Source organism: Thauera chlorobenzoica (assembly GCF_001922305.1).
Taxonomy (GTDB): domain Bacteria; phylum Pseudomonadota; class Gammaproteobacteria; order Burkholderiales; family Rhodocyclaceae; genus Thauera; species Thauera chlorobenzoica.
In genome coordinates, this window is record NZ_CP018839.1 from 3,378,884 (window position 1) to 3,435,417 (window position 56,534).

Below are 56,534 nucleotides of genomic sequence, written 5' to 3' on the forward strand. Positions count from 1 at the left end.
CGAACTCCTCCGCGCCGGCCTCGGCGATGCGCTCGGCATCGATGTAGCCATCGACGTAGGTGAAGTGCGGCGCCAGCCTGATGCTCCAGCCCTTGCCTGCCGCATCGTGCCAGTCGAAGCTGGCACTCAGCGTGTGCGCGGTCTCGGGCTCGAGTTCGAGACTGCCGACATAGCCGTTGCCGTCCCCCGCCATGTTCACCATGCGCATCGCCATGCCGTTCGTGGACCACGCATAACGCTCGTACAGATTGGGCGAACGCGTCTTCTGCGCGTAGCCGAACTCGATGCTGCGGCTCGCGTCCGGGGTGAAGCACGCCAGCGCGACGATGTCGACGTTGTGGTCGGTCCGGCTGCGCTCGGCGGCGTTGAACGCCTCGGCATCCGCCTGAAAGGCCGCGGCCGCCGGGTTGTACCATTGCACCCGGCCGGCGTTCATCTTCACCGTCTCGTGGCGCAGGCCGAACAGCGTCGTCCAGTGCGGATTCCAGGCCGCCTCCCACTCGCCGAACACGGCATAGCGGTCGCGCTCGCCGTTGTTGATGTTGCGGAAAGTCTCGGGCCACATCCCCTTGCCGGACGGATCCCACCAGTCGTCGAGGCGGTAGTTCTGGAACTCGCTGCCAATCCGCAGCAGGTCGTGCGCGGAGAGGGCGAGATCGGCCTTCAGGCTCAGGCCCTCGTTTTCCCCGCGGGTGTCCATCGGCATGCCGGCCGCGCAGCCGCTCATGCCACCGGCAGGCGCGCAGGGCACGCCGTCGGCGGCGGGCGTCGGGCCGTACCAGTACAGCTTGTCTTCGCCGAACTGCATCTTGTGGCGCGTCCGCTCCTGGTAGGCGCGCGCGTCCAGCGCGCCCCAGTCGAAGGCGCCCTTGTAGCGCAGGTTAAGCTGCTCGCTGTCGTTGCCGGTCATGTCCATGCGCTGATTGGGCCAGCCCTGGTAGGGAATGTCCTGGACGCCGGCTTTGAGCTCGAGAAGGTGGTTTGCGTGGCGCAGGGCGACGGCCAGCGACTGGTTGGTCGACTCGTAGCCGCTGCCGCCGACCTCGTCGCCAGCGAGCCAGCCGCGCCCGGCAGCGGCCGCTCCGGCGGGCTTGAAATCGTCGCCGGCGCGGTAGTTGTTGGCCTCGGTCACCGAGCCGCGGTAGCGCACGCTCAGGTTTTCGCCGGCCACGGTGGCGGCGGCGTTGACGCCACGCGCATCGCCGTTGCTGCGGTAGAAGGCACCGAGTTCGCCCTTGCGCAGTGGAGCCTCCCCGGCAGCAGCGAACCCGGGGTCGGGCGAATCGACCACGACCGCGCCACCGAGGCTGTCGCCGCCAAGGCTGACCGGGGAAATCCCCGCGAATACCTGGACATCGGCGACATTGCTCGGGTCAATGTAGGACAGCGGCGGGTTCATGTGATTGCCACAGGCGGAGATCAGGTCCATGCCGTCGACCTTGACCCGCAGGCGGTCGTCGCCGAGGCCGCGGACGACGGGTTGGCTGGAGACGCCGCCGGCACCGTAGACGCTGACGCCGGGAATGGCGCGAAGCAGGCTGGCCGTATCGCTGGTGGCCGCACGCAGCGCGGGCAGGGCTTCACCGTCCACCGTGGCGGCACTCGCGAACCCGGGCGCGGTAGGGGCGGTCACGATGACACGGTCGAGGATGGCATCCTGCGCATGGGCCAGCGCCGGCAGGAGCAGCGAAACGGCAAGGGAGAGTGGGAGACGCGCAAAGTTCTCTTTCATGACTTGCGATCCTTCTTTCGATTCGATGGGAGAACAGCCTTGTGCCAACGGAGCCCGGACGCAGGCGCGAGCGGGTCCGCCCGGCCGCGTTTCCGCGCCAGGAGCAAGGCAATCCAAGGGATGAGATGAGAGAGGGGCGAAGGCAGGCGCGGCGTTCAGCCGGCGCTGTCCCCAGCCCTCAGGCGCAGGCTCAGTGCTGGCTGTGCGGCATCCTCAGCGGCGCATTGAGCGGGCGCACCGGTACGCTGAGCTCGACGGAATGGCGGCTGCCATCGCGGTTCTCGATCATCAGGGTCAGCGGTACCTGCTGGCCTTCCTTCACCTGTTTTTGCAGACCCATCAGCATGATGTGATAGCCGCCGGGCTCGAGTTTGACCGCGTCACCGGCAGGCAGCTCCAGCGCCGGGATCGGGCTCATCTTCATGACGTCCTTTTCCATTCGCATTTCATGAATCTCGACCGCCTCCGCAAGCGGCGAACTGGCGCCGACGAGACGGGCGGGAACATCGGACTTCAGCTGCATGAAGGCACCGGTCGCCTTTTGCTGCGGAACGGTGGCACGCACCCAGGAGTCGGCCACGGAAACATCGGCGAGGGCCGGCACGGCGCCAAGGGCGAACAGGGCGGCAAGAACGAGCTTCTTCATTTTGAGAACCATCCAGAACAGTCGAACACGTTGAATTTCCGTCCGTGCAAGGCAAGCGCGCCGGCGCCGGATCGGAATGGACAAGAACGCCAGCGCACGCCGCCCGAACGGCGGCAGAGAAGCTGGTTTCAGTCGAAATGCAGGGAAAGGCAGGAATCGAGCCCGGATCGCCGCTCGCGATCAGGCTGCAGAGAATTCACCCGCGGACAGGAGGCGCGCGGGGATGGGAAGGCGCCCATACGGACAGCGGGCGTGGAGAAACGAGGAACAGCCGAGGCAGCAGGGCACTGCCTTCGGGGATGCGCAAGGCGGGCGGGGCGGCCGGAGGCAGGGCCGCCCCGCCCGCGTGCGCGCAGCAATACGGGCACTGTTCGAACGAAGCATCCTGCGGCCCGCCGTCGCTGTCGGCAATGACACCGTGGTCGCGGTAGAACGCGGCTTCGATCGCCGAGAGCTCGATGACGCGCGAACCGGTCGCCGAACAGACTTCGATCAGGTAGCGGCCGCCCTCGTCCGGCCCCATTGCCCGACTGAGCGCCGGCGCCAGGGCACTGGTCATCATCGCGAAGATCGCGAACCAGGCATAGAGGCGTCGGCGAAAGCGCAGCATCGGAAAGCGATGGACCCGGAAGAACTGGACGACGACCCGGATTGTACCCGAGCGCCATCGTCCGTCATTGATCCTGGTCAGCTCGCGGGGGCCGCAGGCCGCCGCTCACGGACCGTTCACGGCTTCAGCCCAGCCACGCCCTGGCGTTACGGAACATGCGCAGCCACGGCGAGGCATCGGGGCTGTCCTTCACCAGCCACTGCGGCGCCCACGACATCTGCAGGGTGCGCGCGGTGCGCTCGGGATGCGGCATCATGATGGTGAAGCGGCCATCGGCGGTGGTGAAGCCGGTGACGCCGTCGGCGGAGCCGTTCGGGTTGGCGGGATAGCGCTGCGCCGGATGGCCATGGTTGTCGACGTAGCGCAGCGCGAGCAGCGCCTTGTCCCGGTCCGCTTCGTGGCGGAATACCGCCCTGCCTTCACCGTGGCTGACCACGATCGGCATCCTGCTGCCGGCCATGCCGGCGAGCAGGATGGAAGGGCTGTCGGTGACTTCGACCATCACGAAGCGGGCCTCGAACTGCTCGCTGCGGTTGCGCTGGAAGGTGGGCCAGGCTTCGGCACCGGGAATGATCGGGGCGAGGTGGGCCATCATCTGGCAGCCGTTGCACACGCCCAGAGCGAAAGTGTCGCCGCGACCGAAGAAGGCCTCGAATTCGGCGCGCAGCCTGGGGTTGAACAGGATCGACTTCGCCCAGCCCTGGCCGGCACCGAGCACATCACCGTAGGAGAAGCCACCGCAGGCGGCCAGCCCGTGGAAGGCAGCGAGGTCGACGCGGCCGGCCTGGAGGTCGGACATGTGCACATCGACCGGGGTGAAGCCGGCGCGCTCGAAGGCGGCCGCCATCTCGAACTGGGAGTTGACCCCCTGTTCGCGCAGCACCACCACCTTGGGGCGGACGCCGCTGACGATGAAGGGCGCCGCCAGATCCTCACGCACGTCGAAGGACAGGGACACCGACAGGCCCGGATCGGCAGCATCGGCGAGGGCGTCGAACTCTTCCTGGACGGATGCGGGATCGTCACGCAGGCGGGCGATGCGGTTGCCGGTTTCGGACCAGGCCTGCAGGAGTTCGACGCGGCTGGCGCCGAACACCAGCTTGGCGCTGCGCCGAATGCGGATCTCGTCCTTGTCGTTGGGCTCGCCGATGAAGTGGTAGGTGAGTTTGGCTGCGCGCAGCGCCTCGGTAACGCGCGAGCGCTCCTCGCGGCGGATCTGGATCACCGCGCCGAGCTCCTCGGCGAACAGGCCGGCAAAGAGCTTGTCGTCAAAGCGCCCCTTGAGCGTGTCGGGCTTCTTCTCGAGGCCATCGACATCGTTCATGTAAGGGTCGTAGCAGACGGTGTCGAGCACCAGAGACAGGCCGCACTTCGCGGCAAAGGCCATCTCGCACACGGTGGCGAACAGGCCGCCGTCAGAACGGTCGTGGTAGGCCAGCAGCAGACCCTCGCGGCGCAGTTGCTGGATGGTCTGGAAGAAGGCCTTGAGCTGATCCGGATCGACATCGGGCGCGTGCTCGCCGACCGAGTCGTAAGCCTGGGCAAAGGCCGAGCCGCCAAGGCGGTTCTTGCCGTTGCCGAGGTCGACCAGCAGCAGTTCGGTCTCCACCCCTTCGGGCAACTGCAGCTGCGGGGTGAGTGTGTTGCGGATGTCCGGTACCGGGGCGAAGGCAGTAGCGATCAGCGACAGCGGGGCGACGACCTGCTTGTCCTCACCACCATCCTGCCATGCTGTGCGCATCGACAGCGAATCCTTGCCGACCGGGATCGACAGACCCGCGCTGACGCAGAAGTCGGAGACCGCCTTGACCGTGTCGTAGAGCCGGGCGTCCTCGCCACGATGACCGGCGGCGGCCATCCAGTTGGCTGACAGCTTCACGTCGCCGAGTTTTTCGATGTCGGCCGCGGCGATGTTGGTCACGGCTTCGCCGATTGCCATGCGCCCCGAGGCCGGCGCATCAACGCAGGCCAGCGGCGTGCGCTCGCCCATCGCGAAGGCCTCGCCGCGCCAGCCCTGGAAGCTCATCGCGGTCACCGCCACGTCGGCCACCGGCACCTGCCATGGCCCGACCATCTGGTCGCGTGCGGTGAGCCCGCCGACCGAGCGGTCGCCGATCGTGATCAGGAAGCTCTTGCTCGCCACCGCCGGCACGCGCAGCACGCGCATCCCGGCCTCCTGCAGATCGAGGCCGGTGGTGTCGAAGGGCGGCAGATGCACCGCGCGCCGCGACACGTCGCGCGTCATCTTCGGCGGCTTGCCGAGCAGCACCTGCATCTCCATGTCCACCGGCTTGTTGCCGAAGTGGCGATCGGACACGGTGAGGTGGCCGTCGGCGGTGGCGCTGCCGAGCACCGCGAACGGACAGCGCTCGCGCTCGCAGAAGGCCTGGAACAGCGGCAGGCTCTCGGGCGCGATCGCAAGCACGTAGCGTTCCTGCGACTCGTTCGACCAGATCTCACGCGGGCTCATGCCCGGCTCCTCGATATGCACCTCGCGCAACTCGAAGTGCGCGCCCAGGCCGGCGTGGTCGGCGAGTTCGGGCATCGCATTCGACAGGCCGCCAGCACCGACGTCGTGGATGGCGATGATCGGGTTCCTGTCGCCCTGCTGCCAGCAGGCGTCGATGACTTCCTGGCAGCGGCGCTGGATCTCGGGGTTGCCGCGCTGCACCGAGGCGAAGTCGAGGTCGGCGGCGTTGGTGCCGGTCGCCATCGACGAGGCCGCACCACCGCCGAGGCCGATCAGCATGCCCGGGCCGCCGAGTTGGATCAGCAGCGTGCCCGGCGGGAAGATCGGCTTCTTGGACTGCTGCGCCTGAATGCTGCCGAGGCCGCCGGCGATCATGATCGGCTTGTGGTAGCCGCGCACCTCGCCCTGGACTTCCTGCTCGAAGGTGCGGAAATAGCCGGCGAGATTTGGGCGGCCGAACTCGTTGTTGAACGCGGCGGCACCGATCGGGCCTTCGATCATGATGTCGAGCGCGGAGGCGATGCGCTCGGGTTTGCCATAGGGCTTTTCCCAGGGCTGGACGAAATCGGGAATATTGAGGTTCGAGACCGTGAACCCGGCAAGGCCGGCCTTTGGCCGCGAGCCACGCCCGGTCGCGCCCTCGTCGCGGATCTCACCACCGGCGCCGGTGGCCGCACCAGGGAAGGGCGAGATCGCGGTCGGGTGGTTATGGGTTTCGACCTTGGCGAGAATGTGGGTTTCCTCGTCGTGGTAGCGGAAGACGCCATCGGCATCCGGGTACAGGCGGGCGATGCGCGCGCCCTCGATGATCGAGGCGTTATCCGAGTACGCCACCACCGTGCCTTCCGGATGGGCCTTGTGGGTGTCCTTGATCATGCCGAACAGCGACTTCTCCATCGGCCGCGCATCGATCACCCAGTCGGCATTGAAGATCTTGTGCCGGCAGTGCTCGGAATTGGCCTGAGCGAACATCATCAGCTCGACGTCGGTCGGGTTGCGCCCGACGCGGCCGAAGTTATCTACGAGATAGTCGATCTCGTCCTCGGACAGCGCCAGGCCGAGTTCGGCGTTGGCCGCCTCCAGCGCGGCGCGGCCGCCGGCGAGGATGTCGACGACGGTCAGCGGCTGCGGCTCGTAATGGTGGAACAGGGCTTCGGCCTCTTCCACCGTACTGAGCACGGACTCGGTCATGCGATCGTGCAGCAACGCCGTCAGCGCTGTGTTGCCGTCGACTCCGCGTGCATCCAGCGTGTAGGCAATTCCGCGCTCGATCCGGACAATCTTGTCGAATCCGCACTGATGGGTGATGTCGGTGGCTTTGGATGACCACGGCGAAATCGTCCCCAGGCGCGGCACCACCAGGCGCAGACTACCTGCAGGCGGGCGTTCGGTCCGCGGGTGGGCATCGAGCAGGTCAACCAACCGTGCCTGTTCCTCTACCGTCAAGGCAGCCGACACCTCGACGAAATACCAGTATTCGGCAACGATCCCATTGAGCCTGGGCAGGACCTCACTGGCAACGCGGGAAAGGCGCTCCAGACGGGAGGAAGACAGCGCCGCAGCGCCACGCAGCTTGAGGATCGAAGTCATGGTGTCGGGGGATAGAGTCGGTAGACTGGCGGCCACAAAAGCATGCCGTTGAAAGTCTTTTCATTATAACCGAGCCGCTCTGCCCCTCGCGGACAGTCCGTAAGCGGTAACTGCCCGGCGTCCTTGCCTACTTCGAGATTTCGAAGAGATCGGATCGCAGCGGATTGGCCGCGAAGTGTTGCTTCCACAGCCTTGGGGTGAGCTGCGCCACGTTGGCGGCCGGATGCTGGCCGATGCGCTGGAGCACATCGACCAGGTACGTATAGGGGTCGATGTCGTGCAGGCGGCAGGTGGCGATCAGACTCTGCGCGATGCCCACGTACTTTGCCCCGACCTCGGTCCAGCAGAAGAGCCAGTTGCGACGGCCCATCGGCACCACGCGTAGCGCCCGCTCCAGATGGTTGGTGTCGATCGGCACCTCGGGATCGGAGAGGTACACCTCGAGGGCGGCCCGGCGCTCGCGCACGTACGCCATGGCGGTGGTGAGCGGTGAGCTGGGCAACAGGCCCTGGGATTCGAACTGGGCGTCGACCCAGGCGAAGAACTGCTGGAGCACGGGCTTGGCCTGCGCGAGCCGATGCGCGCGGCGTGCCTCACCGACGAGCCTGGCCTCGCGGATGTGCTTCTCCACCGCGTACAGTTTTCCGATCATCTCCAGCGCCTGGCCCGCACGCTCGGGCTCGAGCGCCTGCGCATCGAAGAACTTCCTCCTCGAGTGCGCCCAGCATTGCGCGTGCGTGAGCCCGCATTTTTCCGCGTAGCGTTCGTAGGCCGCATAGCCATCGGTAAGCAGCACCGCCCCCTCGGGCGGCGGGTCGGTGCCCAGGGTCTGCGCAATGTGCTTGCCACTGCGCCCCTCGTGATAGGCGAAGCAGATTTCGTCACGCTCGCCATAGACCGGCCAGAAGTAGCCGCCCTTCATCTTGCCCGGGCCGGCCCGGCCGGCCTTGATCGGGGTCTCGTCCATCGCCTTGATGCGGCTCGCGCGGATCGAGTCGAGTTGGGCCGTAAAGATGGGTTCGAGCAGCGACAGCGCCCCGTGAGTGAGCTGCGTGAGCCACGGGCGCGAAACCTTGATGCCGTTGTCCCCGAGCCGCTGGTGCTGGCGGTACAGCGGCTGGTGGTAGCAGAACTTGTCGGTGATGAGCCCGGCGACGAAGCTCACATCGGCGCGGCTGCCGCGAATCACCCCCTCGGGTGCCGCCGGGCAGGAAATCGCCTGGGTGTCGAGGCGCTTGATCACCGGACGCACATACTTGAGGATCACGTAGCTGCCCGGGCGCTGTGCCAGGCGGTGACTGACCTTCTCGCCGATCACCTCGAACTGGTCGGCGGTGAGCCCGTCGATTTCCGGGTTCGCCACGGCGATGGTCTCGACCGGCACGCGGGCTTCGTCGAAGAACAGCGCCGATGCGTCGCCCGCCGCGTAATCGGTGGTGCGGGCCCGGCGGGTGTGGGCGGCGATGTCCTTGGCAGGGGGCGGCGGCGAGGATTCGGGCACCGGCAACTCGCCCAGGTTCATCTGATGCGGGCTCGCATCGACGATGCGCTTCTCGCTCTTCGCCCCGAAGAGCTGGCGCCGGAACCACTCGATCTGATGCTTCATCGCCTGGAACTCGAGCTGCAGGGCATCGAGTTGGCGGGCGGCGGCCGCGTTCGCCTGGGCCAGTGCGACGATTTGCTCGGGCGCCCAGCGGGCGGCCTCGGCGGGCGTCGGAACGGTCAGCGAAACGGGCGTCGTCATGGCCGGAATTTTACCGTAAAACCCAGCATTCATGCGGGCTTGGCGGCCACTTCCGGGAGCTTGAAACGGCGCTTGAAGCGCGCCGGCTCGATGCCTTCGAGCAACAGCTTCAGCCCGGTCCAGTCCATCTGGCGAGTGAGCACCCGCGACCAGTCGGACACGAACCGTCCCTGCTCGAGGCGCTTGGCCCACACGCAAAAGCCGCTGCGATCCCAGTACAGCACCTTCATCTGCGTGCCGCGCCGGTTGATGAACACGAACAGCTCGCCCGACAGCGGATCGCACCCAAGTGCGTGGCGGGTGAGCGCGTACAGCCCATCGAAGGACTTGCGCATGTCAACCGGGCGGCCATAGACATGCACCCGCACCGCCCCTTCGGGGAAGAACATCAGCCGCGCACCAGATGCAGCACGACACCGCCACCCAGATCGAGCTTGAGCTCGAGCCGGCCTGCACCGCCGCCAACGTCGACCAGGCCCGCATCGACAAAGCCCGCACGAGCGCACGCATCGCCGCGATCGGCGACGCTCGACGCCTCACCGGCCAGCAGGCCGCGCCAGCGCTCGAAACTCGACTTGCTCAAGCCCTCGCTGTCGCAGAACTGCCGGATGCTCAGACCGCTTGCCGCAAAGCGATCGAACACCGCCCGCCATTCCTCGTGGCCGCGTCGCCGCCATTTGCTCCTCACCGTCGATGCCATCACTGCCAATCCCGTCGTCGTTGAACATGGCGAGAATTATTCAACGATCGCTACGCCGCGAGAAGGACGCCGCTCAGTTACCGGTTACGACAGTCCAGCAAGCTTGCGCGGCAAGCATGCACAGGGATCGCCTTCGGATATTTGATCGAATCGGTGTTGGGCTGTGGATTCGTTGAGGGTTCGGCGAAGGCGTGAGTTTTGAATTGTTTGGGCGGTGCCGTGTTGTATTGAATAGTTGTTGGCACAAGAGTTGCGAGAGTTGTTGACGCAAAAACGCCCAGACAGGGTATCTGGGCGTTTTTTTATGGGTTAGTCTGACGATGACCTACTTTCACGAGGGCGGGCCTCACTATCATCGGCGCACATGCGTTTCACGGTCCTGTTCGGGAAGGGAAGGGGTGGTACCGCACGGCTATGGTCGTCAGACTTTGACTTGTCACCTGCAGCGGAGCAGGCCAAAGGAGGAAGAAGTGTTGTGTGATTGTCGGGTTTGTTACCCGATGAAACGAGTTCGTATTGTTTTGAAGGTTATAGGATCAAGCCGCACGGGCAATTAGTACCGGTTAGCTGAACGTGTTGCCACGCTTGCACACCCGGCCTATCAACGTTGTGGTCTTCAACGACCCTTCAGGGGGCTCGAGGCCCCGGGGAAGTCTCATCTTGAGGCGAGTTTCCCGCTTAGATGCTTTCAGCGGTTATCTCTTCCGCACATAGCTACCCGGCGATGCGACTGGCGTCACAACCGGTACACCAGGGGTGCGTCCACTCCGGTCCTCTCGTACTAGGAGCAGGCCCTCTCAAACTTCCAGCGCCCACGGCAGATAGGGACCAAACTGTCTCACGACGTTTTAAACCCAGCTCACGTACCACTTTAAATGGCGAACAGCCATACCCTTGGGACCGGCTACAGCCCCAGGATGTGATGAGCCGACATCGAGGTGCCAAACTCCGCCGTCGATGTGAACTCTTGGGCGGAATCAGCCTGTTATCCCCAGAGTACCTTTTATCCGTTGAGCGATGGCCCTTCCATACAGAACCACCGGATCACTATGACCTGCTTTCGCACCTGCTCGACGTGTGGGTCTCGCAGTCAAGCCACCTTTTGCCATTGCACTATCAGTACGATGTCCGACCGTACCTAGGTGACCTTCGTACTCCTCCGTTACCTTTTGGGAGGAGACCGCCCCAGTCAAACTGCCCACCATGCACGGTCCCCGACCTGGATTCACAGGCCTGGGTTAGAACCTCGACGACACCAGGGTGGTATTTCAAGGTTGGCTCCACCGGAACTAGCGTCCCGGCTTCAAAGCCTCCCACCTATCCTACACAAGTCCCGTCAAAGTCCAATGCAAAGCTACAGTAAAGGTTCATGGGGTCTTTCCGTCTAGCCGCGGGGAGATTGCATCTTCACAAACATTTCAACTTCGCTGAGTCTCAGGAGGAGACAGTGTGGCCATCGTTACGCCATTCGTGCAGGTCGGAACTTACCCGACAAGGAATTTCGCTACCTTAGGACCGTTATAGTTACGGCCGCCGTTTACCGGGGCTTCGATCAAGAGCTTGCACCCCATCACTTAACCTTCCGGCACCGGGCAGGCGTCACACCGTATACGTCCACTTTCGTGTTTGCACAGTGCTGTGTTTTTAATAAACAGTCGCAGCCACCGATTCTCTGCGGCCCCTTCGCCCTTCGGATGTTCTCCTACAAGCTAACGGGGCATACCTTCTCCCGAAGTTACGGTATCAATTTGCCGAGTTCCTTCTCCTGAGTTCTCTCAAGCGCCTTGGTATTCTCTACCAGCCCACCTGTGTCGGTTTGCGGTACGGTCACTCTATGACTGAAGCTTAGAGGCTTTTCCTGGAAGCTGGGTATCACTCGCTTCGGACCGCAAGGGTCCTCGTTATCATGCCTCAGCTTAGCCGCGCGGATTTGCCTACGCAGCACGCCTACACACTTGAACCACCTATTCCAACAGATGGCCGAGCTAACCTTCTCCGTCCCCCCATCGCATCATAGAGCGGTACAGGAATATTGACCTGTTTCCCATCGACTACGCATTTCTGCCTCGCCTTAGGGGCCGACTCACCCTGCGCCGATGAACGTTGCGCAGGAAACCTTGGGCTTACGGCGAGGGTGCTTTTCACACCCTTTATCGCTACTCATGTCAGCATTCGCACTTCCGATACCTCCAGCATCCCTTACGAGACACCTTCGCAGGCTTACGGAACGCTCCCCTACCACGTGTCAAAGACACATCCGCAGCTTCGGTTCATGGCTTGAGCCCCGTTACATCTTCCGCGCAGGACGACTCGACTAGTGAGCTATTACGCTTTCTTTAAAGGGTGGCTGCTTCTAAGCCAACCTCCTAGCTGTCTGGGCCTTCCCACCTCGTTTGCCACTTAGCCATGCATTTGGGACCTTAGCTGGCGGTCTGGGTTGTTTCCCTCTTGACACCGGACGTTAGCACCCGATGTCTGTCTGCCGTATATCACTTTGCGGTATTCGGAGTTTGCTATCGCGGGGTAGATCGCAATGACCCCCCCAACGATTACAGTGCTCTACCCCCGCAAGTGTCCGTACGACGCACTACCTAAATAGTTTTCGGGGAGAACCAGCTATTTCCGGATTTGTTTAGCCTTTCACCCCTATCCACAGCTCATCCCCTAACTTTTCAACGTTAGTGGGTTCGGACCTCCAGTACCTGTTACGGCACCTTCATCCTGGCCATGGATAGATCATCCGGTTTCGGGTCTACGCCCAGCAACTCTGACGCCCTTATCAGACTCGCTTTCGCTACGCCTCCCCTATTCGGTTAAGCTCGCTACTGAACGTAAGTCGCTGACCCATTATACAAAAGGTACGCAGTCACCCCACAAGGAGGCTCCCACTGTTTGTATGCATGCGGTTTCAGGATCTATTTCACTCCCCTCCCGGGGTTCTTTTCGCCTTTCCCTCACGGTACTGGTTCACTATCGGTCGATCACGAGTATTTAGCCTTGGAGGATGGTCCCCCCATCTTCAGACAGGATTTCTCGTGTCCCGCCCTACTTGTCGCACGCTCAGACCCGCCACCGGCTTTTCGCATACGGGACTATCACCCTGTATCGTCGGACTTTCCAGACCGTTTTGCTAAGCTGATGGTTTAGTCGTGCAGGCTACTCCGCGTTCGCTCGCCACTACTTGCGGAATCTCGGTTGATTTCTGTTCCTCGAGCTACTTAGATGTTTCAGTTCGCTCGGTTCGCCTCCTCAGACCTATGTATTCAGTCTGGGATACCCCTTGCGGGGTGGGTTTCCCCATTCGGACATCGTGGGATCAAAGCTCTATTGCCAGCTCCCCCACGCTTTTCGCAGGCTTACACGTCCTTCATCGCCTGTGATCGCCAAGGCATCCACCACATGCACTTAGTCGCTTGATCCTATAACCTTGGACCCTCCATTGAAGGCCCACTGTACAAGGACGAACTCGTTTGTGCGATCCAGCGCTGCGCTGACAAGCTCAGCACTGGATCAATGCAATCACACAACTTGCAGTGCGCACCGGCTCGATGCACACTGCACTTCTTCCACTTTGTTAAAGAGCACGACTCGTAAAGAGTCAGGACTGAACTACCTTCCGGCACCTCACGCCTGACGCCTCACGCACCTCGAAGAGCACCGGCTCGAAACCTGGTGGAGCTGGTCGGGATCGAACCGACGACCTACGGCTTGCAAAGCCGCCGCTCTCCCAGCTGAGCTACAGCCCCATACTGTCTCGAACAACCAAAAATTCCTGGTGGGTCTGGTTGGGTTCGAACCAACGACCCCCGCCTTATCAAGACGGTGCTCTAACCAGCTGAGCTACAGACCCTCTTATCTACTTCGAGGCTCTTCGCTTGAACAACCGATAAGTTGTGGATACTTGGCCGCCGTGACCTGTTCTCTTGAAAGGAGGTGATCCAGCCGCACCTTCCGATACGGCTACCTTGTTACGACTTCACCCCAGTCATGAATCTCACCGTGGTAAGCGCCCTCCCGAAGGTTAAGCTACCTACTTCTGGTGAAACCCACTCCCATGGTGTGACGGGCGGTGTGTACAAGACCCGGGAACGTATTCACCGCAGCATGCTGATCTGCGATTACTAGCGATTCCGACTTCACGTAGTCGAGTTGCAGACTACGATCCGGACTACGATCGGCTTTTTGGGATTGGCTCCACCTCGCGGCTTGGCAACCCTCTGTACCGACCATTGTATGACGTGTGAAGCCCTACCCATAAGGGCCATGAGGACTTGACGTCATCCCCACCTTCCTCCGGTTTGTCACCGGCAGTCTCACTAGAGTGCCCAACCAAATGATGGCAACTAGTGACAAGGGTTGCGCTCGTTGCGGGACTTAACCCAACATCTCACGACACGAGCTGACGACAGCCATGCAGCACCTGTGTTCTGGCTCCCGAAGGCACCCTCGCCTCTCAGCAAGGTTCCAGACATGTCAAGGGTAGGTAAGGTTTTTCGCGTTGCATCGAATTAATCCACATCATCCACCGCTTGTGCGGGTCCCCGTCAATTCCTTTGAGTTTTAACCTTGCGGCCGTACTCCCCAGGCGGTCGACTTCACGCGTTAGCTGCGTCACTCAGTGCATTGCTGCTCCGAACGACTAGTCGACATCGTTTAGGGCGTGGACTACCAGGGTATCTAATCCTGTTTGCTCCCCACGCTTTCGTGCATGAGCGTCAGTACAGGCCCAGGGGGCTGCCTTCGCCATCGGTGTTCCTCCTGATATCTACGCATTTCACTGCTACACCAGGAATTCCACCCCCCTCTGCCGTACTCTAGCCTTGCAGTCACAAACGCAGTTCCCAGGTTGAGCCCGGGGATTTCACATCTGTCTTACAAAACCGCCTGCGCACGCTTTACGCCCAGTAATTCCGATTAACGCTCGCACCCTACGTATTACCGCGGCTGCTGGCACGTAGTTAGCCGGTGCTTCTTAGTCCGGTACCGTCATCCACACACTATGTTAGAGTGCGCGATTTCTTCCCGGCCGAAAGAGCTTTACAACCCGAAGGCCTTCTTCACTCACGCGGCATGGCTGGATCAGGGTTGCCCCCATTGTCCAAAATTCCCCACTGCTGCCTCCCGTAGGAGTCTGGGCCGTGTCTCAGTCCCAGTGTGGCGGATCATCCTCTCAGACCCGCTACGGATCGTCGCCTAGGTGAGCCTTTACCTCACCTACTAGCTAATCCGACATCGGCCGCTCCAATCGCGCGAGGTTCCGAAGAATCCCCCGCTTTCTCCCTCAGGACGTATGCGGTATTAGCGTACCTTTCGATACGTTATCCCCCACGACATGGGCACGTTCCGATGCATTACTCACCCGTTCGCCACTCGCCGGCAGGCCGAAGCCCCCGCTGCCGTTCGACTTGCATGTGTAAAGCATGCCGCCAGCGTTCAATCTGAGCCAGGATCAAACTCTTAAGTTCAATCCTACAAAGTACTCAAAATACTGACTTAATCAGCATGAGCACCCAATCATTGTGAAACCAAAGCAACTCGCGTCGCTTCCGGCCACAACCACCAAGCACCCACACTTATCGGTTGTCCAACTTTTTAAAGAACCGCTGCAATTCGCTGCAGCAGAGAAGCGAAATTATGACCCGCTAAACACACACTGTCAAGCATCTGCAGAACTTTTTTCGGGCCGCAGCCGGAAAACACCCCCGCCACACCCCTCGCCCCGCAAGACTTCCGCCTCCCACCCCCCAGCGCCGACGCCGCATCAAAAACCGCTGCAGCGCTGAAAGAGGTGCGCATTATAGACAATGAAACAACCGCGTCAATTAGTAATTCAAACTCCCGAACCAGCTCCCGGCCTGCACACTCCATCGACAACTCTTTTGCGAGTCTCCAGGATTGCCATCACCGGTTGCGGCCGCTCGCTTTAAGGTGGTATCGTCCGCGCGTCACGCGGGAGAGAACTCCCGATCTGGAGTCGCCGAAGGCGCAACCCCCGGAACCGCTCAGGCAAAAGGACCGCGTGCAAAGTACAAGTCTGGAGAGTGGTACGAACGCCAAGGCGTCATGCGTACCCACCGAAGGGGCACCCGCCCGCTGCATGCTTCTTTCTACATAATATATAGATAGGGGCGCACGGCGCGAAATCTCTCAGGTACAAGGGACAGATGGGGCGAAGCCGGCGAACAGCCGGGGCGCGCTTTCTGTTTACTTACCGGAGTCCCTCAGCGATGAGCGCCCCTGCACAGCACCCCCCCTTTCACGCAGCACATCTTGCTGCCGGCGCGCGCATAGTCGATTTTGCCGGCCGGGACATGCCGGTCAATTGCGACTCGCAAATCGATGAGCATCATGCCGTACTCCCTGATGCCGCCATATTCGACGTCTCGCGCATGAACGTGTTCACTACCGCCGGTGAAGGCGGGACCACCAGCAGCAGCTTCTCGCCAATGCCTGAAAAGTCCATCGCTTCCACCCGATTGCCGCTCTCGGCCCAGACCGGCGAAGAGGCCGAAGTCGAAGCCCGGGGCAAGCGCCAGAAAGCCCGCACCACGAGGCTTCCCTTCGTCCGTAACGGGAAGCCCCTGATCTGACCTCCCGCCCGCTCCCCGATTCAGGAGCAGGCCAGCCGTAAAACCACCAACTCACCCTGTCTGGAGAACGAACATGAGCAAGATTCCGGCCGATCTGAAATATACGAAATCCCACGAATGGGTTCGCGTCGAAGCTGACGGGACGCTGACTATCGGCGTCACCGACCACGCCCAGGAAGCCCTCGGCGATGTCGTCTTTCTCGAACTGCCCGAAGCGGGCCGCACGCTCGCGGCAGGCGAGGCCTGCGCCGTGATCGAATCGGTCAAGGCCGCTTCAGACATCTACGCGCCGGTTGCCGGCGAAGTCGTCGCCAACAACCAGGACGCGGCCGATGCGCCCGAGAGCGTGAATGCCGACGCTTATGCAGCCTGGCTGTTCAAGATCAAACCGAGCGACCTCCAAGGGCTCGCCACCCTGATGGATGCCGCGGGCTACCAGGCCGAAGTCGCCCAGGCCTGAGAACGCCAGGCGACAGGGCGAACAGGCCTGTCGCCCCCCGGACAGCGCCCGCCCCCCAGCGCCTCCTGCATGAAGACCCTCCTTTGCAGCGGCCTTCCCTCTCTCCAGCCCAAGCCAGTCCTTCGGCGCGCATTGATTCCTCGCCTCGACCATGACCGACACCCTGCTCTCTGCCCCGCTCGCCTGCCTCGAGCAGCGCAACGCCTTCATCCACCGCCACCTCGGCCCCAATGCCGACGAGATCGCCCACATGTGCGCAGCGATCGGCGTCGCCGACATCGATGCACTGATCGATCAGACCGTCCCGGCCGGGATCCGCCTCGAATCCCCTGTGCCGCTCGCCGCACCGGTGCCGGAACACGAAGCGCTCGGGGCCCTGAAAGCAATCGCCACACGCAACGTGCTGAAGAAGTCCCTGATCGGCCTCGGCTACTACGGCACCCACACCCCCGCCGTGATCCTGCGCAACGTCATGGAGAACCCGGGCTGGTACACCGCCTACACACCCTACCAAGCGGAAATTTCGCAAGGCCGGCTGGAGGCTTTGCTGAACTACCAGCAGACAGTGATCGATCTAACCGGTCTCGAACTGGCCAACGCCTCACTGCTCGACGAGGCGACCGCCGCCGCCGAGGCCATGACCATGGCGCGCCGCGTGTCGAAGTCGAAGTCGAACATCTTTTTCGTCGATGAGGCCTGCTTCCCGCAGACGATAGACGTGGTGCGCACCCGGGCCCATTACTTCGGCTATGAACTGATCTACGGCAACGCCGAGGAAGCTGCCGCGCACGATGTCTTCGGCGCACTGCTGCAGTATCCGAATGCCCGCGGCGAAATCGTCGACCTTTCTTCCACCATCGCAGACCTGAAGCAGCGCGGCGCGACCGTCGCCATCGCCAGCGACCTGATGGCGCTCGTCCTGCTGAAGAGCCCGGGCGCGATGGGCGCCGACATCGCCCTCGGCTCGGCCCAGCGCTTCGGCGTGCCGATGGGCTTCGGCGGCCCGCACGCGGCCTTCTTCGCCACCCGCGAAGCCTATGTACGCTCGATGCCCGGTCGCATAATCGGTGTCTCCAAAGACGCCCGCGGCAACACCGCCCTGCGCATGACCCTGCAGACCCGCGAACAGCATATCCGCCGCGAAAAGGCAAACTCCAACATCTGCACCTCGCAGGTGCTGCTCGCCAACATGGCCGGCTTCTACGCCGTCTATCACGGCCCGCAGGGCCTGCGCACGATCGCCGCGCGTATTCACCGCCTCACTGCCCTGCTTGCCCAAGGTCTGCGCGATGCGGGGTTCGAACCCGGCCAGCACGCCTTCTTCGACACCATTGAAATCGATGCCGGCGCGCGCGCACCCGCGATCCTGGCCGCGGCACGAGAAGCCGGCTACAACCTGCGCAGCGCATCGGGCACTCGCCTGGGCCTGTCGGTGGATGAAACCACCACCCGCGGCGACATCGCCGCCGTGCTCGGCTGTTTCGGCGCCACCGCCGACCTCGACGCGCTCGATCGCGCGGTCGCCGCCGCCGGCGGTGCCCTGCCCGCCGGACTGCTGCGCCGCGACGCGATCCTCACCCACCCCGTGTTCAACAGCCACCACACCGAGCACGAGATACTGCGCTATCTGAAGAAGCTGCAGAACCGCGACCTCGCGCTCGACCACTCGATGATCTCGCTCGGCTCGTGCACGATGAAACTCAATGCCACCAGCGAGATGATTCCGGTCACCTGGCCCGAGTTCGCCAACGTGCACCCATTCGCTCCGCGCGAGCAGGCCAGCGGCTACCTCGAGATGATCGAAGGCCTGGCCGACTACCTGCGCGCGGTCACCGGCTTCCCGGCGATCAGCATGCAGCCCAACTCCGGCGCCCAGGGCGAATACGCCGGCCTGGTCGCGATCGCGCGCTACCACGCCAGCCGCGGCGAAGCGCAGCGCAACGTATGCCTGATCCCGAGATCGGCTCACGGCACCAATCCGGCGACCGCGCAGATGTGCGGCATGCAGGTGGTGGTGGTGGACTGCGACGACAGCGGCAACGTCGACGTCGCCGACCTGCGCACCAAAGCCGAGAAGCACGCCACCGAACTCGCCGCGCTGATGATCACCTATCCGTCCACCCACGGCGTGTTCGAAGAGTCGATCCGCGAGATCTGCGCCATCGTGCACCAGCACGGCGGGCAAGTGTACATGGACGGCGCCAACCTCAATGCCCAGGTCGGCCTGACCTCGCCGGCAACGATCGGCGCCGACGTCTCGCACATGAACCTGCACAAGACCTTCTGCATCCCGCACGGCGGCGGCGGCCCGGGCATGGGGCCGATCGGCCTTGCCGCACACCTGGCACCCTTCATGGCCGACCATGTGCTGCAGCCCACCGGCGCCGCAGAGCGGGCCAACCTCGGCCAGGGCGCGGTATCGGCCGCCGCCTTCGGCTCAGCGAGCATCCTGCCGATCTCGTGGATGTACATCACGATGATGGGGGGCGAGGGCCTCAAGCGCGCCACCGAAGTCGCAATCCTCAATGCCAACTACCTCGCCGGGCGCCTGAAAGCACACTACCCGGTGCTGTACACCGGCAGCCGGGGGAGGGTTGCCCACGAGTGCATCATCGATATCCGCCCGATCAAGGCAGCGACCGGGATCTCCGAGGTCGACATCGCCAAGCGCCTGATGGACTATGGCTTCCATGCCCCGACGATGTCCTTCCCGGTCGCGGGGACGATCATGATCGAGCCGACCGAGTCCGAGGACCTTGCCGAACTGGACCGCTTCGTCGCCGCGATGATCGCGATCCGCGACGAGATCCGCCAGATCGAGGCTGGCACCTGGCCCGCCAACGACAATCCGCTGAAGAACGCCCCCCATACGCAGGCCGACTTCATTGGCGACTGGACCCGCCCCTACTCGCGCCAGCAGGCGGTGTTCCCGCTGCCCTGGGTGGCGGCGAACAAGTTCTGGCCCAGCGTCAACCGGATCGACGACGTCCATGGCGACCGCAACCTGTTCTGCGCTTGCGTGCCGGTTGACGAATATCGCGACTGAACGGCAACAAGCGCTGCCGGGCTGCTAGAATCCTCGCGCCTCGACCAGAAAGCCACGCTCTCGAGCGTGGCTTTTTCAATGCTGCGGCCCGGCCTGTGCCCCGCTTCCGCCCGCCCGGCTCACCGACCAACCTCACCCGACACGCTCACCGACGGCAATGCCTGCCCCACGCTCCGATCGCAAAGCGCTCTGGCTCGGCCTGCTGATCGCCAGCCTCGTCCTGCTCGCGGCCGTTTTCACGATGCTCGCAGCACAGATGCGGCCGGTGCCGATGCACGACCTGAACCTGGCCGAAGGCGAAAAGCTCAAATGCGTCTCCTACGCCCCCTACCACCGGCCGGGGCAGACGCCGCTCGATCCCGCCAGCCGCATTCCCCGCGAGCAGATCGCCGCCGACCTCGAAGCCCTGGCGAAAATCACCGCCTGCATACGCCTCTACTCGGTCAGCCAAGGACTCGGCGAGGTCCCCGAGCTGGCCCGGCCGCTCGGGCTCAAGGTGCTCCTCGGGGCCTGGATCGGTTACGACAAGGCGCTGAACGCGGCCGAACTCGCGCATGCGCTGGAACTCGCCAATGCCCACACCGATGTCGTGCGCGCCCTGATCGTCGGCAACGAAGTCCTGCTGCGGCGCGAACGCAGCGAGGATGAAATGCGCGCCCTGCTCCGCCACGCCCGGGCCCGTGCCGAAGTCCCCGTCACCTATGCCGACGTATGGGAGTTCTGGACCCGGCACGACAGCCTCGCCGCCGAGGTCGATTTCGTCACCGTGCACATCCTGCCGTTCTGGGAGGATGAGCCGGTTGACATCGTCGATGCGCTCGAGCACGTTGCCGACATCCGCCAGCACGTTGGCACGCACTTCGCCGGCAAGCCGATCCTGATCGGCGAAACGGGCTGGCCGAGCGCCGGCCGGCAGCGCGAGGAATCCCGCCCGTCGCGGGTCAACCAGGCACGCTACATCCGCGAGTTCGTCCACCAGGCCCACACCCGGGACTGGGACTACAACCTCATCGAAGCCATCGACCAGCCCTGGAAGCGGCGCCTCGAAGGCACGGTCGGCGGCCACTGGGGGCTGCTCGAGGCGAGCAGCTTGGCACCGAAATTCCCCCTTGCCGGCACCGTCGCCGAACGCGAAAGCGCATTCGGTCCGGTCGGCGGCGCCCTCCTCGGCGGATTGCTCGCCTTCCTCCTCGCCACCACCGGACGGCGCACCCGCTGCCTGCGCGTCAGCGCCCTGAGCGCGACCGGAGCGCTCGGCGGGGTGGTCGCGGTGCTGCACTGGGAACACGCCCACCTCGCTTACCGCGACGCACTCGAATGGTCCGTGCTCGGCACGGTCGCCGCCCTCTGCGCCGCGCTGCCGCTGGTCCTCGCGCGCTGGCATGGAGAACCGCTCCCGGACGCGGCGCGCGCCGCCCGACTCCTGTGCCGGCCGCAGGGCTGGCGCTCGAAGGCCACGCTCCTCGGCCTGCTGCGCGCCCTGTTGCTGTTCGCCGCGGCAATCGCTGCGCTGCTGTTGTGGGTCGATCCGCGCTACCGCGACTTTCCAACCCTGCTGTACCTGATCCCGGCCGTGGTCTTCGGCGTCATCAGCTGGTGGAACCCGCCACCTGGCCGCGGCGAGCGGGTCTGCGCGATCCTCATTGCTTTCGCGGTAAGCGCCCGCTGGCTGAGCGAACCCGCCAACCCGCAGGCGATCGGCTGGCTACTGTGCGGCCTCGCGTTCGCCCTCCCGCCGCTCCTGCTCCGCCCGCAGCAACACCAGCAGCGATAGCAGGGCGCCCACCGCAGCGGGGTCGTAACTGTACAGCACCAGCCCGGCGACCCCGCTCAGCCAGCCCACCCAGGCCAGGCTGCACGCGCCCAGCACGAAGCCGAGCAAACCACACCCCAGGCTCAGCCAGCCCACGCGTTGATGCAAGAAGCTTTCCACCAGCACGGTCTTGAACAGGCACAAAGCGCCAGGCTCTGCACAATCGCGCGGCAGCAGACCGGCCTCGAGCACGCCGTGACGCAGCCACAGGGCCAGTGCCGCCAGGACCAGCCCGGCAAGCAGCACAGGCAAAGCGCCATGTTTGTGCAAATTAGTTGATGTCATCCATCCTTTCCCTTGTGAATCAGTGCTCCACATGAACGCACATGCGTTGTTGCAAATTGGCACCGATGGCCGCTCGTAACAGACTGAAATCGTGCATAAAATGCCGTCCGGACAGCGTCGCCCCCGGAGCGTCCGCCGAGCGCCGCGCATTGTGTCACAAGGGCAGGCGTGACGATATTTGCACGCGGCGATGAACGGCTCTTCACCGGATTCTCACCTCCTCCCGCTGCATTCCCTCTCTCCCCAGCCCCGCTTTCCCACCCAAGGCAACATGGAATCCCAATGAAAAACGCCGCTACGTTCGCAACCCGCCTGGCGATCGCAGTCGCGATCGCCATCGCGGTGGCGTTCGCGCAGTACTGGATCTGGCAGCAATTCAACCGCGGCGCCGAGTTCATCGGCACCAACCAGAGCATCAAGGGCTTCGCCTACAACGGTTTCCAGCGCGACCAGAGCCCGCTCACCGGCACCTACCCCAGCCGCGAAAACCTCGCCGCCGACCTCGACCTGCTCGGGCGCATGTCCGACGGGCTGCGCACCTATGGCGTCACCGACATGCCGGAACTGCTCGGCCTCGCCGGCGAGCGCGACATGATGGTCACCGCCGGCGCCTGGCTCGACGCCGACAAGACGCGCAACGCCCGCGAAATCGCCGCGCTGCTCGAAGTGGCACCGAAAATGCGCCACATCGAGCGGGTGATGGTCGGCAACGAAGCCGTGCTGCGCGGCGACCTCACCGTCAGCGAACTGATCGGCTACCTCGACCAGGTGCGCAAGACCCTGCGCAAGCCGGTTTCCACCGCCGAACCCTGGCACGTCTGGCTGCGCTATCCGGAACTCGCCAAACACGTCGATTACATCACCGTGCACCTGCTCCCCTATCACGAGGGCGTGCCGGTCGAAGCCGCCGTCGAATACGCCTTCCAGCGCTACGACGAAGTCGCCCGCGCCCATCCGCGCAAGAAGATCGTCGTCGGCGAAATCGGCTGGCCCAGCCGCGGCCCCACCATCGGTGCGGCCCTGCCCTCACTCGACAACGAGGCCCGCTTCATCCGCGAATTCCTCGCCCACCCCCGCACCGCGCGCATCGACTACTTCCTGATGGAAGCGATCGACCAGCCGTGGAAGGTCGACGTCGAAGGCTGGGCGGGTCCGTACTGGGGCATGTTCAACGCCGACCGCGAGCAGAAGTTCGCCCTCGAAGGCATCATCGAGCGCGACCCGCACTGGTCGACCAAGGCGAGCAACGCCGCCGCACTCGCCTTCCTGCCGATGCTGCTGATCGCCTTTTTGCTCGCCGACTGGAGCATCTTCGGCCGTCTCTTCCTCGCCGCCCTGATCCAGGCCTGTGTATCGACGCTGATCATCGGCCTCAACGTACCGGTCGACTACTATCTCACCCAGCGCGACCTCGTCGGCCTCATCCTGCTCATCGGCGCCACCGGGCTTACCGCCGCCGTGCTGCTGTCGCACGGTTTCGAATTCGGCGAAGTGCTGTTCAAGAAGAAGTGGCAGCGCCGCTTCCTGCCGCTGCCCCCACACGCGCCCGAGCAGCAGCCTTTCGTGTCGATCCACCTCGCCTGCTACAACGAACCCCCGGAGATGGTGATCGCGACCATCGACAGCCTGGCGCAGATGAACTATCAGAACTTCGAAGTGCTGGTGCTCGACAACAACACCCGCGACGAAGCCTTGTGGAAACCGCTGGAAAAACGCTGCGCCGAGCTCGGCTCGCGCTTCCGCTTCTTCCACCTCGCCAACTGGCCCGGCTTCAAGGCCGGCGCGCTCAACTACGGCCTCAAGGTCACCGATCCGCGCGCCGCAGTCGTGGGCGTGGTGGACGCCGACTATGTCGTCGAGCCCGACTGGCTGGCCTGCCTGATCCCGCACTTCGATCAGTCCGAGGTCGCCGTGGTGCAGGCCCCGCAGGCGCACCGCGACTGGGAGACCCAGCCCTTCAAGCGCATGTGCAACTGGGAGTTCGACGGTTTCTTCCGCATCGGCATGCACCACCGCAACGAGCGCAACGCCCTGATCCAGCACGGCACCATGACCCTGGTGCGGCGCCGCGCGCTCGAAGAAGTGGGCGGCTGGTCGGAGTGGTGCATCTGCGAGGACACCGAGCTCGGCCTGCGCCTGATCGAGAAGGGCTACGACACCCGCTACGTCGACCACATCTTCGGCCGCGGGCTCACGCCTTCGGGCTTTGCCGCGATCAAGAGCCAGCGCTTCCGCTGGGCCTTCGGCGCGATGCAGATCCTCAAGGCCCACCTGCCGCAGATGCTCGGGCGCAGCACCCTGAACCTCGCCCAGCGCTATCACTTCCTCACCGGCTGGTTCGCCTGGCTGGGCGACGCGCTGCAGCTCGTGTTCGCCTTCGGCAGCCTGCTGTGGACCCTGGGCATCCTGCTGTTCCCGAAAGCCTTCGGCCTGCCGGTGATCGCGCTCGCCCTGCCGATCCTGGGCTTCATGGCGTTCAAGGCCGCACTCGGCCCGATCCTCTACCGGCGCACGATGGACTGCCCGTGGAAGGACATCCTCGGCGCCTCGATCCTGTCGGTCGGCCTGGCGCACGCGATCGCACGCGGCGTGTTCGCCGGCCTGGTGAAGAAGAAGGGCGTCTTCGTCGTCACCCCCAAGGGTTGGCGCGGCGGCGGCGCGCTCGCCTTCTTCAACCCCATCCGCGAGGAAATCGGCATGCTCGTCGCGCTGCTGATGGGCGCCGCCACCCTGGTCGCCCAGCGCGGCGCCGACAACCTGGAGACCCAGCTATGGGTCGGCATCCTGTGCCTGCAATGCATTCCCTACGTTGCCGCGATCCTGTGCCAGGTCGCCGCCTACATGCCGGAGCGCAACAGCGGTGACACCCCGCGTGGAACCCTGTTGCCGCAGGCCTGAACGTCGAGGATCAGTAGAGCGCCAGCGCCACGGCGGCGAACAGCACGAGTGCGGGATAGACGAGCAGGGTCACGCGCAAGCCGCCGCCGATCATCGCCCGCTGCGTGACGTGGCCGCTGCCGAACACGATCGCGTTGGGCGGGGTCGCCACCGGCAGCAGGAAGGCGCAGGAGGTGCCGACCGCCACCAGCACCGCCAGCGGCACCCGCTCGACATGAGGCGCAAGCCCCAGGAAGAGCGGGATCAGCAGGGCCGCACTCGCGGTATTGCTGGTGACCTCGGTGATAATCAGCGCGAACAACACCATCAGCGCGACGCACAGCAGGACCGGCATCTGCGCCAGCGGCCCGCCGAACTGGGCCGCCAGCCAGGCCGCCGCACCGCTGTCGGCCAGCGCCTTGCTCAGCGCCAGGCCACCACCAAACAGCAGCAACACGCCCCATTCCGTGCCGCGCTCGATGTCCACCCAGCGCGCCAGCCCGGATGCGTGCAGCATCACCAGGGCGAGCACGGCCACGGCAGCGTCGTAGCCACGCTCCAGCCCCACCCACTCGCCGAGCGGAGCCCCAAACACCCACAGCGACACGGTCAGCCCGAACAAGCCGATCATCCGTTTCTGCGTCGCGTTCCACGCCGCCTGCGGCGGTGGCGGGGTGAGCGCGACGTCGAGCCGGGGCTTCACCGCGCGGCGCAGGGCGAATTCCATCAGGGGCATCAACACCACCACCAGCGGCAGCCCCCAGCTCAGCCATGCGCCGAACGAGACCCCGGCATGGGCCGCCGCGATCGCGTTCGGCGGACTGCCCACCACGGTGCCGATGCCACCGATATTGGCCGAAAAGGCCACCCCCAGCAGCACATAGGTCCACGTCCGGCGGTACGGTTCCAGCGGCAGCGCGGACAACAAGCCGAGCGCCAGCGGCAGCATCATCGCCGCGGTCGCGGTATTGCTGATCCACATCGACAGGAAGGCCGTGAGCCAGAACAGCCAGCGGGTCGCGCGTCCGAAGTCGGCCCCCGCCCAGCGCAGTACCCGCCCGGCCATCCACCGGTCCAGCCCCTGGCGCTGGAGGCCGGCGGCGAGCGCGAAGCCGCCGAGGAACAGGAAGATCACCGGATCGGCGAACTGCAGCAAGGCCTCGTCGAACGCGAGCACGCCGCTCAGCGCAGCGAGCAGCGGCACCAGCAGGGCAGTGACGCTGACATGCAGGGCCTCGCTCACCCACAGCCAGGCGATGGTGGCGACCAGCGCCAGGCCGGCACCGGGCGGGCCGAGTTCGGCGCCGAGCCAGATGTTGAGGCCAACGTACAGACCGGACGCGATCAGCAGATTGACGATACGTGACAAGCGCGTTCCCCTTCCGCTGCGATCGGGGCCGGCGGGCCGCTCACCCCCGCCATGCGGCCAGCCGCCGGCCGAGCCGCGGCAGGTCGAAGGCGCGGTAATCCGGCAGGCCGTGCTGCGTGGGCTGGGTGAGCTCGCCTGCGATCAGGGGGCGGATGTAGTCGCACGCCGCCGCGGTGACGTGCAGGCCGTCGGCGCGGACGAAGTCGGCCGGCAGCGTGCGCTCGAGGTTGGCGATCGCGTCACAGTCGAGCGGGGCCATGTCCCACTGATAGGGCGCGTCGTGCACGCGCCGGATCGCCGGCATCGTGCCGCCCAGCCCCTGCACCGCGTATGCCACCGCGGCACGGCCGACCGCCATCGCCTGCGCATGGTCGGTCGCCGACAGCCAGTGCCCGCCGGCGCGCTGCAGGTAATCGGGAATCGCCCAGTGGTGCTTGTAACCCAGACGCTGGTGAATCATCCGTGCCACCGCCGAGCCCGCCCCGCCGAGCTGCACGTAGCCGCGGGCATCGTGCGACTTTTCCATCAGCAGGCTACCGTCGGCGTAGCGGATGCCCTCGGCGACGGTGATCGCGCAATAGCCCAGGCGCTCGGTCGTTTCACGCACCCGCGCAAGGAAGGCGTCCTCGTCGAAGGCCACTTCCGGCACCAGCACGACATGCGGTGGCCGCGCGGGATCGCCGCCCGCGGCGAGCGCGGTCGCCGCCGCCAGCCAGCCGGTATTGCGCCCCATCACTTCCATGACGAACACGCTGCCCTTGGCGCCGGCCATCGAAGCGATATCGAGTCCCGCTTCCAGCATCGAAGTCGCCAGGTACTTCGCCGCCGAACCGAACCCCGGGCAGCAGTCGGTGCCGACGATATCGTTGTCCACCGTCTTCGGCACCCCGATGCAGAGCAGCGGATGCCCACGCCGCCGCGCTTCGGCCTGCAGGCGGGCGACCGCATCCATCGAGCCGTTGCCGCCGTTATAGAGCAGGAAACCAATGTCATGGGCGTCGAACACGGCGAACAGGCGCTCCATCACCTTCCCGTCGTCGTCGTGCGGCAGATCGAAACGGCACGAGCCGAACGCCCCGCCCGGCGTCCGCGCCAGGCGCGCCAGCGCTGCGCCATCCAGGCCACCGGTATCGATCAGGTCCTCGTGGAGGACCCCGACGATGCCCCGGTGCGCCGCCAGCACCGTGCCGATCCGCCCCCCCTGTTCGCGCGCGGCGGCGATCACCGCCGCCGCAGTGGCATTGATCACCGCGGTCACTCCGCCCGAATGGGCGTAAAGCAGGTTGGCATGAGACATCGGGATCGACTCCGATAAGAGCTTCGAGACGGGCATCCGCACAGGGTGCACGGCGGCACAAAAAGCAGCGCGGCCGCTCCGATCTTCCCGGAGCGGCCGCGCACTGACAAGCCCGCTGCAGCGGCGGGCCGGATACTGCTCCCGCGCAGGCTTACTTCAGCGCCTCGAAGGCGTGTGCGGTGATCGCATCGACCGCGCCGAGGCCGGAGATCTTGCGCACCTTCGGTGCCCTGGCATCGCCCGAAGCCGCCCACTTGCCGTAGTACTCGACCAGCGGCTTGGTCTGGGCATGGTAGACGTCGAGACGCTTCTTGACCGTCTCTTCCTTGTCGTCGTCGCGCTGCACCAGGTCTTCGCCGGTGACGTCGTCCTTGCCCTCGACCTTCGGCGGGTTGTACTTGACGTGGTAGGTGCGGCCCGACGCCAGGTGGGCGCGGCGCCCGCTCATGCGCTCGACGATCTCGCTGTCGGGGACGTCGATTTCGAGCACGAAGTCGATCGCCACGCCCGCTTCCTTCATCGCGTCGGCCTGCGGAATGGTGCGCGGAAAGCCGTCGAACATGTAGCCGCTCTTGCAGTCATCCTGCTGCAGGCGATCCTTCACCAGGCCGATGATGATGTCGTCGGAGACGAGGCCGCCGGCATCCATCACCTTCTTCGCCTCGATCCCGAGCGGCGTGCCCGCCTTGACCGCGGCGCGCAGCATGTCGCCGGTGGAGATCTGCGGAATGCCGAACTTCTCCTTGATGAAGTTGGCCTGCGTCCCCTTGCCGGCGCCCGGCGGTCCCAACAGAATCAGTCGCATACACCCTCCCGAAAATTGGAAAGCCATTGAGCTGGCGCTTTCCTTATCAATGAATAAAGAGGCCGAAACTTAACCGACACGCGGCAGCCGGTCAAACCCCGCCCGCCGCCGCCCCAGCCGTAAACGCAGCGCGCACGCGCTCGAGGTCTTCCGCCGTATCCACGCCGGCCGGCGGCGCCTCGGCGAGCTCGATGACGCGGATCGGAAAGCCGTGCCACAGCGCGCGCAGCTGCTCGAGCGCCTCCCACTGCTCCAGCGGAGAAGGTGCGAGCCCGGCATAGCGGCGCAGGAACCCGGCCCGGTAGGCGTACAGCCCGACATGGCGCAGCAGCGGCAGGCCGGACGGCAAGGCGTTCCGCCCGCCCTCGCCCGCCCAGGCGTCACGCGCCCACGGAATCGGCGCCCGGGAAAAATACAGGGCACGGCCGGCGGCATCGCACACCACCTTCACCACATTCGGATTGAAGGCCTCGCCGGCCTCGACGATGGCATGGGCCGCGGTCGCGATCGCGGCATCGGGATCGGCCGCCAGTGCGCGGGCGACCGCGGCGACCGCGGCGGGATCGATCAGCGGCTCATCGCCCTGGACGTTGACCACGATCTCGTCGTCGCCCCAGCCGCACCGCGCCGCGACCTCGGCCAGGCGGTCGGTCCCGCTCGGGTGGTCGGTGCGGGTCATCACCACCGTCCCGCCCGCGGCCTCGACCGCGGCGCGTACCCCCTGGTGATCGGTCGCGACCCAGACCCCGGCGGCACCGGCCGCGTGCACGCGCTCGAGCACGCGCACGATCATCGGCTTGCCGGCGATGTCGGCGAGCGGCTTGGCCGGCAGCCGGGTCGAGGCGTAGCGCGCCGGAATGACGATGCGAAACTGGAAGGGCGTGGGAAGCGGCGGCGCCATCGGACTCACTTGCGCAGGGCGTCGACTTCTTCGGCACTCAGTGCGCGCGCTTCCTCGTCGAGCATCACCGGGATGTCGTCGCGGATCGGGTAGGCGAGGCGGTCGGCCTTGCACACCAGCTCCTGCTTGTCCTTCAGGTAGTCGAGCGGCCCCTTGCACAGCGGGCAGACGAGGATTTCAAGCAGTCGTGCGTCCATCTTCGAGCTTCTCCAGGATGCGTTCGGCGGCTCCCGAACCGATCTGCGCCCGCACCGGGTATTCCCAGCAATCCTCGGGCGCGAAAGGGCGGCATTTTACCGCATCCTTGGCCGTCATCAGGATCGGCAGCGCATCGCCGAAATCGAGATCAGCGGGAGTGAAGCGGTGGTGGTCGGGAAAGGGATGGGGCACGGGCTCGATGCCGTCGCCGGCAAGCTGTTCGAAAAAGCGCTGCGGCCGGCCGATGCCCGCCACCGCATGCACCCGGCAGCCGCGCAGCTCCGCGACCGGACGCGTCCGCCCGGGGGCAGCCACGGCCTCCAGCGATCCGCCCTGCAGATGCATGTCGAACACCGGCACCGCGCCGGCAGCGGCGCGCGTGGCCGCCGCCAGCGGCCCATGAGCGATCACCAGATCGACCTCGGCCAGCCGTGACAAGGGCTCGCGCAAGGGGCCGGCCGGCAGCAGCAGGCGGTTGCCGAGGGTGGCCTCATCGACCACCGCGACCTCCAGGTCGCGCCCGAGGCGGTAGTGCTGCATGCCGTCGTCGGCGACGATGACGTCACACCCGGGGTGGAGGCGCAGCAGCTCGCGCGCGGCCGCCGGACGGTCACGGCCGATCACCAGCGGGCACCCGGTCAGGCGCGCGAGCAACACCGGCTCGTCGCCGTACAGCGCCGGATCACCCTCGGCCGGCACCGCGGCGACGCCCTCGATCCGTCCGCCATGGCCACGGCTGACGATCCCCGGATGCCAGCCCCGGGCGCGCAGCACGCCGACCAGCCAGTCGACCACCGGCGTCTTGCCGCTGCCACCGACGGCGATGTTGCCGACCACGATCACCGGCACCGGCAGCCGCTGCGGGCGCAACGCCCTGCGCCGCCAGCGCGCGAGCGCGCCGAACAGCTGCGCCAGCGGAAACGCCATGCCGGCGAGCACGCCACGGCGCAGCCAGAATGCGGGGACAGACATGCTCAAGCGCTCACTCGGGCGGCGTCTGGGTGGCGAAGGTGATGTGCGCCAGCCCGGCCCGCTGCGCCGCCTGCATGACATCGATCACGCGCTGGTGCGCGGTGCGGGCGTCGGCATTGATCACCACCACCGGCGGGCGCTGCGCGCCTGCAGCCCTGGCCGCGGCCCTGGCGAGCGCCGCCGCAGTCGCGCCGACATCGCGCCCGCCGACGGGCTGGCCGTCGACCAGCACCTCGCCGGCCGCGCTGACGACGACGACGATCTCGTTCGCCACCGCCTCGGCGCCGTCGGGTTCGGCCGTGGGCAGGCTGATCTCCAGCCCCGAGACCCGGGAAAAGGTCGTCGTCAGCATCAGGAAGATGATGATCACCAGGACCACGTCGATGAGCGGGATCAGGTTGATCTCCGGCTCCCCGTTGCGACTGCCGCGGCGGAAATTCATGGCGGCAGCCCCTGTCAGGCGCGGCGTTCGCCGTGGGCGACTTCGACCAGCTTGACCGCCAGCTGCTCCATGTCGATCACGAAGCCGTCGACCAGGGCGCGGAAATGGCGCCAGAAGATCATCGCCGGAATGGCGATGATGAGGCCGAGGCCGGTGGTGTACAAGGCGATCGAGATGCCTTGCGCAAGCTGTGCCGGGTTGGCGCCGCTCACCCCCTGCGAGGCGAAGATGTCGATCATGCCGATGATGGTGCCGAGCAGCCCCATCAGCGGGCTGATCGCGGCGATGGTGCCGAGCGTGGTCAGGAAGCGCTCGAGCTCGTGGGCGACGGCGCGGCCGGTCTCCTCGATCGATTCCTTCATCATCTCGCGCGGGCTATTGACGTTGCGCAGCCCGGCGGCCAGCACCCGGCCCAGTGGCGAATGCCCCCCGACGCGCTCGATCATCGCCGGCGACACGCCATTGCCGCGCAGCTCATCGAGGACGTCGCCGAGCAGGCCGGACGGCACGATGCTCGCCCGGCGCAGGGCGATCGAGCGTTCGATGATCAGCGCCACCGCGATCACCGAAGCCAGAATCAAGGGCCAGATCGGCCAGCCAACAGCCTGGATGATCGCGAACACGCATGCCCCCTTGGAACAAAGGCGGCACTCTAGCGCCGCCGGCCGGCGGCAGCAAGCACGGCCGGCGGCAGCCGAGCACTCCCGGCCGGCTTTCGGCCGCCCCCTCCCGGCCCTTGCCAGGCGCCAGACGGGATTGGCGGAGGAATCCACAGAAGCTGTGGATAAGTTTGTGGGTTGTTTTGGGATGTTGCCCGCAAAGCCGGTCGCCACAAGCCTTCGGACACTCCGATGAAAAATTGTGCAACATTTTAAACTGTTTGTTTTCAACGAGTTGCAGATCAACCCCTTTCCCCTCAAGGACTTGCAGACAGGCCCTTGACAGGCCGCCGCAGCTGTGGATTCCGCTACAATCCAGCCATGAATCCGTCCCCCGCCGCCCCTCCTCCCGATGCCGAAAACCCGGCAAGAACGCTGTCCGCCCCGGTACTTAGCGTCTCCGAACTCAACCGCCTGGCACGCGAGGCACTGGAATCCGCACTTCCCCTGCTATGGGTCGGCGGCGAAATTTCCAACCTCACCCGGGCGGCCTCCGGTCATGTGTATTTCACCCTCAAGGACGCGAACGCCCAGGTACGCTGCGCGATGTGGCGCAACCGCGCACAGCTGCTGCCGTTCCGCCCGGAAAACGGCATGCGGGTCGAAGCGCGCGCGCTGGCAACCCTGTACGAGGCGCGCGGCGACTACCAGCTCAACGTCGAGGCGCTGCGCCCGGCCGGCATCGGCGCGCTGTTCGAGGCCTTCAACCGGCTCAAGAACCGGCTCGCCGCCGAAGGCCTGTTCGACCCGGCGGGCCGCCGCCCCCTGCCGCGCTTTCCGCGCGCGATCGGCATCGTCAGCTCGCCGCAGGCGGCGGCGCTGCGCGACGTGCTGGTCACCCTGCACCGGCGGGCGCCTCATCTGGCGGCGGTTCTCTATCCCGCCCCGGTGCAGGGCGCGGACGCCGCAGCCCGCCTGCGCGACGCGGTCGCGACCGCAGGCCGGCGGGCGCGCCAGGACGGCATCGAGCTGCTGCTGCTGGTGCGCGGCGGCGGCAGCATCGAAGACCTGTGGGCCTTCAACGACGAATCCCTGGCCCGCGCCCTGCGCGCCTGCCCGCTGCCGGTGGTGAGCGGCATCGGCCACGAAACCGACTTCACCATCGCCGATTTAGCCGCCGACCTGCGCGCGCCCACGCCGACCAGCGCAGCCGAACTCGCCAGCGCCGGCTGGCATGCGGTGCGCGCCGAACTGGCGGCGCTCGAACCCCGCCTCGGGCGCGCCATCGGCCGCCGTCTCGAAACCCTGGCCCAGCGCCTCGACCGCGCCACCCTGCGCCTGATCCATCCGCGGCAGCGCCTGGAGCGCGAACGGGAACGTCTCGCGCTCGCCGCGCGCCATCTGCGCGCGGCGCTCGAACGCCGGCTCGAGCGCGCTGCGCTGCGTTGCGCCCGCGCCGGCACCCGCCTGGACGCGGCGCGGCCCGAACTCGCCTCGTACCGGCAGCGGGTCGACGCCCTCGGCCTGCGCCTGCGCCAGGCGATGCACACCCAGGCGGAACTGCGCCGGGTGCGGCTCGCGGCGCTCGCCGCCCACCTCCAGCACCTCGCCCCCGAGGCCGTGCTCGCCCGCGGCTACGCCATCGCGCGCGACCCCCACGGCCGCGTGCTGCGCTCCGCGGCAGAAGTCGAAAACGGCGCCACGGTCAGCGTGCAGCTGGCCCGCGGCCGCCTCGACACCTCCGTTATCGGGCACCACGACGACTGACTGCGGTCGAATCCTGTGCAAACGCCCACCGACCCGGGGCTTGCCGATAGCGTTTCACAAACAGCCCGATAGTCTTAACATTCGGGCGCGAGCATTGTCAGCGGGGCAAAATCCCGACTAGAATCCTCGGGCTTTTTCCCCAGCTTCAGACAAAACAAGCCGAATAAAGGAGAACCCGCATGGAACACACCCTGCCCGCCCTGCCTTATGCCAAGGATGCCCTGGCTCCGCACATTTCCGCGGAAACGCTGGAGTTCCACCACGGCAAGCACCACCAGGCCTACGTCACCAACCTGAACAACCTGATCAAGGGCACCGAGTACGAGAACCTCGACCTCGAAGCCATCGTCAAGAAGGCCCCCGCCGGCGGCCTCTACAACAACGCCGCCCAGGTCTGGAACCACACCTTCTTCTGGAGCAGCATGAAGCCCGCCGGCGGCGGCGAGCCCAGCGGCGCGCTGGCCGACGCGATCCGGGCCAAGTGGGGTTCCTTCGACGACTTCAAGAAGGCCTTCCAGGCTTCCGCGGTCGGCAACTTCGGCTCGGGCTGGACCTGGCTGGTGAAGAAGGCCGACGGCGCCGTCGACATCGTCAACATGGGCGCCGCCGGCACCCCGCTGACCACCGGCGACACCGCGCTGCTCTGTATCGACGTGTGGGAGCACGCCTACTACATCGACTACCGCAACCGCCGCCCCGACTTCGTCGCCACCTTCCTCGACAAGCTCGCCAACTGGGACTTCGCGGCGAAGAACTTCGCCTGAACCCGCCCGAACCTGTCCGGCCCTGCGGGGCCGGTTCCATGCTCGACATCCTCTACCAGGACGACTGGCTGGTCGCGATCCACAAGCCTTCCGGCCTGCTCGTGCACCGCAGCCCGATCGCCGCCGGTGAGCAGCGCTTCGCCGTGCAGCTGCTGCGCGACCAGCTCGGTCGTCGCGTGTTTCCCGCCCACCGCCTCGACCGCGGCACCTCCGGCGTGCTGCTGTTCGCGCTCGAGCGCGAGACCGCCGCGGCCCTTGGCGCCCAGTTCGAGTCGCGCCGGGTGGACAAGCGCTACCTGGCGGTCGTCCGTGGCCGCCCGCCCACCGCCGGCCTCATCGACCACCCGCTCGCCCGCCGCCTGGATCCGATCGAACGCAGCCGCGGGCGCGGCGCCGGCGAGCGCGGCCGCCTGCCCGAGGACGAAGAGGACAGCGCAGTGCAAGCCGCCGCCCCCGACACCGACACCGCCGCCGACGGCCCCAGCCAAACTCCGCCACCGCCAACGCCCTTGCCAGCGCGCACCCAGTACCGTGTACTGGCCCACGCCGAGCTCCCTTACCGCGTCGACCGCTACCCCAGCAGCCGCTACGCCCTGCTCGAGCTCATCCCCGAAACCGGCCGTCGCCACCAGCTGCGGCGCCATCTCAAGCACATCGCCCACCCCATCATCGGCGACGCCACGTATGGCAAGGGCCGCCACAACCGCCTGTTCCAGCAGCTGTTCGGCAGCGCCCGCCTGCTCCTCGCGTGCACCGCACTGGGCTTGCGCCACCCTGTCTCCGGTGCCGTGCTGCAGATCCAGGCCCCGCCGGCGCCGGACTTCGCCGCCGTCCTCGCAGCCCTGGGCTGGAGCGCCCCCTTCCCCGCCAAGCCACCGGCCTGAGCCGGCACCGGCCCTCGCCGCCCCGCCTCGCCGGCCTCCCCTGGACGCCGATTTCAGGGCACAATCGGCCTTCCGGTTTGCGCCGCAGCCGCAGCAGCGTCCCGGCCTGTCCATGCTCACCCAGGTAAATCGATGAATCCGTTGCTCCAGGTACGCCAGCACGGCCAGCAGCTCTGGCTCGACAACCTCTCCCGCACCCTGCTCAACGACGGCCATCTCGCCCGTCTGATCGCCGAAGACGGCATCGCCGGCGTCACCACCAACCCTGCGATCTTCCACAAGGCGATCGCCGACGGCCGCTATTACGAGGACGATCTCGACGCCCTGCGCCAGCAGCCGATGGACGCCGAAGGGCGCTACGAGGCGCTGGTGATCCCCGACGTGCGCCGCGCCTGCGACCTGCTGCTGCCGCTGCACGAAGACAGCCACGGCGATGCCGGCTACGTCAGCCTCGAAGTCGCCCCCGCGCTCGCGCACGACGCCGACGCCACCGTCGCCGCCGGGCTGCGCCTGAGCGCCACCGTCGACCGCCCCAACCTGCTGATCAAGGTGCCCGCCACCGCTGCCGGGGTGGAAGTGGTCGAGCGCCTGATCGGCGCCGGAGTCGGTGTCAACGTCACCCTGATGTTCTCCCTCGCCCACGTCGACGCGGTCGCCGAAGCCTATGTCCGCGGTCTCGAACGCCTGCGCCGCGCCGGCGGCGAGCTCGCCCCGCTGATGTCGGTGGCGAGCCTGTTCCTGTCGCGGGTCGACACCCTGATCGACAAGCAGCTCGAGGAAACCGGCGGCGAGGCGCTGGCGCTGCGCGGCCGCACCGCAGTGGCGATGGCCCGGCTCGCCTACCAGCGCTACCGCGAGCGCTTCCACGGCGCCGGCTTCGAAGCGCTGCGCGCCGCCGGCGCCCGCCCGCAATATCTGCTGTGGGCGAGCACCGGCACCAAGAACCCGGCTTACAGCGACCTGCTCTACGTCGAGCCGCTGATCGGCGCGGAAACGGTCAACACCTTGCCCGACACCACCCTCGCCGCGCTGCGCGACCACGGCCGCATCGCCGCCACGCTGGAGGCCGAAACAGGCGCTGCAAGCGCGCACTACGCCGCCCTGCGCGCCCTCGGCATCGACCTCGACGCCGCCGGCGAGCGCCTCCAGCGCGAGGGCCTCGCCCAGTTCGAGCAGGCGTTCGCCGCGCTGCTCGAACTGGCCGCCTGACGCCCGCCCGGGGGGACGCCTCGCGATGAAATTCTGTTCGAACTGCGGCGCCGGAGTCGCCTTCCGCATCCCGCCCGGCGACACCCTGCCGCGCCACGTGTGCGAACAGTGCGGGACGATCCACTATCAGAACCCGAAGATCGTCGTCGGCGCCCTGCCGGAGTGGGAAGACCGCGTGCTGCTGTGCCGGCGTGCAATCGAACCGCGCCACGGCATGTGGACCCTGCCCGCCGGGTTCATGGAAAACGAGGAAACCACCGCCCAGGCCGCGGCCCGCGAAACCCTCGAAGAAGCCTGCGCCCGCATCGAAGTCGGCGAGCTGTATACCCTGATCGACGTGCCGCACATCAGCCAGGTCCACATCGTCTATCGCGCCCGCCTGCTCGACCTCGACTTCCGCCCCGGCGAAGAGTCGCTCGAGGTCGCGCTGTTCCGCGAAGAGGACATCCCGTGGCAGCAGATCGCCTTCCGCTCGATCCTGATGAGCCTGCGCCACTTCTTCGAGGACCGGCGCAGCGGCCGGTGGACGGTGCACACCGCCAGCCTCGGCCCGCCGCCGCCCGACTGGCGCTGAACCCCACCCCCGGACCGCCGCCGGACGTCGCCATGGCATAAGCTTATAAATGCGCCAGGGTTGAGTACGCCGCCTCCGGCGGGCGATAATCCGGCGATTATCAACTGCTCGCGGATCATGACCAGCTACATCTTCGTCGTCGTCGGCGCCGTTCTGGTGAACAACGTCGTCCTCGTCCGCATCCTCGGGCTGTGCCCCTTCATGGGCGTGTCGAAAAAGCTCGAGACCGCGATCGGCATGGGCGCGGCCACCACCTTCGTGCTCACCCTGGGGGCGGGCACCAGCTACCTGATCGACCATTACCTGCTGCAGCCGCTCGATCTCGCCTACCTGCGCACCCTGTCCTTCATCGTCGTGATCGCGGCGATCGTCCAGCTCACCGAGCTGGTGATCCAGAAGACCAGCCCGCTGCTGCACCAGGTGCTGGGCATCTACCTGCCGCTGATCACCACCAACTGCGCGGTGCTCGGCGTGCCGCTGCTCAACGTCGGCATGAAGCACGACCTGCTCGAGTCGCTGCTGTTCGGCTTCGGCTCCTCGCTCGGCTTCACCCTCGCGCTGGTGCTGTTCGCCGGCATCCGCGAGCGCCTCGAAGGCGCCGATATTCCTGTGCCGTTCAAAGGCACGGCGATCGCCATGATCACCGCCGGCTTCATGAGCCTCGCGTTCATGGGCTTTGCCGGACTGGACCGCTTCCAGTGAAGCGCCGGCCCCTGCGCGGGTGCAGCACGGATCAGGACGACGACGCACCAGTCAGCAGCATGGCGCACAAGCCCGCCCTCGCCCACCAACCCGGACACGACAAGACTCCCCCATGTTGACCGCACTGCTCGTGATGACCGGCATCGCCCTCGTGCTCGGCGCGACCCTGGGCTATGCCGCGATCCGCTTCAAGGTCGAAGGCGACCCGCTGGTCGAGAAGATCGACGCCATCCTGCCGCAGACCCAGTGCGGCCAGTGCGGCTACCCCGGCTGCAAGCCCTATGCCGAAGCCATCGCCAACGGCGAAGCCGACATCAACCAGTGCCCGCCCGGGGGCGAGGAAGGGGTCCGCAAGCTCGCCGACCTGCTCGGGCGCGAATTCAAGCCCCTGTCCGAAGAGCACGGGGTGGAAAAACCCAAGGCGGTGGCGGTCATCGACGAACAGGTATGCATCGGCTGCACGCTGTGCATCCAGGCCTGCCCGGTCGATGCCATCGTCGGCGCCGCCAAGCAGATGCACACCGTGGTCGAACCGCTGTGCACCGGCTGCGAGCTGTGCCTCGCCCCCTGCCCGGTCGACTGCATCGCGATGGTGGCGGTGACCGAGACCGTGCAGACCTGGAAATGGAAATACCCGGTGATCGAAATCAGGAAGGCGGCATGATCGGGCGCCTGTTCAAGTTTCGCGGCGGCATCAAGCCCGATGCCCACAAGAACGAGTCGGCCGGCGCCCCCATCGGCCGCGCCCCCCTGCCCCCGCGCCTGATCGTGCCGCTGCGCCAAAGCACGCGTGCGAGCGCGAACTGCATCGTCGAAGTGGGCCAGCGCGTGCTCAAGGGCGAGCGCATCGGCGCGCCCGAAGGCTTCCTCGGCACCGCGGTCCATGCCCCCACTTCGGGCACGGTGGTGGACCTGGGGCACTATCCGATGGCCCATGTTTCCGGGCTCGACACTCCCTGCGTGGTCATCGCCCCCGACGGCGAAGAGCGCTGGATCGAGCACGCCCCGTTCGATTACCACGCCGCCAGCCGCGAACAGGCGCTCGCCTGGCTGCGCGATTGCGGCATCGTCGGCCTTGGCGGCGCGACCTTCCCCAGCCACGTCAAGCTCGGCAAGGGCGCCGGCATCGAGACCCTGATCCTCAACGGCGCCGAGTGCGAGCCCTGGATCACCTGCGACGACCGCCTGATGCGCGAGCGTGCCGCCGACATCCTCGCCGGCGCGGCGATCCTGCGCGAGCTGATCGGCGCGCGCGAACTGGTCGTCGGCATCGAGGACAACAAGCCCGAGGCGATCGCGGCAATGCGCGAGGCAGCGGCAGCGGCAGCGGCCGGCGATATACGCATCGTGCCGGTGCCGGCGCTCTACCCCGCGGGCGGCGAAAAGCAGCTCATCCGCGTCCTCACCGGGGTCGAAATCCCCTACGGCAAGCTCGGCGGCGACTACGGCGTGCAGTGCTTCAACGTCGGCACCGCGCACGCGGTGTATCGCGCCATCGTCCACGGCGAGCCGCTGCTGAGCCGCGTCGTCACACTCACCGGCAACGTCGCCCGCACCGGCAACTGGGAAGTGCTGATCGGCACTCCGGTCGCAGACCTGCTCGCGCTCGCCCAGCCGAAGGCCGACACCGACCGCACCCTGATGGGCGGACCGATGATGGGCTTCGCCCTGCCGCGCCTGGACGTGCCCATCGTCAAGGGCAGCAACTGCCTCATCTCGGCCTCGCCGACCCTGTTCCCGCCCGCCCCGGCCGAGCAGCCCTGCATCCGCTGCGGCGAATGCGCCCGCGCCTGCCCGGCCGAACTGCAGCCGCTCGAGCTGTACTGGTTCGGCCGCTCGAAGAACTTCGGCAAGGCGCAGGAGTACCACCTCTTCGACTGCATCGAATGCGGCTGCTGCGCCTACGTATGCCCGGCCCACATCCCGCTGGTGGACTACTTCCGCTTTTCCAAGAGCGAGATCTGGGCGCGCGAACGCGAAAAGGCCGCTGCCGACCAGGCCCGCGAGCGTTTCGAGTTCCGCAACTTCCGCCAGGAGCGCGAAAAAGCCGAAAAAGCCGCCCGGCTCGCGGCCAAGGCCGCCGAGACCCACGCCCGGCTCGACAGCGAAAACACGGCACCGCCTGCCGCGGCCGATACCGCCGAGGAAGACCCGAAGAAAGCCCTGATCGCCGCCGCGCTCGCCCGCGCCCAGGCGCAAAAGGCCGAAACCCGGCCGCGCAACACCGACAACCTGAGCCCCGAGAAACAGGCCGAGATCGCCGACATCGAAGCCCGCCGCAAGGTGCTGGAGGCGGTGCATGCGATCGACCACCGCCGCGCGCCCGAACTGTCGGCCGCCGACGCGCCGCCCCCGGGCACGCCCGACGACGGCTCCGAGCCCCGCCACTGACCCCGCCATGATCCATTCACCCTACGTCCGCAAACCGGTCAGCGTGCAGCGCACGATGGGCCTGGTGCTGATCGCGCTGCTGCCCGGAATCGCCGCCTACGTGTGGCAAGTTGGCGCCGGCGTGCTGATCAACCTCGCCCTCGCCACCGTCACCGCGGTGCTCGCCGAAGCCCTGATGCTGCGCCTGCGCCGCCGCCCGGTCGGCATCGCCGTCACCGACCTGTCGGCCGTCGTCACCGCCTGGCTGGTGACGCTATGCTTCCCGCCGATCGTGCCGTGGTGGCTCACCGTCACCGCCGTGCTGGTCGCCATCGTCGCCGTCAAGCACCTCTACGGCGGTCTCGGCCAGAATCCGTTCAACCCGGCAATGGTCGCCTACTGCACGATGATCGTCGCCTTTCCGGCGCTGATGTCGCAGTGGCCGCCGGCCGGGCAGTTGCCCTTCGACACCCAGCTCGCGCTGATCCTGGGCGGCGCCCGCGAGCTCGACGGCATCACCGGCGCCACCGCCCTCGATGCCCTGCGCACCGGCCTGCGCACCGGCGTCGGATCGGTCGATGCCGTGCGCGAGGGCTCGGCCTTCGGCCTGCTCGGCGGCCGCGGCTGGGAATGGATCGCGCTCGGCTACATCCTCGGCGGGCTCTTCCTGCTCGCCACGCGGATCATCACCTGGCACATGCCGGCGGCCTTCATCGCCACCCTCGGCGGGGTCTCGGCGCTGTTCTGGCTGCTCGATCCGGCGCAGTTCGCCTCGCCGCTGTTCCATCTCGCCAGCGGCGGCGCGATGCTTGCCGCCTTCTTCATCGTCACCGACCCGGTCTCGGGTGCCACCACCCCACGCGGCAAGCTCCTGTTCGCTGCCGGCATCGCGCTGATCGCCTGGCTCATCCGCAACTTCGGCGCCTACCCCGAGGGGATCGCCTTCGCCGTGCTGCTGATGAACATGTGCGTGCCGCTGCTCGACATGAAGACCCAGCCCCCGGTCTTCGGCCACCGCAACGGGACCCCCGGAGGCGACGGCCGATGAGCATGCGCTATTCCGCCCCCCGCACCGCGCTGCGCACCGCGGCGATCATGGTGGTCTTCACCCTGGTGTTTACCGCGTTGATGTCAGCGACCTACGGCCTCACCCGGCCGGCGATCGAAACCGCGAAGCAGGATGCCCAGCTGCGCCTGATCAACGAGGTGCTCCCCCCCGACAGCTACGACAACGCCCTGCTCGACGACCTCGTGCGCTTCGGCCCGGCACCCGCGATCGGCATGGACGGCGGCGGCCGCGCCTGGCGCGCGCGCAAGGCTGGCCAGCCGGTGGCGCTGGTGATCGAGGCCGCCGCCAGCGACGGCTACGCCGGGCGCATCGCCCTGGTGGTGGCGGTCGCCGTCGACGGCCGGCTGTCCGGGGTACGCGTCACCGAGCACAAGGAAACCCCCGGCCTGGGCGACTACATCGACCCGAAGAAGGACCGCCGCAAGGACATGCCGTGGATCGGCCAGTTCGCCGTCGCCAGCTGGAAGGATGTGGACACCGCGGCGTGGAAAGTACGCAAGGACGGCGGCAGCTTCGGCTACCGCAGCGGCGCCACCATCAGCGCACGCGCGGTGGTCGGCGCCGTCGGCCGCAGCACCGCGTTCGCCGTCGAGCACCTGGACGCCTTCTTCGCCGCACCTGCCGGCAGCCTGCTCGGAGCCCCGTGATGACCCCCACCGAATTCCGCGACCTCGCCTGGAACGGGCTGTGGAAGCAGAACCCCGGCCTTGCCCAGCTGCTCGGCCTGTGCCCGATCCTCGCGGTGAGCACGACGATGGTCAACGCGGTGAGCCTCGGCCTCGCCACCATCCTCGTCATGGCGCTGGCCAACCTCGCAGTGTCGGCGCTGCGCAACCTCATTCCCTACGAGATCCGCATTCCGGTGTTCATCCTGATCATCGCCGCGCTGGTCACCGTCGTCGATCTCGCCTTCAACGCCTGGCTGCACGACCTCTATCTGGTGCTCGGCATCTTCATTCCGCTGATCGTCACCAACTGCATCGTGCTCGCCCGCGTCGAAGCCTATGCGGCCAAGAACGATCCGCTCACCTCCACCGTCGACGGCCTGATGATGGGCCTCGGCCTGGTGTGGGTACTGGCGGTGCTGGGCGGGCTGCGCGAGCTGCTCGGCGCCGGCACGCTGTTTTCCGGCATCGACATGATCCTGCCCGGGGCCTCGGCGCTGTCGGTGTTCGGCGACGACTACCCCGGCTTCCTGATCGCGATCCTGCCGCCCGGCGCCTTCTTCGCCCTCGGCGTGCTGATCGCCGTATTCAATGCGCTCAACGTCCGCCTCGCGGCCCGGGCCCGGCGGATGCCGCCGCCCGCGGCCGCCGTGCACGAAGCCGAAAGCGGATCGGCCGCCGCCGGCTGAGCCCGATGCCGACGATGAAGCGCGAGGCGATCCGCGAATTCTTCCGCCGCCTCCACGACGCCGACCCGAACCCGCGGACCGAGCTCGAATACGCTTCGCCCTACCAGCTGCTGGTCGCGGTCGTGCTCTCGGCGCAGGCCACCGACCGCAGCGTCAACCTCGCCACCCGCAAGCTGTTCGCCGCCGCCCCGACCCCCGAAGCGATGGTCTCGCTGGGCGAGGAAGGCATCGCCGGATACATCAAGACCATCGGCCTGTTCCGCACCAAGGCGAAGCACACCCTGGCCCTGTCGCGCCAGCTGCTCGAACGCCACGGCGGCGAAGTGCCCGCCGAGCGCAACGCGCTCGAAGCCCTGCCCGGGGTCGGGCGCAAGACCGCCAACGTGGTGCTCAACACCGTGTTCCGCCAGCCGGTGATGGCGGTCGACACCCACATCTTCCGCCTCGCCAACCGCAGCGGCCTGGCCCCCGGCAAGGATGTGCTCGAAGTCGAGCAGGCGCTGATGCGGCGCATCCCCAAGGACTACCTGCTCGATGCCCACCACTGGCTGATCCTGCACGGGCGCTACGTGTGCACCGCGCGCAAGCCCCGCTGCGGCGCCTGCCGCGTGCGCGACCTGTGCCTGTTCCGCGACAAGACCGATTGACCCGGGAGAGGCTGCTCCCATGGGGTTGCGGCCCTTATCGGGTTGCGGCCCCCACGGGGTTGCGCCCCTCTTCCCACCCTGCCCCGCCTCCCGCACGGGCGCACAACAACGAGGTTATGCGATGTTCAACCCCAGCCGTGACCAGGTGCGCAGTTTCTTCATCGACACCTGGCGCAAGTACCGCAGCAAGGAAGTGCTGACGCCGATGGAAACGATCGCGGCCGACATCCTCACCCTGCACCCCGAATACCACGCCGTGGTCGAGGACCCGGAGTCGATCGACCGCGACTTTCCGCCCGAGGCCGGCCAGGTCAACCCCTTCCTCCACCTGTCGCTGCACCTGGCGATCGAGGAACAGCTGTCGATCGACCAGCCCCCCGGCATCCGCGCCGCCTTCGATGCCGCCTGCAGCCGTCGCGGCGAACGCCACGACGCCGTCCACGACGCCCTCGAATGCCTCGGCGAGATGCTGTTCACCGCCCAGCGCAATGGCACCCCGCCCGACGGCGCCGCCTACGTCCGCTGCCTGCGCAAGAAGGCGGGCGTACCCGGCTGAGCGCACCGCACCCGGCGCCGCCCCGCCCCCGTCCGGCGGTCGCGTCTGCCGTCCGCCGCGCCCTTCCGGGGCACCTCGAGCAGGTGCGCACAGGCGGGCGCGAGCCGATAGAATGATGCTTTTGCGCCAATGCGCCGCGCGAAGCCTGGCCGCAAGCAATGGCCGGCCTGCACCGCGCGCCCATCACGTCCATTTTTTCTGGAGGTTTCCATGCCCGGACTGCTGCCCGATGTCGATCCCGATGGCCTGCTCGAATATTCCGTTGTCTATACCGACCGTTCGCTGAACCACATGTCGAAGAGCTTCCAGGGCGTCATGCGCGGCCTGTCGGCGCTGCTGAAAAAGGTCTACCACGCCCAGGCGGTGGCGATCGTGCCCGGCAGCGGCACCTTCGGCATGGAAGCGGTGGCGCGCCAGTTCGCCACCGGCAAGAACACCCTGGTGATCCGCAACGGCTGGTTCAGCTACCGCTGGACCCAGATCTTCGAGGCCGGCAACATCCCCGCCGCCTCGGTCGTGTTGAAGGCCCGTCCGCTCGCCGCCGGCCCGCAGGCGCCGTTCGCCCCGGCACCGATCGACGAAGTCGTCGCCGCGATCCGCGAGCACAAACCCGACCTCGTGTTCGCCCCCCACGTCGAGACCTCCTCCGGCATGATCCTGCCCGACGCCTACCTGCGCGCGGTGGCCGACGCGGTGCATGAAGTGGGCGGCCTGTTCGTGCTCGACTGCATCGCCTCCGGCACGATCTGGGTCGACATGGAAGCGACCGGCGTCGACGTCCTCATCAGCGCCCCGCAGAAGGGCTGGACCGCCTCGCCGTGCTGCGCGATGGTGATGCTGAGTGCGGTCGCGCGCGCACGCCTGGACGCCACCACCAGCACCAGCTTCGCCTGCGACCTGAAAAAGTGGCTGCAGATCATGGAAGCCTACGAAGGCGGCGCCCATGCCTACCACGCCACGATGCCGACCGACGGCCTGGTCAAGCTGTACGAGGTGATGCGTGAGACCGAAGCCTACGGCTTCGACAAGGTCAAGGCCGAGCAGCTCGAACTCGGCGCCCGCGTGCGTGCTGCCCTCGAAGCGCGCGGCATCCGCAGCGTCGCCGCCGACGGTTTCCAGGCCCCCGGGGTGGTGGTCAGCTACACCGACGACGACGCCATCAAGAGCGGCGCCAAGTTCGCCGCCGCCGGGCTGCAGATTGCCGCCGGCGTACCGCTGCAGTGCGACGAACCGGCCGAGTTCAAGACTTTCCGCCTCGGCCTGTTCGGCCTCGACAAGCTGCACAACGTCGACCGCTGCGTGGCGACGCTGGAAAAGGCGCTCGACCAGGTACTGTAAGCCGCCTTCCGGCGGGCGGGCGCAGCACCCCGCCCGGGGCCGCGGCCCCCCCGCCCCCTCTTCCGGACTTGCGCCCTCCAGGCCCCACACCATGGATTCGCTACAACTTCTGCCCGGCTTCGCTGCAGCGGCCTTCGCCGTGATCCTGATTCCCGGCCCGACCGTGCTCCTGGTCACCGGCCATGCCCTGTCGGCAGGGCTGCGCAACGCCCTGTTCAGCATCCTTGGCGTCTGCCTCGGCGACATCGTGGCGATGTCCCTCACTTTCCTCGGCCTCGGTGCAGTGCTGGCGACGTCGGCCGAATGGTTCCTGGTGCTGAAATGGCTCGGGGCGGCGTATCTGATTTATCTCGGCATTACCCTGTGGCGTGCGCCGGTGCCCCCCGAAGCGGGCACCGGCAATCAGGAGACGCGCCCGGCCCGGATCATCCTCCGGGCCTTCACGGTGAATGTGCTGCACCCGAAGGGGCTGGCCTTTTACGCCGCCTTCCTGCCCCAGTTCATCCGCCCGGCCGACCCTGCCCTGCCGCAGATGCTGCTGCTCGGCACGACGTTCACGGCCATCGCCTTTAGCGTCCTGCTCGGCTACGCCATCACCGCGGCCCGCTTCCGCAGCCGCCTGGCCCGACCGGACGTTCGCCGGTTCTGCAACCGCAGCGGCGCCGGCTGCCTGGTCGGGGCTGGAATGTACACGCTGTCCATGCAACGATCAGGCTGATGCCGCGCCGCAACCACCCTGCCCTCCCCCGCACGCACAGAGGCGAACGCCCCGTATCCCGTTTCCCAGGAGAACGCACCATGTCCCCCCCGCTCATCCGCTCGCGCCGCCTGCTCGCCACCGCCCTGTTCGCCCTCGCCGGCATCGCCCCGGCCTTCGCTGCCGGCGACGCAGTCACCATGTACAAGGATCCGAACTGCGGCTGCTGCGGCAAGTGGGCCGAGCACATGCGCGCCCACGGCTTCAGCGTGAAGGAGATCGCCACCCCGCAGATGGGCGAGGTCAAGCGCACCGCCGGCGTGCCGCAGGCGCTCGGTTCCTGTCACACGGCGAAGGTCGGCGGCTACGTCATCGAAGGCCACGTCCCGGCCGCCGACGTCAGGCGCATGCTCACCGAGAAGCCCGCAATCGCCGGCCTCTCCGCACCCGGCATGCCGCAGGGCTCGCCCGGCATGGAAGGCCCCTACCCGGCCGACCGCTACGATGTCGTCAGCTTCGACGCCGAGGGCAAGAGCGCGGTTTTCGCCAGCCACTGACCGGATCCGGCCTGCCCGGCAGCGGCCCGCCCGGCGGCGCTCAGGCGGGCGCCGCCAGCGTCCACAGGTGGGCGGCGACCAGCGCCCGCCACGGGCTGAAAGGCGCAAGCCAGCACCGGGTCTGATCCGCGCTCGGGCGCTCCGCCGTGCCGAGCAGCGCCTGCAGACCACGGCGCACCGCGGCATCGCCGTGCAGCGAGCCGTCGACCCAGCCGAAACCGCGCAGCAGCGCGTAATCGACCGTCCATGGCCCGATGCCGCGCAGGCGCAGCAACTCGGTACGGATCTCGTCCGCCGGCGGGTCTTCCACCCAGCGCTCGAGCGGCAGCCGCCCCTGCATCACGGCGTCGGCCAGCGCACGCAGCGCCTGCCCCTTGGCCCGCGAAAAACCGGCGGCGCGCAGCGTCTCCTCGCCCAGCCGCAGCAGGCTGCGGGCGTCGGGATAGCAGGCGAGTCCACCCGAATGGCGCAGGCCCGCAGCCGCGATCAGGCGGCGACGCAGCGACACCGCCGCACTGAGGCTGATCTGCTGGCCGGTGATCGCCCAGCTCAAGGCCTCGAACGGCGTCGGCGCAAGCGGCACGCGCAGGCCGCGGTTGCGCGCGATCAAGGGGCCGAGCTGCGGATGACGGGCATGGGTATGTTCGAACTCGGCGACCGGCTGCATCAGCCCGAGCATGCGCCGGGCAAGCCGCTCCAGCACCGCTGTCGCAAGCGTCGGCGTCGGCAGGCCGTCAATGGCGAGCACGAGCTCTGCCCGCTGCGCCTCGAAACGAATCGTCAGGCAGGCGGGCCGCCCTTCCCAGGCGATGCCCTTGCGCAGCAGGCCGGCTTCGACGCGCTCAGCCAGTTGCTGCGGATCGCGGCGGTGGAAGGCGAGCACGTCGGCGGGGTGAAAGTCCCGCGGCAGCGCGATCTCGCAGCGCAACGCCATGCTCAGCCCTTCGCTTCGCGCTCGAGCAGCGCGCGCTTGCGCTCGACGCCCCAGCGGTAGCCGGCAAGGCCGCCGTCGCTGCGCACGACCCGGTGGCAGGGAATCGCGACCGCGATCGCGTTCGCCGCGCAGGCCGCGGCCACCGCACGCACCGCCGTCGGCGCGCCGATACGCGCGGCCAGCTCGCGGTAGCTCAAGCTCGTGCCAGGAGGGATCTGCCGCAGCGCCTGCCACACGCGCTGCTGGAAAGCGGTACCGCGGAGGTCGAGCGGCAGCTCGAGGCCGAGTCGCGGCGTCTCGACGAAACCGGCCACCTTCGTCACTAACTGCGCGAACTCCACGTCACCACCGATCAGGGGCGCGCGCGGGAAGCGGTCCTGCAGCTCGCACATCAGCACGTCAGGGTCGTCGCCGAGCAGGATCGCGCACACGCCCTGCGCGCTGGCGGCAACCAGGATGGCACCGAGCGCGCACTGGCCGACGGCGAAGCGGATCTCGCTCCTGGCGCTGCCGCTGCGGTAGCGGCTTGCACGCCCCCCCGGCGTGGCGGCGGCGCGATGTTCGGTATCAGCGGCCATGGTTGGCGGATCTCCTTGCTGCAATCGGGGCGGTGAGGGCAATCAGCGCCTTGCGGCCCGACCGGCGCTCTGCGGCGTGTTTCGGAATTACCCCGGCCGCCTTCGCCTCGGCGAAACCGCTCAAATGCCGGCAGGGCGCGCGTTGTGCAACCTGCGGAACAGCATGTGGTGGTTCGGACCCGTTCCACCTTGTAGAAATACGACTCGAGATCAAGAGGACGTCTCCGGAATGGCGTACCGGCGGTTGACGGCATCACCGAAGGCTTGGTCGAGACGTGCTCTTTGGTTTTCCATCCCCCAGTGGGTGAGTGTACCGTCGGCGAGCTGAACAGCCGCTGCGCCCACCGTGCTGCCGGCGACCCCGCCGGCCGCTACCGCCAACGGATTGGCTGTCGCGAGCCCGGCAAGGCTACCGCCGAGCCATCCGCCCGCAGCAGCACCGGCGAACTGGACGGACGCTTTAAGGGCGCTTTGCCAAAGCCGCTCGGAAGACAGCGCCCCGCTTCGATAGCGCTGTACATCAATCGCCACGCCCGCGCCGAGTGCCGCCACGGCTGCCAGCCCACCGACTTTCGCGAAGCCGAAAAGCCGGTTTTGTGCCAACTCGCCGAAGCGTGGCGCGAACGTGAGCGCGCTGCCGGAGGCCGCCAGGCCCGCCGCACCCAGGCTGTAGCTGCTGCTGCTCGCCAGTCGCAGGCGCGCGTCGGTCGAGGCTGGCCCGGGGACCGAGACCGCATCCAGGGCGTCCCGGGCCTCGGGCAAGGTGTGGGTCAGCAGGGCCATGCCGATCCCGATCATTGAGCCGCCGGCGATCGCCCGGTCACGCGCGAGACGCCCAAACTGCGCGTCCATGCGCGCGAGGGCGGAATCGAAGGATTGGACGTTCGGGGGAAGCCGGCGGCCGGTGGCGACGCGCTCCATCGTGACCACGCCGGCGCGCATCGCATGGCTCCGAAGCTGCGGCGTGATGCCGTGGCGGTTGATCCAGAACTGGGGCTGGCCGGTGAGCCTGCCTTCACGGGCCATCTTGTCCATCTGGATCTTGAGCTTGGCCTCGTTGGTGATCTGCGAGCGCAGCGAGTAGTCCTTCACCTCGATCCGGCCATACAGGCCGGTACGACGATTCCGGATGACGATATCGGCGTCGGTCTTGCCCCATGGGCGGTCGAGCTTGCGGCTCATTTCCACGAGCTGGTTGCGACCGTCGTTGTCGAGCCGGATCGCGTAGAGCAATTCCCGCGTGTGCCCCTTCACTTGCGCGCGGTTCGAGGAGGCCAGCAGGCGGGCGATTTTCTCGACGCCGGGAATCGACGGGTCGATCGCCATCCGGCCTGCGAAGTTGTTGAAGATGCGGCGCAGGCCGCGCTCGCCGAGTCTTCCGGAGCGGACGATCGTACGCAGGGCGTCGACTCTCGCCGCACGACTTGGCGAACTGGCTAGGTGTTGCTCGTGCCAGATCCGAATGGCCTGGTAGTTGGCGGGTCCGGCCTCGATCGGGAGCGTGGCGCCCTGGGCGGCTGCGACGGCGGGGAAGGTGGTCGCCGCGAGCACCATGAGCAGCGAGGATTTCATGGCAGGTCCTCCGGCGTGCGCTTGGTGGCGTTCGCGAAACCTTGGACGACCTCGGCCTGACGGGTTTCATCCAGGCTCCCGAATCGGTCGCTGAAAACCCGGCGGTGCCACTCGCCGACCGCGTCATCCAGCAGGCGCGTGTCGATGACCGCCAGGCGTTCGATGAGGGCGCGGATGAGTTCGTCCTCGGCCCGCTCGATCGCGTCCTGTCGTTCCGCACCGAGTGGGTTGTTGCGATCGACGCGGCTGTCAATCTCCGCGAGCTTCGTCTCCTCGATCGCCTTCCGTTTCGCAACGCTGTTGATCTGCTCCAGCGCCCACAGCTGATATTTGCGTGATGAGGCCTGCTGCTCACGCGCCGCGTCGGCGCGAACGCGCTCGACCCGTTCGGCAGCGGCGGCGGCCAACGCCTCGACGCGTTGAGCGAGCGCGGCATCGTCGAGTGGGTGCGCGTGCGCAGCGATGCGCAGATCCAGGGTTGCGGTGTGGATCACGCTCCCCAGCCGGGCCTTCAGTTCCGGATCCGCGAGCCGCTCGAAGAGGCTCGCGTCCTGTTCGAGCGCCGCGATCTGCGTAGCGAGGCGCTGCCGCAGTGCTTCTTTGGCCTCTTCGGCAGCCTGTGCCTCGCGGGCCTGCTCGACTTCTCGAGCAAGTTTATCGGTGCGCTCGAGCAGGCGCGCCCCGAGTGCATCGGGCGCACCCTGGGGGCGATTCAGTGCATGTTCGGCGAGTTCCTCGATCAGGTCCTGCAACGCGTCGAGGTCCTTCTCGGGCGTCGTTCGTTGCAGCAGGCGAAGGGCATCGAGTTGCCAGCGCGCGGGAAGGATTCGTGGAAACAGCTCCGACTGCACCCACACCGGCAGGCCCTCGACGAGCGCAGCCAGCGCAGCGGTGAGCGACGCCGTTTCCTCCGGCGAGGCGATCAACACGTCGTGCTGGACCAGTGCCGCCTCGATGCGAGCAAGCGCCTGCTCGGCCCCCTCGGGGAGCTTGATCGGCACGACAGTACCGATGACGCGCTCCACGAGTGTGCCTTGCTGCTCGATGCCGGCGCCCAGGTCGCGCACGGTGGTTCCGAGGGCTTCGAACTGGGCCTTGTTCGTCTCTGCGGCGCGCAGCTGTTGCGCTTCAAACTGACGCAACTGTTCGTTCTGGCGCTCCAGGTGGAGCCAGCCCAAGCCAAAGCCGCCGACGGTCAAGGCGAGCAGGAGCGCAAGGAGCCGCGTGTCGGTTCGTGGAGCAACGGGCAGGGATGTGGGGAGGTGCTCATCGGGCATGGGAGGCTCGGACGGAAGGGGGAGGGGGGCGGATCCTTCGTCATGACCGCAACTCATCAACGTTCCGGACTGTTTGACGTCGCGATGGCAGCGAAAGCACGCTGAAATACTTACGACCCTTGCGCCGGCGGCCGAAGCAGATCGCCCACCACTCCGTTGCACCAGGTTCGGTTCCGCACGATGGCCAGTAACGCATACCGGTTACCCTTCTGTGTCTCGTAAGGAAGTAGCAAGTTACCCGGTTTGGGGAGTGCAGCAGTGCGTGAATCCTTGGCATGAGCGGGCATGGAGCTGGCAGGTGGTGCCGCAAGTGATCCACGACTCTAGCATAATCCGAGAGCTCGGAAACAGACGCTACAAGTTGGGAAGCCGGGCACCATGAGGTACCGCCCGAGCGTTTCCAACGTGATTGGAGGGGAAGCCATTCGTCGTCATGGAGACCTTCGACGAACAGCGCCTGCATACTTGGACTGCATGAAAGCTAGCATTAACTGTTGCCACTATGTTACTTTCTGAAGAACCGGCTAGCAGGATGTTGATTTAATAGGTTTTCCAGCATCCATGCGGGTTGTGAGGCTGATATAATTACATCTGCATTAAGAAACTGATTATTCTCATGCGCGGCATCGACCATAAACAGAACGCCCTGTTCAGCTACGTCAATATCGAAGACCGCATTGACCGGGATCATCCGTTGCGCCGGATCAAAACGCTGGCCGATATGGTTCTGCGCACGATGTCGCCGCAATTCGATGCGTTGTATGCCGATGGCGGCCGCCCGTCGATTGCACCGGAACGCTTGTTGCGGGCGTCGCTGTTGCAATGTCTGTTTTCGATTCGCTCGGAGCGTGCGCTGGTCGAGCATATCGATTTCAACATGATGTTCCGGTGGTTCGTCGGCATGACGCTGGACGAGCCGGTCTGGGATCACTCGACGTTCAGCGCCAATCGCGAGCGGCTCCTCAAGGAGAGCGTGACGCGCGAGTTCTTCGGTGGCGTGGTGGCGATCGCCGAATGGGCCGAGCTGGTGTCGGACGAGCATTTCAGTGTCGACGGCTCGCTGTTGCGGGCGTGGGCCTCGCACAAGAGCATGATGGCCCGGGACGGCTCCGACGAGCCGCCCGGACCGGATCAGGGACGCAACCCCGAGGTGGACTTTCGCGGCAAGAAGCGCTCGAACAAGACGCACGTCTCGCGCACCGACCCGCAGGCCTTGCTCGCCAGCAAGGGCGGCGGCGTGGCGTACCTGAGCTACACCACGCATGCGTTGGCCGAGAATCGTCACGGTCTGATCGTCGATGTCCACACTACGACCGCCACCGGAACCGCTGAGCGTGAGGCGGCGTTGGTGATGGCCAGGCGCAGCATCAAGCCCGGCAATTCGGCGCACAAGCCGACGCTGGCGGCCGACCGGGGGTACGACACCGCCGAGTTCATCGCCGCGCTCGAGCCGCTGGGCATTGCCCCGCATGTCGCGGCCAAGGTCAAGGGCAGCGCCGTGCCCAATGAGGTGAAGTCGTCCCCCGGTTACGCGGTCAGCCTGCGCCGACGCAAGATGATCGAAGAGGCCTTTGGCTGGGCGAAGGATATCGGCACGCTGCGCCATGCGATGGCGCGTGGGCTGGATCGAATCCGTGCGCATGCGTTGCTCAATTTCTCGGCTTATAACCTGACGAGATTGGGCAATCTGCTGGCGCCGTAATTCGCGGGCGCCCTGGCGCCCTGCGGATGGGAAACGTTGTAGTCGAAAAACCATGTCTTTGCGGCGACAGGAGCGCTGCTGATTTGCGGTAGCACAATCGACGGAAAAGTCAGCTTGAATCGGCATGATCACGGGGAAAGCGGGCGATTTTCAAAGTCGATTTTTCCCCGGGGACTGGAAACCGAAGGTGAACCCGAGATTTTCAACACCCTGCTAGAGGGTAAAGATATCAAGGGAACTCGGCTTATGGCTTGGCTGCGCACGAGCGTGCGCAAGCGAGTCAGTTTCGCAGGCCCGTTTCCCAGACCATGGCCTAGACGGTGTCATGTCAGTGCCTGGAGGTGACTGCGCGTTCTCGACAGCAGAAATTGACTCGACAGCTTACGTCGTTGCCAGAGCCCAAACGCCCGGATCCTGATCGCGACCGTACGCCCGATGAGCCATCTGATCGAAGCCCACTACACTACCATGCTGGCCTTGCAGCCACTTGGGCAGTTCGCCAGGGCCGTGCCCAACCACGGGAAGAAAGTGATCGATTCAGGGATTGAGCACACCGGTCATGACGTAGCCTGGCCGGCGAGTGGGGACCGCCAGCAGGCTGCCACGAACATGGGCGGCGTAGTTGAGGGAGGTCGAGTCGGCTACGACGCCGAGCTTGTGTAAGTAAAGGTCGATACGATGTTGGTGTCGTATGTACGCCCCAACGAAAGCTGGGCCAAGTGGGAACACGGTCACCTCATCGCCGCGCATGACATGGATGACTGGCGTCTGCTGTTCATCACGCAGGCTCTCGATCACACCACTCTGCAAGCAGCTGCTAAAGACTTGCATGTATACAGCGGCAAGTTCGACCAGGCCGAGCATGTCTACGTCGGCACGAGTGCGGCCTGCGCCAAGGGAATCGCAAATCAAGAAATAGCCCTGCGCGGTGATCCACGAGATCATCAATGAGCGTACCGCCACCTACGTCAAACCGATGGGCGGCAAAGTTCGCCGTGCGGTTTTATTGAAAGAGACTCGAAAATTACTTGAAACGAGGTGCTGGAATGTCCAAGGCTCCAATCAAATACTATCCGCTTGCAGTGGTTTTAATAGCCTCTCTGAGTGCTTGCCAGCCAGCTGCATATCACCGTGCACAGGTTCAAGACGACTCAAGCGATCGGCTAACCGTTGGGAAAGTTCAACGTGAGATAAGGGTCGGAATGAGCGGCGCCGATGTTGCTCAGGTCCTCGGATCGCCGAACATCGTCTCCACGGACGATCAGCGAAGGGAGGTTTGGATTTATGACAAGATAGCTACCGACAGAGTCTACTCATCCAGCAGTGGTGGAGTCAGCGCGCTGATTCTTGGTTTCGGTGGAGCTGCGGTGGGTGGGCTTGGAGGCAGCGGCACTTCGTCAGCCGGAGCATCATCAACGAGCCAGCGAACCATGACTGTGATTGTCAAATTTGATGACCAAGGCAAGGTTCGTGATTTTGCATACCACACGTCAAGGTTTTGAGTCATGAAAAGGTTTGCTGCGGTTGCACTCTCCCTCGTATTGACTGGCTGCGTTACCGTCCCTCCAAAAACGTTCCTCGTTTCCGAGCAGCAACTACAGAAAAGGCAAATAGAGACAAGGAAATACGAAGGGATCAATGAAACGGACTTGCTTGTCGCATGCTCAAACGCCCTTCAGGATTTGGGTTTTAATCTCGAAAACTCTGAAACGAAGCTCGGTGTTTTAACCGCAGCTAAGCAAAGAGATGCAACCAATTCTGGGGAGATTGCCGCTGCAATTGTCGTTGCGCTGCTGGGTGGTGGGGCGATGGCGATCAGCAAGGATCAATCGATTCGTGTTGCCTTGGTGGTTCGTCCAGCAACAGACGGCGACGGAATTTACCAGGAAAACAGCAACTTCGTTCGGATCACTTTTCAGCGCGTGGTTAGAAAAACCGACAACTCTGCTTTTGCTGAAACGCTTGACGATCCTGAGTTGTATCAAGAGTTTTTTGATCGTGTTTCAAAGTCCGTATTTTTTGAGGGGCAGAAGATATGATTCGCTTAACTTCGTTGATGCTCATTTCGATCCTTGCGTTGACAGGATGCGTTACGACAAACCAACGAGTTCTCGATTCCGGTGATCAAACACAACTTCAGAAACGCAGTTATCAGTCGCGTACCTTCGAGACTGCTGACAAGGAGAGGGTTCTTCGTGCCACGATATCGACGCTACAGGACCTTGGGTTTGTGATCGACAGGGCCGACTTGACCTTGGGTTCTGTAAGCGGCACTAAACTCGCTGGCCATCAGACAAAAATCACGGTCTCGGTGCGACCAAAAGGGAATGATCGAATGTTGGTCCGCGCAAACGCGCAGTTCAATATTTCCCCGATCGAGGATCCGCAGCATTATCAAGATTTCTTTACGTCTTTAGAGAAATCCCTGTTCTTGACTGCGCACGCCGGTGAATAACCAATTACTCGACTCCCTGAGGCAGTGAGGGGTCACTTGCTACGCCGTGATCTCGAAACCGGATGCCATTTCCACACGAAAGTCAACACTTTTAAACGCGGGATGCGAAACGGCTGGCAGCGATAGACCCGCCGAGGGGCGCCTCGAAAAACCTCGGTTTTTGCTCGTTTAGGTTCTGCAAGTGGCGGATTTATATGGAGCAAGTTATTTGAAATCGAGGTTTTTCGAGGCGCCCCGAGCAGAGTGCGCAGTTGAGCCGTAGAGGGCGAGCTGAGCATGGTCACTGCTGCTGATGGCTTTTGACTGCGGGATGATCAAGCAGCGCGCGCGCAGCTGCCCGCAACCGGCATCGACATCCTGCCCGGCGGAGCGGCGCAACTTGGTGAGGATGCGATGCTGGTGCAGCCAGCGCGCGATCCCGCTCGCGCGCTCCCAGCTCGGGCGGCGGAAATCCAGTCCATCGACGCGGTTGAATGGGATCATGTTCATCACCGCGTATTTTCCCGCGAGCAGGCGGACGATGCCCTCGAGTTCATCCTCACTGTCGTTCACGCCCTCGATCAGGGTCCACTGGTACTGGATCGGGTAGCCGGTAGCGCGTGCATAGGCCTCGCCGCGCTCGACCAGCTCGGCCGGATCGATGCGCGGCGCGCGCGGCAGCAGCCAGGCACGACGCTCGGCCCGGGTGGAGTGCAGCGACAAGGCCAGCGCCGGCCTGACCTGCATCTGCGGCAGGCGTTCGAACACCCGCGTATCGCCCACGGTGGAGAACACCAGGTTCTTGTGCGGAATCGCGCCCTCGGTGCCGAGCAGTTCGATCGCATCGACGACGTTGTCGAGGTTGTGCGCCGGCTCGCCCATGCCCATGAAGACGACCTTGTGCACCCGCCGCTGGCGGCGCGCGAGCGCGACCTGGGCGACGATCTCGGCACTGCCGAGCTGGCGCAGCAGGCCGTCACGCCCGGTCATGCAGAACACGCAGCCCACCGCGCAGCCGACCTGGGTCGACACGCACAGGCCGTCGCGCGGCAGCAGCACGCTCTCGACCGCCTGGCCGTCGCCGAGGCCGAGCAGCAGGCGGATGGAGCCGTCCTCACCGGGATGGGACGAGCGCAGGCGGGCCAGGGCGTCGAGTTCCTGGGCCAGCCCGGGCAAGGCTTCGAGCACCCCTTTGGGCAGGCGGGTGGCGTCGGCGCGCGGGCCGCCATCGAGCACCGTACCCTGCAGCCAGGCGCGCAGCAACCGGGCTTCGTGGGCAGGTTTGGCGCCAAGCGCACGCAACCGGTGGCGGATGTGTTCGATTTTCATGGCGGGGCGCATGCTAGCACCCCCGCAGCCTCAGCGCTTGACGTACAGCCCCTGCTGGGCGGCGAACCAGGCGGCGAGGTCACCGAGATCCTGCTTCGACAGGTTCTCGAGCTGCGCGGCCATGATCGGATTCTTGCGCCGGCCGGCCTTGTAGTCGAGCAGGGCCTGCAGCAGGTAATCCTCGTGCTGCCCGCCGATGCGCGGGAACGCAGGCGTCGGGCTGTTGCCGTCGGCTCCGTGGCAGGCGGCGCAGACCTGGGATTTCTCCTTGCCGCGGGCGGCATCGCCAGCCAGGACAGGCATTGCCCAACCCAGCGACAGCAGCGCCAGGCCGGTGGCGCGCCAAACGGAAAGACGTCCGGATTTCATCCTCACCCCCTTTCAGCGCGTAACGCCGTAATAGGCCGCCAGAGCCGCCATGTCCTCTTCGGACAGGCCCGCGGCGATGCTCTGCATGGTCGGATGGCTGCGCTCGCCCGCCTTGTAGGCTTTCAGCGCACTGACGATGTATTCGGGATGCTGGCCGCCAAGCTTGGGCACCGAATAGACTTCGGGGAACGCGGTGCGATAGCCTTCGATGCCGTGGCAGCCGACGCACATCGACAGTTTTGCCTGCCAGGCGCCGGACTCGTCCCCCGCGCCCTGTACCGGCGACAGCAGCGCCGCAAGCGCAATACCGCAAACCAGATGACGTCCCTGCATGGTGAGACCTCCGTTGGGTAGCTAGCCGTGCGCTCGACTCGAACGGCATCCGGTCTGTGTGCGGAACCAGGCACGAACAGTCCCCGCTCCACCGCTTTGCCGGTTTTTTCGTAACGCTAGCCCTATAATCGCGGGGAAATAATCAGAGGATTCCCGGATGTCTGCACTTCGCTTCGATGGCTCCAAGGACTATGTCGCCACTCCCGACCTGATGCTCGCGGTCAATGCCGCGATCCGCCTGCAGCGCCCGCTGCTGATCAAGGGCGAGCCCGGTACCGGCAAGACGATGCTCGCCGAAGAGGTCGCCACCGCCCTCGGCCTGCCGCTGCTGCAGTGGCACATCAAGTCCACCACCAAGGCCCAGCAGGGGCT

Annotated in this window: 51 protein-coding genes, 2 tRNA genes, 3 rRNA genes and 1 riboswitch (2 of these 57 running past the window's edge); of the genes, 28 read left to right on the forward strand and 28 right to left on the reverse strand. The window is 66.0% G+C overall.

The genetic code is table 11. From position 1 onward, the window contains the following. The 12 genes from Tchl_RS15770 to Tchl_RS15825 all read right to left on the reverse strand — a co-directional run. Positions 1-1,732, reverse strand: partial view of a TonB-dependent receptor gene (locus Tchl_RS15770; protein ID WP_075149204.1) — the 5' portion only. The gene continues 503 nt to the left of window position 1, outside the view; only the first 1,732 of its 2,235 coding nucleotides appear in the window; the start codon lies at positions 1,730-1,732; its stop codon lies off the left edge, out of view. A gap of 190 nt (positions 1,733-1,922) precedes the next feature. Further along, the gene (locus Tchl_RS15775) at positions 1,923-2,378 is read right to left on the reverse strand and encodes a copper chaperone PCu(A)C (RefSeq protein ID WP_075149773.1); all 456 of its coding nucleotides are present in this window, start codon (positions 2,376-2,378) and stop codon (positions 1,923-1,925) included. Between the two features lie 196 nt (positions 2,379-2,574). After that, positions 2,575-2,988 carry a DUF2946 domain-containing protein gene (locus Tchl_RS15780; RefSeq protein ID WP_075149205.1) on the reverse strand — a complete coding sequence of 138 codons (414 nt, stop codon included), beginning with the start codon at positions 2,986-2,988 and terminating at the stop codon, positions 2,575-2,577. A gap of 124 nt (positions 2,989-3,112) precedes the next feature. Then, positions 3,113-7,048 carry a phosphoribosylformylglycinamidine synthase gene (gene purL, locus Tchl_RS15785; RefSeq protein WP_075149206.1) on the reverse strand — a complete coding sequence of 1,312 codons (3,936 nt, stop codon included), beginning with the start codon at positions 7,046-7,048 and terminating at the stop codon, positions 3,113-3,115. A 127-nt stretch (positions 7,049-7,175) separates the two neighbouring features. After that, entirely contained in the window at positions 7,176-8,792 is a 1,617-nt protein-coding gene (gene tnpC, locus Tchl_RS15790) for an IS66 family transposase (protein WP_075146702.1), read from the reverse strand. Between the two features lie 29 nt (positions 8,793-8,821). Next, on the reverse strand, positions 8,822-9,181 hold the full coding sequence (gene tnpB, locus Tchl_RS15795; RefSeq protein WP_083945075.1) for an IS66 family insertion sequence element accessory protein TnpB: 360 nt from the start codon (positions 9,179-9,181) through the stop codon (positions 8,822-8,824). Continuing rightward, a complete protein-coding gene (tnpA, locus tag Tchl_RS15800) occupies positions 9,181-9,492 on the reverse strand; it encodes an IS66 family insertion sequence element accessory protein TnpA (protein ID WP_075146703.1) in 312 nt (103 codons plus the stop codon). Before tnpA ends, tnpB begins: the two co-directional genes overlap by 1 nt. Before the next feature lie 312 nt (positions 9,493-9,804). After that, positions 9,805-9,918, reverse strand: a 5S ribosomal RNA gene (rrf, locus tag Tchl_RS15805). 106 nt (positions 9,919-10,024) lie between these two features. Continuing rightward, a 23S ribosomal RNA gene (locus Tchl_RS15810) occupies positions 10,025-12,911 on the reverse strand. A 251-nt stretch (positions 12,912-13,162) separates the two neighbouring features. Further along, positions 13,163-13,238 (reverse strand) — tRNA-Ala (locus Tchl_RS15815). Positions 13,239-13,265: 27 nt separating this feature from the next. Further along, positions 13,266-13,342, reverse strand: a tRNA-Ile gene (locus Tchl_RS15820). Positions 13,343-13,418: 76 nt separating this feature from the next. Next, positions 13,419-14,957, reverse strand: a 16S ribosomal RNA gene (locus Tchl_RS15825). Together the 16S, 23S and 5S rRNA genes with 2 tRNA genes alongside form the textbook arrangement of a ribosomal RNA operon. Positions 14,958-15,432: 475 nt before the next feature. Beyond that, a riboswitch (glycine riboswitch) is annotated at positions 15,433-15,520 on the forward strand. Between the two features lie 199 nt (positions 15,521-15,719). Between Tchl_RS15825 and Tchl_RS15830 the strand changes: the two genes are divergently transcribed. The 4 genes from Tchl_RS15830 (at position 15,720) to Tchl_RS15845 (ending at position 21,362) form a co-directional block, all read left to right on the forward strand. Further along, entirely contained in the window at positions 15,720-16,082 is a 363-nt protein-coding gene (locus Tchl_RS15830) for a glycine cleavage T C-terminal barrel domain-containing protein (protein WP_075149207.1), read from the forward strand. 73 nt (positions 16,083-16,155) lie between these two features. Next, positions 16,156-16,542 carry a glycine cleavage system protein GcvH gene (gene gcvH / locus Tchl_RS15835; protein ID WP_075149208.1) on the forward strand — a complete coding sequence of 129 codons (387 nt, stop codon included), beginning with the start codon at positions 16,156-16,158 and terminating at the stop codon, positions 16,540-16,542. A gap of 151 nt (positions 16,543-16,693) precedes the next feature. Then, a complete protein-coding gene (gene gcvP, locus Tchl_RS15840; protein ID WP_075149209.1) occupies positions 16,694-19,588 on the forward strand; it encodes an aminomethyl-transferring glycine dehydrogenase in 2,895 nt (964 codons plus the stop codon). A 157-nt stretch (positions 19,589-19,745) separates the two neighbouring features. Then, on the forward strand, positions 19,746-21,362 hold the full coding sequence (locus Tchl_RS15845) for a glycoside hydrolase family 17 protein (RefSeq protein WP_075149210.1): 1,617 nt from the start codon (positions 19,746-19,748) through the stop codon (positions 21,360-21,362). Here the strand turns inward: Tchl_RS15845 and Tchl_RS15850 are convergent. Further along, on the reverse strand, positions 21,294-21,686 hold the full coding sequence (locus tag Tchl_RS15850) for a hypothetical protein (RefSeq protein ID WP_232311610.1): 393 nt from the start codon (positions 21,684-21,686) through the stop codon (positions 21,294-21,296). The genes Tchl_RS15845 and Tchl_RS15850 overlap by 69 nt on opposite strands. Positions 21,687-21,968: 282 nt before the next feature. On the opposite strand from Tchl_RS15850, the gene Tchl_RS15855 reads away from it, so the two are divergent. Next, positions 21,969-24,584 carry a glycosyltransferase gene (locus tag Tchl_RS15855; protein WP_075149211.1) on the forward strand — a complete coding sequence of 872 codons (2,616 nt, stop codon included), beginning with the start codon at positions 21,969-21,971 and terminating at the stop codon, positions 24,582-24,584. 10 nt (positions 24,585-24,594) lie between these two features. Here Tchl_RS15855 and Tchl_RS15860 read toward each other — a convergent pair whose 3' ends face one another. From Tchl_RS15860 to Tchl_RS15895, 8 genes are all read right to left on the reverse strand, one after another. Beyond that, positions 24,595-25,932: an SLC13 family permease gene (locus tag Tchl_RS15860; protein ID WP_075149212.1), complete on the reverse strand. Its 1,338-nt coding sequence runs from the start codon at positions 25,930-25,932 to the stop codon at positions 24,595-24,597. A 40-nt stretch (positions 25,933-25,972) separates the two neighbouring features. Continuing rightward, positions 25,973-27,229 (reverse strand): 6-phosphofructokinase, encoded by a 1,257-nt coding sequence (locus tag Tchl_RS15865; protein ID WP_075149213.1) that lies wholly within the window; start codon positions 27,227-27,229, stop codon positions 25,973-25,975. Positions 27,230-27,380: 151 nt separating this feature from the next. Continuing rightward, positions 27,381-28,034: an adenylate kinase gene (adk, locus tag Tchl_RS15870; protein ID WP_075149214.1), complete on the reverse strand. Its 654-nt coding sequence runs from the start codon at positions 28,032-28,034 to the stop codon at positions 27,381-27,383. Between the two features lie 91 nt (positions 28,035-28,125). After that, positions 28,126-28,935 carry a 3-deoxy-manno-octulosonate cytidylyltransferase gene (kdsB, locus tag Tchl_RS15875; RefSeq protein ID WP_075149215.1) on the reverse strand — a complete coding sequence of 270 codons (810 nt, stop codon included), beginning with the start codon at positions 28,933-28,935 and terminating at the stop codon, positions 28,126-28,128. 5 nt (positions 28,936-28,940) lie between these two features. Next, a complete protein-coding gene (locus Tchl_RS15880; protein WP_075149216.1) occupies positions 28,941-29,132 on the reverse strand; it encodes a Trm112 family protein in 192 nt (63 codons plus the stop codon). After that, the gene (gene lpxK, locus Tchl_RS15885) at positions 29,113-30,105 is read right to left on the reverse strand and encodes a tetraacyldisaccharide 4'-kinase (protein WP_408646112.1); all 993 of its coding nucleotides are present in this window, start codon (positions 30,103-30,105) and stop codon (positions 29,113-29,115) included. Before lpxK ends, Tchl_RS15880 begins: the two co-directional genes overlap by 20 nt. Positions 30,106-30,115: 10 nt before the next feature. Then, positions 30,116-30,547, reverse strand: a complete 432-nt coding sequence (locus Tchl_RS15890) for an ExbD/TolR family protein (RefSeq protein WP_075149218.1) — start codon at positions 30,545-30,547, stop codon at positions 30,116-30,118. A 14-nt stretch (positions 30,548-30,561) separates the two neighbouring features. Further along, entirely contained in the window at positions 30,562-31,170 is a 609-nt protein-coding gene (locus Tchl_RS15895) for a MotA/TolQ/ExbB proton channel family protein (protein ID WP_075149219.1), read from the reverse strand. A gap of 357 nt (positions 31,171-31,527) precedes the next feature. On the opposite strand from Tchl_RS15895, the gene xseA reads away from it, so the two are divergent. From xseA to Tchl_RS15975, 16 genes are all read left to right on the forward strand, one after another. After that, positions 31,528-32,913, forward strand: coding sequence for an exodeoxyribonuclease VII large subunit (gene xseA, locus Tchl_RS15900; RefSeq protein WP_083945261.1), 1,386 nt, complete (start codon positions 31,528-31,530; stop codon positions 32,911-32,913). A gap of 179 nt (positions 32,914-33,092) precedes the next feature. Next, positions 33,093-33,677, forward strand: a complete 585-nt coding sequence (locus Tchl_RS15905; protein WP_075149220.1) for a superoxide dismutase — start codon at positions 33,093-33,095, stop codon at positions 33,675-33,677. 38 nt (positions 33,678-33,715) lie between these two features. Then, positions 33,716-34,561: a pseudouridine synthase gene (locus tag Tchl_RS15910; RefSeq protein ID WP_075149221.1), complete on the forward strand. Its 846-nt coding sequence runs from the start codon at positions 33,716-33,718 to the stop codon at positions 34,559-34,561. Between the two features lie 132 nt (positions 34,562-34,693). Continuing rightward, on the forward strand, positions 34,694-35,770 hold the full coding sequence (gene tal / locus Tchl_RS15915; RefSeq protein ID WP_075149222.1) for a transaldolase: 1,077 nt from the start codon (positions 34,694-34,696) through the stop codon (positions 35,768-35,770). A gap of 25 nt (positions 35,771-35,795) precedes the next feature. After that, positions 35,796-36,344: an NUDIX hydrolase gene (locus Tchl_RS15920; RefSeq protein WP_075149223.1), complete on the forward strand. Its 549-nt coding sequence runs from the start codon at positions 35,796-35,798 to the stop codon at positions 36,342-36,344. Between the two features lie 117 nt (positions 36,345-36,461). After that, complete coding sequence (rsxA, locus tag Tchl_RS15925; RefSeq protein ID WP_075149224.1) at positions 36,462-37,046, forward strand: electron transport complex subunit RsxA; 585 nt, start codon at positions 36,462-36,464, stop codon at positions 37,044-37,046. Between the two features lie 112 nt (positions 37,047-37,158). Then, a complete protein-coding gene (gene rsxB, locus Tchl_RS15930) occupies positions 37,159-37,710 on the forward strand; it encodes an electron transport complex subunit RsxB (protein WP_075149225.1) in 552 nt (183 codons plus the stop codon). Next, on the forward strand, positions 37,707-39,437 hold the full coding sequence (gene rsxC / locus Tchl_RS15935; protein ID WP_075149226.1) for an electron transport complex subunit RsxC: 1,731 nt from the start codon (positions 37,707-37,709) through the stop codon (positions 39,435-39,437). The genes rsxB and rsxC overlap by 4 nt, the downstream gene beginning before the upstream one ends. 7 nt (positions 39,438-39,444) lie before the next feature. Continuing rightward, positions 39,445-40,464, forward strand: a complete 1,020-nt coding sequence (locus tag Tchl_RS15940) for an RnfABCDGE type electron transport complex subunit D (protein ID WP_075149227.1) — start codon at positions 39,445-39,447, stop codon at positions 40,462-40,464. Then, positions 40,461-41,132, forward strand: a complete 672-nt coding sequence (locus Tchl_RS15945; RefSeq protein ID WP_075149228.1) for an RnfABCDGE type electron transport complex subunit G — start codon at positions 40,461-40,463, stop codon at positions 41,130-41,132. The genes Tchl_RS15940 and Tchl_RS15945 overlap by 4 nt, the downstream gene beginning before the upstream one ends. Continuing rightward, entirely contained in the window at positions 41,132-41,839 is a 708-nt protein-coding gene (locus tag Tchl_RS15950; protein ID WP_075149229.1) for an electron transport complex subunit E, read from the forward strand. Before Tchl_RS15945 ends, Tchl_RS15950 begins: the two co-directional genes overlap by 1 nt. Before the next feature lie 14 nt (positions 41,840-41,853). Then, positions 41,854-42,486, forward strand: a complete 633-nt coding sequence (gene nth, locus Tchl_RS15955; protein WP_075149230.1) for an endonuclease III — start codon at positions 41,854-41,856, stop codon at positions 42,484-42,486. A gap of 121 nt (positions 42,487-42,607) precedes the next feature. Then, positions 42,608-43,042, forward strand: a complete 435-nt coding sequence (locus Tchl_RS15960) for a DUF1841 family protein (protein WP_075149231.1) — start codon at positions 42,608-42,610, stop codon at positions 43,040-43,042. A gap of 210 nt (positions 43,043-43,252) precedes the next feature. After that, positions 43,253-44,380, forward strand: coding sequence for an aminotransferase class V-fold PLP-dependent enzyme (locus Tchl_RS15965; protein WP_075149232.1), 1,128 nt, complete (start codon positions 43,253-43,255; stop codon positions 44,378-44,380). A 139-nt stretch (positions 44,381-44,519) separates the two neighbouring features. Continuing rightward, positions 44,520-45,098 (forward strand): LysE family translocator, encoded by a 579-nt coding sequence (locus Tchl_RS15970; RefSeq protein ID WP_198158968.1) that lies wholly within the window; start codon positions 44,520-44,522, stop codon positions 45,096-45,098. Between the two features lie 80 nt (positions 45,099-45,178). Further along, positions 45,179-45,634, forward strand: coding sequence for a DUF411 domain-containing protein (locus Tchl_RS15975; RefSeq protein ID WP_075149234.1), 456 nt, complete (start codon positions 45,179-45,181; stop codon positions 45,632-45,634). Positions 45,635-45,674: 40 nt separating this feature from the next. Here the strand turns inward: Tchl_RS15975 and Tchl_RS15980 are convergent, their stop codons facing one another. The 4 genes from Tchl_RS15980 to Tchl_RS15995 form a co-directional block, all read right to left on the reverse strand. Then, a complete protein-coding gene (locus Tchl_RS15980; RefSeq protein ID WP_075149235.1) occupies positions 45,675-46,568 on the reverse strand; it encodes a DNA-3-methyladenine glycosylase 2 in 894 nt (297 codons plus the stop codon). Between the two features lie 2 nt (positions 46,569-46,570). After that, positions 46,571-47,146 carry a methylated-DNA--[protein]-cysteine S-methyltransferase gene (locus Tchl_RS15985; RefSeq protein ID WP_083945262.1) on the reverse strand — a complete coding sequence of 192 codons (576 nt, stop codon included), beginning with the start codon at positions 47,144-47,146 and terminating at the stop codon, positions 46,571-46,573. A 210-nt stretch (positions 47,147-47,356) separates the two neighbouring features. Beyond that, a complete protein-coding gene (locus tag Tchl_RS15990) occupies positions 47,357-48,718 on the reverse strand; it encodes a hypothetical protein (protein ID WP_075149236.1) in 1,362 nt (453 codons plus the stop codon). Continuing rightward, positions 48,715-49,995, reverse strand: coding sequence for a hypothetical protein (locus Tchl_RS15995; protein ID WP_146060794.1), 1,281 nt, complete (start codon positions 49,993-49,995; stop codon positions 48,715-48,717). Before Tchl_RS15995 ends, Tchl_RS15990 begins: the two co-directional genes overlap by 4 nt. A gap of 616 nt (positions 49,996-50,611) precedes the next feature. Between Tchl_RS15995 and Tchl_RS16000 the strand changes: the two genes are divergently transcribed. The 6 genes from Tchl_RS16000 to Tchl_RS16020 all read left to right on the forward strand — a co-directional run bounded on the left by Tchl_RS16000 (position 50,612) and on the right by Tchl_RS16020 (position 54,152). Then, positions 50,612-51,697, forward strand: coding sequence for an IS5 family transposase (locus Tchl_RS16000; RefSeq protein WP_075149238.1), 1,086 nt, complete (start codon positions 50,612-50,614; stop codon positions 51,695-51,697). Between the two features lie 435 nt (positions 51,698-52,132). Then, positions 52,133-52,360, forward strand: coding sequence for a hypothetical protein (locus tag Tchl_RS17845; protein WP_146060745.1), 228 nt, complete (start codon positions 52,133-52,135; stop codon positions 52,358-52,360). 15 nt (positions 52,361-52,375) lie between these two features. After that, positions 52,376-52,648 carry a hypothetical protein gene (locus Tchl_RS17850; protein WP_146060744.1) on the forward strand — a complete coding sequence of 91 codons (273 nt, stop codon included), beginning with the start codon at positions 52,376-52,378 and terminating at the stop codon, positions 52,646-52,648. Positions 52,649-52,743: 95 nt separating this feature from the next. Beyond that, positions 52,744-53,199 carry a hypothetical protein gene (locus tag Tchl_RS16010; protein ID WP_075149240.1) on the forward strand — a complete coding sequence of 152 codons (456 nt, stop codon included), beginning with the start codon at positions 52,744-52,746 and terminating at the stop codon, positions 53,197-53,199. A 3-nt stretch (positions 53,200-53,202) separates the two neighbouring features. Beyond that, positions 53,203-53,736: a hypothetical protein gene (locus tag Tchl_RS17855; RefSeq protein ID WP_075149241.1), complete on the forward strand. Its 534-nt coding sequence runs from the start codon at positions 53,203-53,205 to the stop codon at positions 53,734-53,736. A gap of 17 nt (positions 53,737-53,753) precedes the next feature. Beyond that, entirely contained in the window at positions 53,754-54,152 is a 399-nt protein-coding gene (locus tag Tchl_RS16020; RefSeq protein WP_198158969.1) for a hypothetical protein, read from the forward strand. A 204-nt stretch (positions 54,153-54,356) separates the two neighbouring features. Here Tchl_RS16020 and Tchl_RS16025 read toward each other — a convergent pair whose 3' ends face one another. The 3 genes from Tchl_RS16025 to Tchl_RS16035 are packed head-to-tail and all read right to left on the reverse strand — an operon-like array spanning position 54,357 to position 56,162. Further along, positions 54,357-55,460 (reverse strand): RNA methyltransferase, encoded by a 1,104-nt coding sequence (locus Tchl_RS16025; RefSeq protein WP_083945263.1) that lies wholly within the window; start codon positions 55,458-55,460, stop codon positions 54,357-54,359. Between the two features lie 30 nt (positions 55,461-55,490). Continuing rightward, positions 55,491-55,829 carry a c-type cytochrome gene (locus Tchl_RS16030; RefSeq protein WP_083945264.1) on the reverse strand — a complete coding sequence of 113 codons (339 nt, stop codon included), beginning with the start codon at positions 55,827-55,829 and terminating at the stop codon, positions 55,491-55,493. Positions 55,830-55,841: 12 nt separating this feature from the next. Further along, entirely contained in the window at positions 55,842-56,162 is a 321-nt protein-coding gene (locus Tchl_RS16035) for a c-type cytochrome (RefSeq protein ID WP_075149243.1), read from the reverse strand. Between the two features lie 157 nt (positions 56,163-56,319). Here Tchl_RS16035 and Tchl_RS16040 point away from each other — a divergent pair, with 157 nt between their 5' ends. Then, positions 56,320-56,534, forward strand: the beginning of a protein-coding gene (locus tag Tchl_RS16040) for an AAA family ATPase (RefSeq protein ID WP_075149244.1). 637 nt of this gene lie beyond the right edge of the window; only the first 215 of its 852 coding nucleotides appear in the window; it begins with the start codon at positions 56,320-56,322; its stop codon lies beyond the right edge, outside the window.

Coding starts and splice junctions, on each gene's coding strand:
- Tchl_RS15775 (WP_075149773.1), bottom strand. CDS start 2,378: ATGAAGAAGCTCGTTCTTGCCGCCCTGTTCGCCCTTGGCGCCGTGCCG.
- Tchl_RS15780 (WP_075149205.1), bottom strand. CDS start 2,988: ATGCTGCGCTTTCGCCGACGCCTCTATGCCTGGTTCGCGATCTTCGCG.
- purL (WP_075149206.1), bottom strand. CDS start 7,048: ATGACTTCGATCCTCAAGCTGCGTGGCGCTGCGGCGCTGTCTTCCTCC.
- tnpC (WP_075146702.1), bottom strand. CDS start 8,792: ATGACGACGCCCGTTTCGCTGACCGTTCCGACGCCCGCCGAGGCCGCC.
- tnpB (WP_083945075.1), bottom strand. CDS start 9,181: ATGTTCTTCCCCGAAGGGGCGGTGCGGGTGCATGTCTATGGCCGCCCG.
- tnpA (WP_075146703.1), bottom strand. CDS start 9,492: ATGGCATCGACGGTGAGGAGCAAATGGCGGCGACGCGGCCACGAGGAA.
- Tchl_RS15830 (WP_075149207.1), top strand. CDS start 15,720: ATGAGCGCCCCTGCACAGCACCCCCCCTTTCACGCAGCACATCTTGCT.
- gcvH (WP_075149208.1), top strand. CDS start 16,156: ATGAGCAAGATTCCGGCCGATCTGAAATATACGAAATCCCACGAATGG.
- gcvP (WP_075149209.1), top strand. CDS start 16,694: ATGACCGACACCCTGCTCTCTGCCCCGCTCGCCTGCCTCGAGCAGCGC.
- Tchl_RS15845 (WP_075149210.1), top strand. CDS start 19,746: ATGCCTGCCCCACGCTCCGATCGCAAAGCGCTCTGGCTCGGCCTGCTG.
- Tchl_RS15850 (WP_232311610.1), bottom strand. CDS start 21,686: ATGACATCAACTAATTTGCACAAACATGGCGCTTTGCCTGTGCTGCTT.
- Tchl_RS15855 (WP_075149211.1), top strand. CDS start 21,969: ATGAAAAACGCCGCTACGTTCGCAACCCGCCTGGCGATCGCAGTCGCG.
- Tchl_RS15865 (WP_075149213.1), bottom strand. CDS start 27,229: ATGTCTCATGCCAACCTGCTTTACGCCCATTCGGGCGGAGTGACCGCG.
- adk (WP_075149214.1), bottom strand. CDS start 28,034: ATGCGACTGATTCTGTTGGGACCGCCGGGCGCCGGCAAGGGGACGCAG.
- kdsB (WP_075149215.1), bottom strand. CDS start 28,935: ATGGCGCCGCCGCTTCCCACGCCCTTCCAGTTTCGCATCGTCATTCCG.
- Tchl_RS15880 (WP_075149216.1), bottom strand. CDS start 29,132: ATGGACGCACGACTGCTTGAAATCCTCGTCTGCCCGCTGTGCAAGGGG.
- lpxK (WP_408646112.1), bottom strand. CDS start 30,105: ATGTCTGTCCCCGCATTCTGGCTGCGCCGTGGCGTGCTCGCCGGCATG.
- Tchl_RS15890 (WP_075149218.1), bottom strand. CDS start 30,547: ATGAATTTCCGCCGCGGCAGTCGCAACGGGGAGCCGGAGATCAACCTG.
- xseA (WP_083945261.1), top strand. CDS start 31,528: ATGAATCCGTCCCCCGCCGCCCCTCCTCCCGATGCCGAAAACCCGGCA.
- Tchl_RS15905 (WP_075149220.1), top strand. CDS start 33,093: ATGGAACACACCCTGCCCGCCCTGCCTTATGCCAAGGATGCCCTGGCT.
- Tchl_RS15910 (WP_075149221.1), top strand. CDS start 33,716: ATGCTCGACATCCTCTACCAGGACGACTGGCTGGTCGCGATCCACAAG.
- tal (WP_075149222.1), top strand. CDS start 34,694: ATGAATCCGTTGCTCCAGGTACGCCAGCACGGCCAGCAGCTCTGGCTC.
- Tchl_RS15920 (WP_075149223.1), top strand. CDS start 35,796: ATGAAATTCTGTTCGAACTGCGGCGCCGGAGTCGCCTTCCGCATCCCG.
- rsxA (WP_075149224.1), top strand. CDS start 36,462: ATGACCAGCTACATCTTCGTCGTCGTCGGCGCCGTTCTGGTGAACAAC.
- rsxB (WP_075149225.1), top strand. CDS start 37,159: ATGTTGACCGCACTGCTCGTGATGACCGGCATCGCCCTCGTGCTCGGC.
- rsxC (WP_075149226.1), top strand. CDS start 37,707: ATGATCGGGCGCCTGTTCAAGTTTCGCGGCGGCATCAAGCCCGATGCC.
- Tchl_RS15940 (WP_075149227.1), top strand. CDS start 39,445: ATGATCCATTCACCCTACGTCCGCAAACCGGTCAGCGTGCAGCGCACG.
- Tchl_RS15945 (WP_075149228.1), top strand. CDS start 40,461: ATGAGCATGCGCTATTCCGCCCCCCGCACCGCGCTGCGCACCGCGGCG.
- Tchl_RS15950 (WP_075149229.1), top strand. CDS start 41,132: ATGACCCCCACCGAATTCCGCGACCTCGCCTGGAACGGGCTGTGGAAG.
- nth (WP_075149230.1), top strand. CDS start 41,854: ATGAAGCGCGAGGCGATCCGCGAATTCTTCCGCCGCCTCCACGACGCC.
- Tchl_RS15960 (WP_075149231.1), top strand. CDS start 42,608: ATGTTCAACCCCAGCCGTGACCAGGTGCGCAGTTTCTTCATCGACACC.
- Tchl_RS15965 (WP_075149232.1), top strand. CDS start 43,253: ATGCCCGGACTGCTGCCCGATGTCGATCCCGATGGCCTGCTCGAATAT.
- Tchl_RS15975 (WP_075149234.1), top strand. CDS start 45,179: ATGTCCCCCCCGCTCATCCGCTCGCGCCGCCTGCTCGCCACCGCCCTG.
- Tchl_RS15980 (WP_075149235.1), bottom strand. CDS start 46,568: ATGGCGTTGCGCTGCGAGATCGCGCTGCCGCGGGACTTTCACCCCGCC.
- Tchl_RS15985 (WP_083945262.1), bottom strand. CDS start 47,146: ATGGCCGCTGATACCGAACATCGCGCCGCCGCCACGCCGGGGGGGCGT.
- Tchl_RS15990 (WP_075149236.1), bottom strand. CDS start 48,718: ATGAAATCCTCGCTGCTCATGGTGCTCGCGGCGACCACCTTCCCCGCC.
- Tchl_RS15995 (WP_146060794.1), bottom strand. CDS start 49,995: ATGCCCGATGAGCACCTCCCCACATCCCTGCCCGTTGCTCCACGAACC.
- Tchl_RS16000 (WP_075149238.1), top strand. CDS start 50,612: ATGCGCGGCATCGACCATAAACAGAACGCCCTGTTCAGCTACGTCAAT.
- Tchl_RS17845 (WP_146060745.1), top strand. CDS start 52,133: ATGAGCCATCTGATCGAAGCCCACTACACTACCATGCTGGCCTTGCAG.
- Tchl_RS17850 (WP_146060744.1), top strand. CDS start 52,376: ATGTTGGTGTCGTATGTACGCCCCAACGAAAGCTGGGCCAAGTGGGAA.
- Tchl_RS16010 (WP_075149240.1), top strand. CDS start 52,744: ATGTCCAAGGCTCCAATCAAATACTATCCGCTTGCAGTGGTTTTAATA.
- Tchl_RS17855 (WP_075149241.1), top strand. CDS start 53,203: ATGAAAAGGTTTGCTGCGGTTGCACTCTCCCTCGTATTGACTGGCTGC.
- Tchl_RS16020 (WP_198158969.1), top strand. CDS start 53,754: ATGCTCATTTCGATCCTTGCGTTGACAGGATGCGTTACGACAAACCAA.
- Tchl_RS16025 (WP_083945263.1), bottom strand. CDS start 55,460: ATGAAAATCGAACACATCCGCCACCGGTTGCGTGCGCTTGGCGCCAAA.
- Tchl_RS16030 (WP_083945264.1), bottom strand. CDS start 55,829: ATGAAATCCGGACGTCTTTCCGTTTGGCGCGCCACCGGCCTGGCGCTG.
- Tchl_RS16035 (WP_075149243.1), bottom strand. CDS start 56,162: ATGCAGGGACGTCATCTGGTTTGCGGTATTGCGCTTGCGGCGCTGCTG.